Genomic DNA, 54450 nt, shown 5'->3' on the forward strand with positions numbered 1-54450 from the left:
ACTCGGCCGTGGAACTGCTGGAGACTCGCGCAGGAGGAGAAGCCTGGTGCACAGATCTCCGTACGCAGTGGAGCACTCTCACGAGTACGCCGACACGTGGTGCCGGAGTCACCCTCGCGGCCTCAGGGGGCAGTCGGCATCGTCACAGTGGCCGGGAGGTCTCAGCCGCGGTCGTGTTCGTGGCGACATCGGGCTGCACGTGGCAGCGGTTGCCCACAGCATCGTTCGGTCATTCCGGGGCACTGCTCACCGCAGGTTCACCGAGTGGACGAAGGCCAGGGTCGGAGCCAAGCTCCACCGCCCGGCCCTCGACGAACTCGAGGCCCGCGGGGAACCGGCCTGGTCTCGTTGCGCGATCGACTCGGTGAACATGCGAGCCTGAGCAGGGGGACCTGACGGGTCCGAATCCTGTCGACCGGGGTGAGTACGGGGCGAAGATCCACCTAGTCACCGAGTGGACCGGTCTGCTCCTGTCCGTCGGAATCTCCGGCGCCAACGTCCACGACAGCCAGGTCTTGATCCCACTCGTGCAGGGCATACTGCTCATCCGATCCCGTCGAGGCCCTCGTCGCCGCAGGCCCGGCAAGGTCCACGCCGACAAGGGCTACGACTATTACCACCTACGGCAATGGCTCTCTCGGCGCGGAATCCGGCACAGCATCGCCCGCGGGGGCGTCAAGACCTCGCAGCGGCTCGGTCTACATCGCTGGACGATCGAACGGACCATGTCCTGGCTCGCCGACTGCCGTCGACTCCACCGCCGCTACGAGCGCAAGACCGAGCACTTGCCGGCCTTCACCAGCATCGACTGCACCCTCATCTGCTGCCGCAGGCTCGCAGATTGAGAGCTTATAAGAGGCCACCGAGGTGAACTCGGAAGTGAAGCCGGCCTCCGGGAAGCGCGCCTCCACCTCGAAGAATTTCAGCAGTAGCGCCAAGCCCGGCCGGTTCGCCCCCGACTTGCTCCAGAGCCGATCCTGGTCCTCCCCCAGCAGCGTCCAGACCCCGATCAGGTCCTCCGGTTCCCGGTTCCGACACACGCCCAGCTCCTCGTCTCGATCACCACAGCGCGACCACGGTGACGCAAGCACACAGAGAGCTACGTGTCACTTCGCGGCAGCTTCGCGAGCAGTGGGCCCATAACGGGGCGAATCGCTTCGCAAAGGGTTACGTTGAGCCCATGGCTCGCAGAGCTCCCCGTCACGCCGAAGCAGAACGCAACGATCAGGCCCTCCTGGAGGCCGCAGAGAGGGTTCTGGCCTTGGACGGGGCGCACGCATCGGTGGCCGCGATCGCCGCACGCGCCGGAGTCGGCATCGCCAGCCTCTACCGCCGCTACCGGTCCAAGGAAGAGCTCTTCCAGCGTCTGTGCGCGCTCTCGCTCGACCAGTGGATCCAGGCCGCCGAACACGGTCTGCGGCACGACGACCCGTGGGAAGGCCTCGCGCACTACATCAGCGCCTGCGTCGAGTTCAGCGGCGGCTCCCTCGGGCCGCTGGCCGGCACGATCGCCGTCACCGACGAGATGGCGGCCAAGTTCACCAGGTCGGATGAGCTGATGCGGGACCTGGTGGCCCGCGCGCATGCCGCTGGAGCACTCAGGTCGGACGCCACGGTCACCGACGTCTCGCTACTGATCGAACAACTCGGCAAGTCCCCCTTGATCGAGCAACTCGACCGGCAGGGGCGCACCGATCTGATCGACGCGGCGCGCGACGCCCGGAAGCGCACGATCGCCATCGCTCTCGACGGACTGCGCTCCGACCACTCGCGACTGCCCGGGACCGCCCCCTCCCTCGCCCTGCTGGCCGACCGCCGGGAGCACGCCTCCACGGATTCGACGACGCCGGACACGTGAGTAGTCGTCAGGGAGGCATGGGGACTGCCTCACGAGTCCGCTGAAGCTCCAGTGGGGCTCCCGTCGCCGAGGGCCCAGGACTCGATGTCGCGGTAATGGATCAGTCCCCTGCTGCGGCCGACGTTGCTGCCCACCAGGTGCAGACGTTCGGTGGTCCATGGACGCCCGGTGAAGCCGGTGAGCCTCTCGGCGATTTCTCCCACCGAGGACCGGTCCCCCCGGCGGGCACGGGCCAACGTCAGATGGGGCCGCAGGGGCCGGTCCTCGAAGGCGACACCGCGGCTCCTGACTGCGGTACGCACATCGGCGGCGAGCATGCGCAGCTCATCGAGTTCTCCGTCGATTCCGCTCCACAGCACCCGGTCGTCGAAGTTCCCGCTGCCACACAGTGCCAGAGACAGTGGCCGGTGGTCCGCCGCGAGGTCGGCGAGAGGCCGACGCAGGAGCGGAACCGTCCCGACAGGCAGCTCCCCGAGGAACGCCAGGGTGATGTGCCAGTCCTCGATGCGGTTCCACCGCATACGAGGGTGCGTGTCATAGGCGGGGCGCAGCTCCCGGGCGAGCTCGTCCTTCGCGTGGTCGGGCGGGGCGAGCGCGATGAACACGCGAACAGTGGCGGGCTGAGTCTGATCGTTCACACCGGACTTCGTACCGAACCCGGTGGTGGACGCGACGACCCGGGTGCGGCAAAAGAGCGTCTGTGGTCGTGATACGGAGGAAGCCACTTCCGCGGGCGGCGACGAAGCCGATTGTCCTGGCGCCGACGAGCCTGTGCGAACTGTTCGCCGCCCTGGAGCGTATCGGCTCGACGCCGCTCGACGGGCCGTTCGCCCTCGGTCTCGCGCTCACCGCCCGCCAGTCATGGGCCGAGCCACGCCCACCGCAGCAGCGATCGGCCGATGAAGGCGTGCCGGATGGCGCGTCCGGGACAACAGACACAAAAAAGTCATTACTGGTCCGTGCCGTCAACGTGAAAGCCTGACGCGATGAATGCCGATCTTGTCGACTGGCCGTCGATCGCAGCTGCCGATTTTCCCTTTCCCGATTTCATGCCCGCTTCACGGCTCGCCGACGAACTGTCGGCCGTGCTGGTCTCGCCAGACCCTGAAATCCGTGACGACCACGGTTACACCGCCGCTTCCCGCTGGATCGCGGAAGGGCACTTCGATGAAGTCCTGGAAGCACTCGGAGACACCGCCACCGCCCGATTCGCCCACCCCGAGGTTCAGGCCCGGACCTTCGCCCCGCTGGTCCTCTGCTCCGTTCTGACACGCGGGCACACAGTCCCCGGCCTCGTATCAAAGGAAGCCACGGAACGCTGGTACGCAGGATTCACGGCCTGGTATCCGGCCGAGCACGACACGCATGGCTGGGACTACTCCCTGGGCTGGCTGCACGCCGTCGCGCATGGCGCCGACGCCACCGCCGCGTTCGCGAAGGCCCTGCCCGGCCGCCGCACCGAACTCCTCGGACTGTGCGCCCTCAGGATGACAAACGCGCAAGTCGACTACCGTTACGCGCAATCGGAGGACGCGCGCCTTGCCCGTGCGCTCACACGCGTCCTCCAGGGCCCCGGCCTCACACGCGAGCAGGCCACCGGCTGGCTGAGCGTGGTGGCAAAGGCGCTGGAAGGCGTCGGCCCCGGTCCGCTCCCGATCTGGGCGTTCAACACCTTCGCCACCCTCCAGTCCCTCCATGTGCACCTGGTTCGCGGTCTTGCCGACGAAGGCGTCCCGCCGCATGCCGAGGCCGTTGCCGCCCGTACCGCCGATCTCCTCCGCCTGCCCTACCGCTGGCTCGCCTGACATGGAGAAGGTCCGGCCCAGGTCCCCCGACGCCCTCGGCGACGGACTCGCTTCGGATGACGGGGCCGGCGGTCAGTGCGCGATGCCGTCGATCAGCTCGCGTGCGCCCTGGCGCAGCAGGCTGACGGCGACGGAGGTACCGAGGGTGGCGGGGTCGAGGGGGCCGGCCCATTCGTGGGCGTTGAGGACGGTCTTGCCGTCGGGGGTGAAGACCTTGGCCCGCAGGGACAGTTCGCCATTGCCTTCGACCTGGGCGTATCCGGCGATGGGGCTGTTGCAGTGGCCCTGGAGGACATGGAGGAACATGCGCTCGGCGGTGGTCTCGCGGTACGTGGCGGGGTGACCGAGCGGGCTGACGGCGTCGATCAGTTCGGTGTCGCCTTCGCGGCACTGCAGAGCCAGGACGCCGGCTCCGATCGGTGGGCACATCATCTCGATCGGCAGGATCTCGGTGATCACGTCGGTGCGGTCGATGCGTACGAGTCCGGCGACGGCCAGGAGCAGGGCGTCGGCCTCGCCCGCGGCGAGCTTCTCCAAGCGGCGGTTGGCGTTGCCGCGCATCGGTACGCATTCCAGGTGCGGGTGGGACGCGGCCAGTTGGGCGATGCGGCGTACGGAGGACGTGCCGATGCGGGAGCCGGGCGGGAGCTGGTCGAGGCGCAGACCGTCGGGGTGGATGAGCGCGTCGCGGATGTCGTCGCGTTCGAGGAAGGCGGCGAAGGTGGTCCCGGCGGGCAGGGGCCGGTCCGCCGGGATGTCCTTGACGCAGTGCACCGCGAGATCGGCTTCCCCGGCGAGCAGTGCCTGGTCGACCTCCTTGGTGAACGCGCCCTTTCCCTCGACCTGGGCGAGGTCGCCCATCCATTTGTCACCCGTCGTCCTGACCGGGACGACTTCGGTGGCGGTGGTGGGGTGGAGTGCGGCCAGCTCGGCACGGACGCGCTCCACCTGGGCGAGGGCCATGGGCGAGTCTCGGGACACGATACGGATCAACTCAGGGGCGGACATACCGCTCACGATAGACCGTCAGGTCCGGGTTCCGACGCGCGCCCCGAGCATCCATGTCGGTTGATCGGAACGCAAGTTGGCTTGATCGGGCAGATGTGCGAGGAGAGCGCGTGGCGGGACGCCTGATCCGAACCTGACCGGGGCCCGGGCCGGACCGTTCGCTTTCCGGTGTTGTTCGCACGCCCGCGTACCAGGGACAGGAGATCTCGTCCACGCTCTCCGTCAGCACCGCGTCGGGGACCTCGGGCAGGCTGTGCAGGGCGTATGCGCCGCGCAGCGGCATCGGCGCCGATGCCACGCGCGGATGCACCGCACCGGCCGCCACCTCGCCCCGGGCCACGGGGCGGGAGAACAGTGTCAGCCACTCCGTGTCCGTGTTGCTGCCCCCGACCTGCTCCCGGAGCCTCATGACCAGGTCGAGGTCGCCGGCCGCTGCCGCGAGCAGGGCTAGCAGCACAGCGCCCTGCGGTGACGATCACGTCGTGTTCGCCGCGCGCAGCCGGCGCCGGCGTGAGAAAAGCCGGCTGGGAAAGGCCGGCTGCCCGAGGCCGGCCAGGAGAAGGCCGACGAGACGGCTACCGGGGTCCAGGGACGGCCCGGCGGACATCCGGTCGGCGTCGCCGACCGGATGCAGGCCCCACAGGACGTCCTCTCAGCACTCGCGCAGACCGGGCGCGGGGTCCTGGCCCGTGCTCACGTCCGCTGCCGGAACGTTGCCCCACGCGCCGTTGTCGAGCTCTGTCCAGTACCAGATGTCGTTCCCTCCCGGGTGGGGGTCGCCGTGTCCCCAGCACTGGAACCAGCTGAAGGTGCCGTTGAGCGTGCCACGGGTCGCGGAGCGGTACGAGCGGTCGGCGTACCCCTTCGCGCCCGCCTTGTTGCCGCAGTACAGCCTGCCGTCGGAGCGGACCGCGCAATCGGCGGCATGAGCGGCCGGTACGGGTACGGACAGGGCGAGCAGGGTGGTCGCGGCGAAGACGCCGAGGGCCGTGGTCATACGTCGAATGATCATGGTCGACTCAACGGTCGCCCCCGGACGAAGTCACGCTCACCTGCGCGTACGGCGGACAGCGTTCCCCCGTACGGCCGTTGGCACCGGCGGGATGGGTACTCTGTGGCCACCGAGGGCACCGCACGCCGGAGACCGCCGCTGCTGCTCGAAGCCCCTTGGAGACAGTTGGAGACAGAAGTGTCCGCATCCGCATCCCGGTCCGTCGACACGATGACGAGTTGCCGGGCCGTCGAGAACCTGATCGCGCGTTACGCCGAGCTCGTGGACGACGGGGATTTCGCGGGGCTCGGTCTTCTGCTCGCCGACGCGTCCTTCGCGGGCAGCGGAGCGCCGGTGAGCGGCCGCGCGGCGATCGAGAAGATGTTCCGGGACACGCTGATCGTCTACGCCGACGGCACTCCGCGGACCCAGCACGTCACGACCAACATCGCCATCGAGGTCGACGAGCAGACCCGCACGGCGGTGTCACGTTCGTACGTCACCGTGTTGCAGGCGCTGCCCGAACTGGCGCTGCAGCCCATCGCCGCCGGCCGGTACCGGGACCGCTTCGAGCATCGTGACGGGGAGTGGCGCTTCGTGGAGCGGCGCGCCGACATCAAGCTCGTCGGCGATGTGAGCCGCCACCTGCGCGGGGTCGCCGAGCAGCCGTAGGGGCTGCCGGGTCCGCCCGGGCCCTGTCGGGAACACCAGGCCGGTCCCGATCCGCACCATGTCTAATCCCTGACGGCGACTGCGAGAACGAGAACGAGAGACGCAGCGGCCAGGACCAGATAGGCGCCGGGGAACACGATGTTGTGGTGGACGCGGGCACGGATGTGTGTGGCTATCGCACCGATGAAGAACAGGACGAGTCCCGTCGCGGCGGCCACGCCGATGGCCGTGAATCCCATGAGGCCGAGCAGGAGTCCGGCGGCTCCCGCGGCCTTGAGCGCGGCGAGCCGCGGGATCCAGGTCTGCGGGACGCCCACCTCGGTCGAATTCGCGACGACGAACCCGGCCCTTGAGAAGTCGGCTGCGGCGATCCCGGCATTGGCCAGGATCGTGATGACGGTGATGATCGCGTAAGCGGTGAACATGTGCCGCTCCCTCCACTCTCTCGGAGCTCTGTCTGCTCGCTGCGGCAAGCCTCCCCCCGAGCCCTGAGTGACTTCCAATACCTGTTTCCATAACCTGATGGCATGGATGTGGACACTCGGCTGCTGCGCTACTTCGTCGCCGTGGCGGAGGAGGGGTCCCTCACCCGTGCCGCGGAGCGGCTGTTCGTGTCCCAGCCGGCGCTCACCAAGCAGATCAAGCAGCTGGAGGCGTTGCTGGGGGTGCGGCTGTTCACGCGGTCCCGCACCGGCATGGCACTCACCGAACCGGGCCGGGCCCTGGGAGAGCGGGTGCCCGCGCTGCTGGCCGAGTGGGACCAGGTGCTGCGTGAGACCAGGAGCGCGGCCGACCGGGCGGCCCGTGTGCTGCGGGTCGGCTTCATGGCCAGTGCAGCCAACGAGGCGACTCCGCGCATCATCGCGGAGTTCGCCCGGTGCCGGCCGGGCTGGCGGGTGGACATGCGGCAGGCCGCCTGGACGCAGCCGAGCGCCGGGCTCGCCGACGGGGACGTCGACGTCGCCCTGCTGCGGCTGCCGTTCCCCGGCCAGGACGCGCTGCGGACGGTGGTGCTGTTCACCGAGCCCCGCTGGATCGCCCTCCCCGCGGGGCACCCTCTCGCCGCGCGCGAGGTGATTCCGTTCCGGGATCTGTGGGACGAGCCGTTCGTGGCCGCCCCGCCCGAGACCGGCTGGTGGCGCGACTACTGGCTGGCCACCGACGAACGCGAGGGCCACCCGGTCCGCATCGGCGCCGTCACCGACCAGCCGGACGACTGGCTGAGCGCGATCGCCAATGGCTACGGCATGGCCCTGGCCCCCGCGTCGGCCGCCCGCTTCTACGCCCGTCCGGGCATCGTCTACCGCCCTGTCAGCGGTGTCGGCCCCAGTCGGGTCGGCGTCGTGTGGGCCCGCGCCGACGACGCCGATCCCGTCGTCCAGGACTTCGTCCGCTGCTGTGTCGACAACAGACCGCAGCCGACGGAGAGCGGCGACTGATCCACGTCCGCGGGGCCGACGCACCATCCGGATTCGGGGCGGGGGGGTGTTCCGGTACGGGGGTGGTCAGCCGAGCCAGTTGCCGTCGCGCATGAGGGTGCGTCCCTGCAGCTCGTTCGCCTCCCGCCAGGCGTGAATGCGCCGGGGCAGGATCCGGAAGTACTGGTAGGTCTCGTCGAGTCCGCGCGGGTCGAAACCGGTCCTGGCAGCGAACGCGTCGCCCGCCTCCGGACCGAGGTCGGTCAGGTCCACCGGCTCGGCGGTGCCGTCGATGACGACGACGTCGCGCGTCGGCCCGAGGCCGAGTCGTACCCGGCCGTCCGCCAGCAGATTGCGGCCGGTGACCGAGGTGCGCGGCGTCGAGACGAGGAACGCGGTTCCGTCCCAGAGGTACGAGAGCGGGACGAGGTGGGCGCCGTCCGGGGTGCCCGAGGTCGCGACCCAGATGTCGATCTCGCTCTCAAGCTTCGCGCGGGTGTCCCGCAGCCTCTCCTCAAGTCCACGCGGCGGCGCGCCTGACATGTTTTCCTTTCCCTCCGGTCATTTCGTGCGGGGCCGTTCCTCGGCTCGACGGCGGTCAGCAGGGGTGCTTCAGGGCGTATGTGCCGGTGAGGCAGCCTCCCATGCGAACCCGTCCGGGTCGGTGAAGGGCCCGGCGTCGCCGCCGATCACGAGCCCGTGCGATCCGGTTCCGTCCGGGGAGACGCCGACGTCCTTGGCCAGGGCGCGGTGCCTGTACAGCGCCAGCTTCACGGGGCTCGCCCCGGCGGCGAACTCGACGTACACACGGCTGAAGCTCTTCGCCACGGCCAGGCCCCGGTCGACGTAGAACCGCTTGCTCGCCACCACGTCCGTGACTCCCAGCAGGAGCACGATGTCGTCGATCTGCCTGGTGGCGGGTCCGGTGTCCTTCTTCGCCGAGGTCGCGACCTTCCAGATGGTCCCGTCCGGGGCCTGTACGACGCCGCCGTAGCCCCAGAGAGACTTCGCGGCGGGCTTCAGCGATGTGGCTCCCGCGTCGAGTGCGGCGTCGATGAGGTTGTTGACGGTGGCCGGCTGGGACACCGTGAGCGCGAGCGCGAACCCGCGGAAGCCGGCTGTGGACGCTTCCGAGGCCCGCAGGCGCACCTGCGTGTCCAGGCCGAAGGCGGTGGTGCAGAAGTGGTGGGCCGCCGTGGGGTCGGCCACTTCCAGGGTGACGGTTTCGATGGATGCCATGTCCGTCACGCTAGTTGCGGCCCGACGACCGGTGCTTCTTGATTCCTGATCGGTCCTGCCGCCCCGGCCGTCCGCTTCGGACGGTCAGCGCAGTTCCTGGAGGCGGACGAGGTTGCCCGCGGGGTCACGGAAGGCGCAGTCGCGGATGCCGTACGGCTGCTCGGTCGGCTCCTGGACGACCTCGGCGCCACCGGCCCGCACCTGGTCGAAGGTGCCGTCGAGGTCCCGGGTGGCCAGGAGGATCCAGCCGTAGGTGCCCTTGGCCATCATCTCGGCAATGGCCCGGCGCTCGTCCTCGGTGACCCCGGGGTCGGCGGCCGGCGGGGCCAGGAGGATGGACGTGCTGGGCTGGCCGGCGGGGCCGACCGTGATCCAGCGCATCTTGCCCTGTCCCACGTCGCTGCGGACCTCGAAGCCGAGGATGTCGCGGTAGAAGGCCAGGGACTCCTCCGGGTCGTCGTGCGGAAGGAAGCTCGTGTGAATGGTGATGTCCATAACGATCAGGCTAGAGCCGGCTCGGCGACCGCACCCCTCGAACCGGAGCGCCCGGACGCGATCGCCGAATCCACCCCCGCCGTCCTTCCCGACGCGAGCCGGGACGGCGAGGTGGCGTACGAGGCGGTGCACACGCGGTGGCCCGGGGCACTGGCCGCCCGAGGGGTCCGTCCGACCGGGTGACCGTGCGCGGAGGAGGGCGTACGCCTACGCGCTCCTCCCGACCACCTGCCGGGAGTGCACGGCCGTTGGGCTGCTACCGGCTGTTCTTGAGGTGGCGCTCAGGGCATACACGTTCTTGTCGTGCCGCCGACACACACGACTCCAGCGGCCACCGTCGGGGTCGGTGTGACCGCGTCGCCGGTGGTGTTTCGCCACCTGAGCAGGGAGGCGTTGCCGGAGGACCTGCGGTCGGGGGTCCTGTGGTCGGGAGTCCTGTGGTCGGGGGCGTTCTGGTCGAACAGGGCGAAGGCAGCGGCGACGTACCAGGCGATGCCGCAGTCGAGGACCTCGCCCCTGCCGTCCAGAGTGAGCACGAGGTTCGCCGGTTCCAGGTCCCCTCGCACCACTCCGGCCGTTGCGCCGCCTGCAGCGCCTCGGCGGCCTGCGCCGCCCAACCCACGGCGGTGGACACCCCGGGTACGCGGTCCTCGCCGAGCACGGCGTCCAGGTCCCGCCAGGTCAGGTGCTCCATCACCGGGCGGCTCACTGCCGGCAGGGCGGAATCGACTCGGACCCGCGATGCTCCGCCCGCCCCGGGGCGCCCGGCATCGGGCATACGGACCCGGCTCAGGGCCGCTCGGTGAGCAGGGGGAAGAGCCTCGTGACCGCGGCGACGGCCACCGTGCCCGCCGGGCGGGTCGCGGGGCGCTGGTCCCGTTCGCGGTAGCCGGCCAGCAGGAGGCGGATGGCGGCGGCGAGTTCGGTCATCTCCCCCGGGGTGAGGTGCACCACGGCACTGAACGACTCGTCGTGCTGCCACTCGGCCGGCGCCTGGTCCCGGTGGGCCAGCCAGTGCTGGTAGCTCTCGTCCTCCAGCCCGCGCGCCAGCGTGTCGAACCGTTCCGGCGCTTCCTGGCCGGAGGCTCGGGAGGACTCCCAGCGGAGCCGCCACGGTCGCGCCCGCCCGCCCTCGTGCGGCGCTTCCTCGATGAGGCCGTGCCGGGCGAGCTGGCGCAGGTGGAATGAGCAGAGGCCGGAGCTGTGGCCGAGCCGGGCGGCGGCCTGCGTGGACGTGACGGTGCCGACCTCGGCGAGGAGGTCCAGCAGGGCGACGCGTACGGGATGGTCCGGGAGGGGCTGCCGGGCACGTTGCGACGGCGGTCCCACGGGTGCTGACTGACGTTTTTCATCGCTCACTTTGCAAAGGGTGCTACTTTGCAAAGCATTCGGTCAAGTCGGTCGCGACCGACCTGAGTTCGGAGTTCGGAGTTCGGAATCCCGAGTACGGCCTCTGACCGGCTCGGGCACGCACGGAAGGCGTTGATGATCCATGGCCGTTCGGTTCGATGACACCCCGCACGACCGCCGGGTTCGCGTGCAGGGCGAACCCGTCGAGTCCTATCCGCGGTTCGCGCCGGAGGTGGAACGGGGCGCGGTACGCCGCATCACCGTCGTCGGGGAGGAGATTCTGCGCCGTCGATGCCAGGAGGTCACCCGGTTCGGCACGCCGGAGCTCTCACGGCTGATCGACGACATGTTCGCCACGAACCAGGTGGCGGAGGGCGCGGGTCTCGCCGCCAACCAGGTCGATGTGGATCTGCAGCTGTTCGTGTGGGACATCACGGACGAATGGGGGGTCCGCCATGTCGGGCACATCGCCAATCCCGTTCTGGACGAGGTACCTGCCGAGGATCGCAGGCTGGTCGAGGAATCCGAGGGATGCCTGTCCGTTCCAGGCCCGTACCGTGTGGTGCCCCGGCTCGACCGTGCCGTCGTACGGGGCCGTGACAGGAACGGCGCGCCGCTGGTGATCGAGGGCCGGGGCTACTTCGCCCGGTGCCTGCAGCACGAGACGGACCACCTGCGCGGCCACCTCTATCTGGACCGGCTTGCCCAGCGGGAACGGAAGGCCGCCCTGCGCGAGATGGCCGATTCCAAGGAGGAGATGTTCGCCCGGCGTGCCGCCCTGGCCACGGAGCTGGGCAAGTAGCGCCGCTCGCGCCTGCCTGCCATGGCAGACATAAGCGCAGGTCGGAGCGGTGCATAGGTGCATGCATGACCGGCCATCGGCGCATGACGGCCAGGCGTTCCCTACGCCCGTTCCGAGGGCTCATGGTTGATCCACGGCGCCCCGCACCGCACGGTCCCCACGGCTCGACGCGGGACCGATGGAGCCCGGGAAGAAGCTCCCGGACTCCCGGGGCATGCCGGCCCGACCAACCTCGAAGGAGTGATCACCCATGTCCGCGACCTCTCCCCTGCGTACCCGTGCCGCTGTCATCGGTCTGAGTGCCATGGCCGTGGTGACCGTTGCCGCCGCCACCGCCCCGAGCGGTCAGGCCGCGTCCGCGTCCGGCGGCCGTCCGGCTGCGGCCGCCGCCGTCACCACCTTGAAGTTCGTGCGCAACGCCAGTGACCCTCAGAACTCGCGTCTGATGGTGGTACGCAACAACAAGACGGAGGCCGTCTTCCGCGCCGGCTCCGGGCTCGGCCGGAACAACGCGAAGGGGCGCGACGAGTGCGCCCCGGGCAAGGGCTGGCTGCCCGCCGGCACGTACACCGTCGGCGCCCGCCAGACCCGCTACAACGGCAACTTCATCAAGGGGTACGCCATCCCGCTGAGCAACAAGACATGCAAGAACGGCCGGACCACTCGTACGGAACTCTTCATCCACAGCGAGATGACCCGTACCGGAGGCCAGGGCAGCACCGAGAGCCGGCGCTGGGACGGCGTGGGCGACTACAAGTCCGCGGGCTGCATCAAGCTCGCCCCGGAGGACATCAAGAAGCTGTTCCGCAACCTCGGCCGGGGCTCGGCGCCCAACCGTCTCGTCGTCGTCTGACGGTGCGGGGCGGCTGTGCTCCGAGGCCACGGCCCGGGGGCACAGCCGCCGCACCGGTCGTACCCGCCGGTGCGTACGTCCGTCGCACAGCGCCCCGCCTCCAAGATCACAAGCAATAGTCAATACCTGTCGATGGCTTGGTCACGGTGGCGGGTTGGTTCCCTGGATGGCCTGCCAGCCCGAGCGCGGGGTGGCTGACGTCAGGAATTGGACTCCTGTGCCTTGAAAGGTCACGAGCGCGGTGTGGACGGGGTCAAGTTCCTCGATGGAACGGTGGTGGGCGAGGATCTGCGTCAGTTCCAGATCGATGGCTTCCGCCGAGTCGCGGATACGATCGAACCGGGCGCCGCGGCGAACCGGCCCGCGCATGCAGCGCACGGTGGCGGCGGCCTCGGTCGGGTTCACGATGTTGACCTGATCGATCGCCAGTTCCACCTCGACCGCGTGGCTGCCGGGGGCGGGGTGCTCGGTCATGTCGCCACCTCGGCGCGTTCGATCAGGATGCCGTTCTCGAAGCGGGAGACCGGAGCGGACCAGGGCAACGAGGTGGGCTCCGGTGATCGCGCGCCAGCGGGCCTGGGCGGATTCGACGAGCTTGAACATTATCGCAAGGTTGGCGGCGGGGCTGCCGCCGCCGCGGGTGACCTTGGTCCGGAACTTGACGGTGGAGAACCTCGACTCGATCGGGTTCGTGGTCCGCAGGTGGATCCAGTGCCCGGCTGGGAAGTCGTAGAACGCCAGCAGTTCCTCAGCGTCGTCGGTGATCCTCGCGACGGCCTCGGAGAACCTCGCGCCGTAGGTGCGCGCGAACGCCTCGATCGCCTTGGCCGCGTGGGCGCGGCCCTCGGCGTTGTAGATCTCCTGCATCGCCTTGGTGGCCCCGGGCTGGGCGGACTTCGGCAGGGCGTTCGTGACATTCCTGGTTCTGTGGACCCAGCATCTCTGATGCCGGGCTGTGGGGAACACCTCGGCCAGGGCCCGCCACAGTCCCGTCGCACCGTCGCCGTCCGTCCTGGTCAGCCTCGGCACACGGCCCATCAAGCTGCCGGCGCCGCTGAACGGACTCACGCTGGAACTCGTCGCATCACGGGCCACCGACACGCTGATCCGGCACGAGAGCGACTGGCTCTTCCTCGGCAGAAGCGCGGGCATCCCATCCATGAGTCACAACTATGCCGGCGGCTGAGCGCGATCGGCGTCAAGTCAGGGCAGGGCAGGGCCGGAGCATCGCGATGTTCGCGCTCGCCCAGGAGGTGCCCGCGGGACTCCTGTCGAAGATGCTCGGAGTGCACATCAACGTGACCGTCGCCTGGCAGCACACGAGCGGCGGGGACTGGATGGGGCACGCCGCCGAGGTTGCGGCCCGGTCCGCCATCCGCATCGGCTCTCGGGCGAAGGACGCCACGGATGCCTCCGGTGGTCAGCCGGCGTGGCGGCGCGGGCGTACGTGCGGAACTCAACTAGGCGCCCGGCTTGCCCCAATTTTTGCGTACCAGGTCAGCCACAACAGCCTTGTCCCACTTCTGTGCCGACGTGGAAGCGGCCGGGCTTCCCTCATTCGCCCGTCCTCCGCCGCCCGGAGTCTGATGTGATGGCGGAAGCGGTTCGGCCACCCTCCGCAGGGTTGAGGCAGCCAGTTCCTGCACATCACGCCGTGCTTCAGCGTTCTGCGCCACCTGCTGCACCATGCTGAACGCGCTGGCGGGCGCCAACTCGTCGAGGGCCTTGACTACGGTCACGAATTCCATTGGGCCATAGCTCACCGATGCCAGTTTGGATAGCGTCGACAGCATCCCGACGGCGACGTCCCGCAAATCATCCACCTCAGCCAGCGACTGGATCGCTTGCACCCGGATACCGAACTGAACATTCGTATCATTGGCCAAGTGATACAGCGCCTGCGGCCCTTCGGGGTCACCAACTCCAACCAGGGTGTCGGCAGCCTCCAAGCGATCACGATCACTGACGGATCCATCTCTCGCACGCCTGAACAGGAATGCGGCCTCTTCGCGTTCACGGTACTCATCAACCAGCCACTGCTGAAGGTCCCGATGCCGGAATTGATAGGTGCGCCCTGTCGTACGCATCAAACCTGCCCGGTGGGCCCACGAAAGGAAATGGGCGAGACGCAGCGGTGCCATACCCCGGCAGGAGCCGACCGCAATAGCTATCACATAGCGCACCCAGGCCCGTCCGACGACATACGGAAGTATCGCCAGGGCCAATACCAAAGCGACTTTCGCCCAGAAAGGAGCAAGCATGCCCATAGAGCCGACTGCCAGCGCGCTCACCACAGCGTCCTGCCGCAGAGGAGCACTGGGCTTGAGGACGGGTTCGGCGTCAGCTTCCGCAAATATGACCGGAATCGCCTCGTAGGCAACCTGGGCGCATGCCCACAAAAAGAGTCCGAGAGAGATAGCAATGGTCGTTCCGAGCGCATACAGCGGTGCAAGCAACCACGAAGTGGGGATTAGAAACTTCATGATCAGCATGACGATGACCGCAAAGCCGAGGAGTGCTGACCCGACCCAAGTCCAGATGTGTCGGCCCGCCCTCCCCTTCAGGTGCAGTTCAACAACGTCCGGATTTCGGCGCAAAATATCCCAGAGCGATTCGCCTTCCTCTCTCTTCCGCCGCCGGGGGTGAATCGGTCGGATCGGTTCGACAGAGATTCCCATGGCGAACCCGCCGAGCATGACCCCGAAGAATATTGCACCAAAGGCGAGCCACATCGGGTTTTCGCCCGGAAGGTGAATCGTCCTGGATCTGAACCAGAAAAGTAACCCGCCACCGACGAGAGTAAATACGATCCAGTGGAGCGCCTGCACGCGCTTGCGACCGAAAATCGACTCAAGTCGATAGAGCGAAATGTCTGAAACTGGGCCGCTACCGTCAACACTCTCATTGCCGGGGTTCGTCGAATTAACCGCGAACGACGTGAGCCACTTCTTGACCCGCTTGGCGTCGTAGCCCCGGTGCGGAGAAGTTTCGATCGCCACGGGAATGAGTCTCTCCAGCAGGACTCTGTCCACTTCTCCCAAGGCCTCAAGAGCCAGCAGGTCCCGTGGGTCGCGTCCCCCCGAGTAGACGGTGGTGGCCAGGTAGAGCCGCCACGGGGTCCCCAGGGCTCCGGCCGGGAGTTGGTCCAGATGGTCGATGACTTCAGCCCAGGCGCGTTTCTCGCCCTCGGATCGCGCCGCAAGGGCCTGTTCGAGGTAGCTACGGATCTGTCCGGTGTCGAGTTCTTCGACTTTGGCGACAGCTGATGACGCAAGACCACCGTGATCGCGACTCACCCGCTCGTACGTCGTGGCCCGGCACGTGAGTACCAGGGGGGTGGCTCCGCGCGGGCCGTGGTAACGGTTGATCTGTTCGAGTGCTCGCGCCGCCCTCATCGACGAGCCGGCCTCGCCGTCCATTTCGTCGAGCCCGTCCAGGACGGGCAGGACCATGCGTTGGGCCACCAGCACCTCCGCTGCGCGGAGGCGGACGCTGTACGTCTCACTGACCTGCCGCACCAGCCAGCGCTCCAGCGGCGTGTCGGTATCCCACTCAGCAAGGGACAGCCGCACGGGCACCGGTTGTTCCGGGCGCCGCCGCTGCAGCAGCAACAGCACCAGTTCCAAAGCCAGTACGGTCTTGCCCGCGCCGGCCGCCCCGGTGATGACCAGCCGTCCTTCGGCCAAGGCCGCATAGGCGTCGACCAACTCACCCAGCGTTCCGGGCACGGGGTTGCCGGCACCGCGCAGAAGCGTCACCCGTACGGTGAACGGGACATCCGCCGCAGTCGCAGCCGGCCCCAACAGGCTGCTCCGTGCCGTGCGTTCCACCACGACGACCTTCTGGGCGAGCCTGGCGGCCTGCCTCAATAGAGTCACCGCCGCCGGCTCGGCGTAGTAGGCCACGCTGGCAGCCTGCCCGACGGCCAGCCCGCCGTGAGTCGCGGTGATAGCCGTCTGGGCGTGAATCTGAGGGGCTTGCGAGGCGCCGGGCTCGGTCAGCCCTGATCCGGGTCCGGCGACGAAGGGGTGCCGACCGTCACATCCCCCATCCGCAACGCGGCCACGCCATGGTCGGCACGGATGCTGACGTTCCCGCCAACAGCCTGACCGCCGTCGCCCGCCGAAACCACGCGGAGCGCGTCCTGTTCATGGAGCAGGGCGCGCAGAGCCTCCGCGGCCGCCTTCCGCTCCTCGTCCTCCATGCCTTCCAGCACCATCTCGAACCGGGCCTGCCATACGGCCTGTTCGCTCAGCCTGACCTGCGCTTCGTCGCCGCTGTCAGCCGCAGCAATCGTCGCCGCGCTCTGCTCCAAGCGCACCAGCGCCGCCTGCTCGCGCGCCTCCTGACCGCGACCGAACCAACGCGCTACCACTTGCTGAAGACTCTGCCACGAGCTGGTTCCCGCTGCCTGCGCCACAGCAAGCCCGCCAGCGGCGGCCAGCGCTGTGAGTGCCTCCCCGATCATTCCTGTCCCCCAGTCGTCCGACGGCAGATGCTCTGGACCCTAGTGCCACACGCTGATCACTGACAGCGACTTCACGACAAACACACGACGCCGTAGAAGCGTTCGAACCTGGTACATACCGGGAGGGTGACCAGATCCGCGTCACGCTCTCGTAGGAGACCGAAGTCCTGCTGTCGTGCACCTCGGTCGATAGGGCCAAGCACAGCGCGGGAAAGGCACGCGAGCTCCTCGCGTGGACGAACGGCTGCAGGCCGGCACATCGCAGGAGCCACGCCAAGGGCGCCGGACATCCATTGAGCTGGAGGAAGGGAACAGAACCACGCTGCCTTCAGAAAGGCTGTTCCGAGAGTTCCAATGCCCGGCCGCACCATTACGGCTCCATCGGCGATCAGATGGTGAGGAGGGCGCTGATCTCCTCGGCGAGGGCGGCGGTGTCGACCGGCCGAGCGGTGTCGACAGTAAGCAGAGGACCGCCCAGGCGGAGCGGCCCCCTGAACGTGGCGCGGACGGCAGCGACACGTTCGGCCGCCTGTTCCTGGGTGAGATGCGGATCGAGGTGTCCGGGGTGCCGGGTACGCGCTTGGAAGCGTTGGGCGGCGAGGGCCGGGTCGCAGTCGCAGAAGACTTCGATCAGGCGGGCGTCGAGCCGGTGGAGCCGCTGTGGCGCGGTTTCGTGGTGCCACCAGTTGTCGAGGACGGCGTGCTCGGTGTGCGCGGCCAGCTTGAAGAGGACTTCGTCACCGGCCCGGCTCAGACGGTGGCGGTGCTCATGGTCTCCGGTTCCGAGCGAGTCGAAGAGGGCTTCGAGGATCTCGTCCTTGTCGATGACCGGCCAGCCGAGGTGCTTGCCGAGCGTGCGGGACAGCGTGCTCTTCCCGCTGGCGGGCAGTCCGGAAACGATCACGTGGACGTTGTCGCTCACGGCTCCAGTGTGGCGTGAGCACGCACGGGGTCGGCCTGCGGGGGTGACCGTGCGGGGGCCGGCTCTGTCCATGGGGATCCAGGTCACACCCCTCCATGTCACAGGGGGTCGGGCTGTCTCGTCCCAGAGGTGTAGCCACTGACGACCACGGAGGAGCACACCATGGACGCGCGACTGAACTACTTCGCCAGCCCTACCGCCGGCAAGGCCTTCGGCTGTGCCGTGTGTATCGACATGCACACCAAGGACGCGGCCGCCGCCGGTGAGACCCCCGTGCGGTTGCATCTGGTCGCGGCGTGGCGGGAGGCCACGGTGTTCACCGAGGCCGAGCGGGCCGCGCTGGAGCTGGCGGAGCAGGGGACCCGGATCGCGGACGGGGCCGGCGGGGTCAGCGACGAGGTGTGGGCCACTGCCGCCAAGCACTACGACGAGGAGCAGCTCACCTCGCTGGTGGTCCTGGTCTCTTTCATGAACACGGCGAACCGGCTGAACGTCATCGCCCAGCAGCCGGCCGGCTCCTACGAGCCCGGACAGTTCCACTGAGCGGTACCAACCACCGGGCCGGGCCGGGGCACTACTCTGGCCCGCCGGTGGCCCGGCCCGTCACGTTTCGGGCTGTCGGCGTCGGCGAGTCGGGGAGTTGAGTCGGTGTGAGCAAGGTCGGGGAGTTCGAGGAGCTGCGGCCGCTGCTGTTCTCGATCGCGTACCGGATTCTGGGCAGTGTGAGCGAGGCCGAGGACGCGGTGCAGGAGACGTGGCTGCGCTACGACGGTTCGACGACCCGCCCCACGTCGACCAAGGCCTTTCTCTCGGCTGCGGTGACCCGGATCTCGATCGATGTGCTGCGCTCCGCGCGGGTCCGGCGGGAGGAGTACGTCGGGCCGTGGTTCCCCGAGCCGCTGCTGAGCGATCCGTACCAGGATCCGGCGCGGTCGGTGGAGCTGGCCGACTCGGTTTCGATGGCGGCGCTGGTGCTGCTGGAGCGGCTCAGCCCGCTGGAGCGGGCGGTCTTCCTGTTGCGGGAGGTGTTCGCCTTCGGGTTCGACGAGGTCGCCTCGGCGGTGGGGCGCTCCGAGGCGGCGTGCCGGCAGTTGCTCGTACGGGCGCGGCGGCACATGGAGGCCGGACGGCCGCGGTTCGCGGCGGATTCCCGGGAGCGGCGGGAGCTGGCGACGCGGTTCTTCGACGCGCTGAAGAACGGTGATGTGGGCGGGCTGCGGAATCTGCTGGCCGCCGATGTGCAGTTGGTCGGGGACGGCGGCGGCAAGGCCCCGCAGCTGGCCAAGGCCGTCGTGGGCGCGGAGAACGTGGCCCGGGTGCTGGGCACGGCCTTCCCCTGGCTGTTCCGGATCGACGTGACGTGTGAGCCGCACGAGGTCAACGGCCAGCCCGGCGCGGTCTTCCGCGACCGGGACGGCAGGGTTCTGAACACCATGGTTATCGAGGTGCTCGACGGCAGGATCCAGACCGTTCGCGGGGTGATCAACCCCGACAAGCTCGGCCACCTCGGGCCGGTCGCCGACGCCTGGGCCGTCGACCGCGAGGCGAAGCGGGTCCGTCGGCAGATGAACTGACGTCGGCGGCAGCAGACCAAGCGGCAGCGACAGCGGCGGTCTCAGTGACGGCGGCTGAATCGTCCGGTCTCCGGCGATCGACATTCGCACATTCCGATGTTCATTCTCACTCACTCATGATAGAAATTGAGGCATGGGTGTCGCCAATCGTTTGGACCTGACCCTGCGATTGGTGCAGGGCTCCGACCGGGTCTCCGTGTCGGAGCTCTCCCATCGCCTGGGCGTCTCCGAGATGACCGTGCGCAGGGACCTCGACGCCCTGGAGCGACAGGGCCTGGTGCGCAGGGTGCACGGTGGCGCCGTCGCCACCCGCCCACGTGACGAGGACGCGGGGTTCTCCGCGCGGGAGCCCTGGCAGTCAGCCACCAAGGACCGCCTGGGTGCCGCCGTCGCCGCGCTGGTGGAGCCGGGATCGCGTGTGCTGCTCGACGCGGGGACCACGACCGTGCACGTCGCCGAGCACCTGGCTGCCCGCGCCCCGCTGACGGTCGCCGTGCTCAGCCTGCAGACGGCGATGAGCCTGGCCGACCGGCCAGGGATCGACCTGCTGGTCGTGGGCGGCCGCTCCCGCCCCGCCGAACGCTCCCTCGTCGGCCCGCTCGCGCTGCGCACCCTGGAATCCCTGGCCTTCGACTGCTTCGTGATGTCCATCGGCGGTGTGCACGCCGAGCACGGCTGGTCGGAGTTCTCCCTGGACGACGCGGCCGTCAAGCAGGTCGGACTCACCCGGGCCACCCGCACGATCGCGGTGGCGGACGCGACCAAGCTGGGGGTACGCGCGTTCAGCCGGGTCGCCCCGCTCGACGCGGTGCACAGCTTCGTCACCGACAAGGCCGCCGAGGACGCCGCCACGCATCCCAGCGGCCCGGAGACCCTGGACGCCCTGCGGGACGCGGGCGTCCACAGCATTCTCGTCTGAATCCGCTGAATCCGCCCACGCCCCCGCCCACGCCCAGAAGCAAGCCGATGCCGATGTCCCCCACGAAGGAGTGAAACGGTCATGACCAGCGTTCCACGCGCGCAGATGATTCTCGTCGCGGGCCCCTACCGGTCAGGCACCGGCGACGACCCCCGCAGACTGGAAGCCAACGTACGGGCGATGAACGAAGCGGCTCTCGCCCTGTTCCGCGCCGGGCACCTGCCCGTCACCGGCGAAGCCCTCGCCCTGCCGCTCCTGGAGACGGCCGGCAGCACCGGCCCCGGTGACACGCTCTTCCAGGAGATCTTCCACCCGGTCGCCGAGCGACTGCTCTCCCGCTGTGACGCGGTCCTGCGGATCGGCGGCCCCTCCGAGGGCGCGGACCGGATGGTCGACCTGGCCCTCGCGCAGGGCAAGGACGTCTACGCCGGTCTCGCCGCGGTTCCGGCCGCCCGGTGACCGCCGGAATCGACACCCCCGACCGGCGCGGCCGCACCGGCCTGGACCAGCACGGCCGCGACCTCACCGGCAACCCGCGCGTGAGGGTCCGTGAGGTGGAGTTGCTCTCCAGCGACTGGTACGTACTGCGGAAGACCACCTTCGACTACCAGCACAGTGACGGTCACTGGAGCCGCGAGCAGCGCGAGACCTACGACCGCGGCGACGGGGCGACCATCCTGCTCCACAACGCCGGGCGGCGCACCGTGCTGCTGACCCGTCAGTTCCGCCTCCCCGCCTATGTCAACGGCCATCCCGACGGGATGCTGCTCGAAACCGCTGCCGGGCTCCTGGACGGCGACGGCCCGGAGGAGGCCATCCGCCGGGAAGCCGCCGAGGAGACCGGGCACACCGTCGGCGCCGTCGAGCACGTCTTCGACGTCTACATGAGCCCGGGTTCGGTCACCGAGCGCCTGCACTTCTTCGCCGCCCCCTACGACGCGGCCGACACCCCTACCGGTACCACCGGAATCGCTGCCGAGGGCGAGGACATCGCCGTCGTCGAACTGCCCTTCGCCGAGGCGCTCGACCGGATCCGCGACGGCACGATCGCCGACGCCAAGACCATCATGCTGCTCCAGTGGGCCGCCCTCGACGGGCCGTTCGCACAGCGCGGGTGAAGGTGAGGCTGAAGGTGAGGTCGAGATCGAGGGTACGGATGCGCCGCCACGGAAGCGACCGGACCGGACCTCATCGCCGCGCGAGCGAAGCGAGGAAGTCGTCGACCATGGTGACCTGTACGTTCTCGGAGAACCGGCCGGGGTCGAAGAGAGCCTGGACGACCAGTCCATGGGTGAACGCTACTGCGGTGGCGGCGAGTTGCTCCGGGTCGGCGGCCGCGGGAAGTTCACCCAGGCCGCGCGCGGCTTCGAGGTGCGGGCGGAGCGTCGAGCGCAGCCGGGTGTAGCGGTCGGCCTGGTCCGTGGCCAGGCCGTCGTCGGCGAGGGCCAGGTCCCAGGAACTGACCCAGATGCGGTTGCGCGCCGTGTCGCCCGCGGTCAGCGGCAGGATGTCCAGCAGCATGGCCCGTACGGTGGCGAGGCCCTCGGCGGGACGCTCGCGGCGGGGACGTTCCGCGGTGCGCTTCTCCAGCAGGTCCAGCGCATGAGCGATCAGGGCCCGCTTGGCCGGGAAGTAGTGCATGAGCATCCCGGTCGAGACGCCCATCTCGGCGGCGACGGCGCGCAGGGTCAGCCCGCCGAATCCCTTGTCGGCCAGTACGTGCCACACCGCCTCGGAAACGTCCTCTCGACGGGCTTCGCGGTCTCCAGGTGCGGGCGGCATGCTGCTACCTTACGTACCGAACGCTTGTTACGCACCCAGGGACGAGGTATCCGTGTTCACACTGCCGCTCGGCGACGACGCCCAGCTCCGCCCTCTGGAACCCCGGCACGCCGAGGAGTTCCTCGCCCATATCGACCGTGCACGGCCCCACGTGGACCCCTGGATACCCTGGGCGACCTTCAGCACCGACCTCTCCTCCGCCACGGCCGTCCTCCAGCGTTACGCCGACAAGCAGGCCGAGGACACCGCCCGGATCTACGGGATCTGGCTGGACGGCACGCTGGTCGGCGGCGTCATGTTCACGCGCTTCGACAGCACCTCCGGGGTGTGCGAGGTCGGCTGCTGGCTGGAGGCCGCCGGGGAAGGGCGGGGACTGGTGACCCGGGCGAGCCGGGCGCTGATCGACTGGGCCTTCACGGAGCGCGGGATGGCCCGGGTCGAGTGGTGGGTCGCGGCGGGCAACACCCGCAGCGTCGATGTCGCGCGCCGACTCGGGATGACCCGTGACGGTGTGCTGCGGCGGCACTCCTTGTACCGGGGTGTGCGGCGCGACAGCGAGATCTGGTCGGTCCTCTCCGAGGAGTGGTCGCCCACAGGCGCGACGGCGGCTGCGGCTGCGCCGGGGGCGTCCGCCTCCGACGTCAAGGCCGAGCTCGACCGGCTGATGCGCGCCTTCCTCGGTGCGTTCGCCAACACCGGCGGCAGCCGACCGAACCTCGGCGTCATCCGCGAGGTGTTCGTCCCGGAGGGGATGATCATCGCGAATGTCGGGGACGAGCCCGTGGTCTACGACATCGACTCATTCATCGAACCCCGGGAGAAGGTGCTCACCGACGGGACGATGACGGAGTTCTCCGAATGGGAGGTCGCCGAGCGGACCGAGATCTTCGGGTCCATCGCTCACCGGTTCAGCGAGTACCGGAAGGCCGGCATCCTCAACGGCGAGCGGTTCGAGGGCGAGGGCCGCAAGACCACCCAGTTCGTCCGGACGCCGGCCGGCTGGAGGATGAGCTCGATGGCCTGGGACGACGTGTAGACCATCTGCGGACGACGTGCGGGGTGCGACCCGGGCCCTCCGGATCCGCACCTGCCCCATCACACTGCGGGCAGCGCGTAGAGCCGCTTCCCGTGCATCGCGGCCAGCCGGTCGCCCGCCGCCGCCACGTACCACTGCTGGATGTCGCCGGTGTGGTCGTTGTAGGTCCAGCGCAGTTTCCCGGTCGCCGCGTCGAAGGCGTGCACGCCGCCGTCCTCGTCGAACTCGGTCGCGCCGTACAGGGTGCCTTGCACCTTGACGAACCGCCACGCCTGCGTCGCCGACTCCCGCAGGTCCTTGTTGTGCCAGATCCGCTTGCCCGTACCGGGGTCCACCGCCCACATGCCGCGGGCGCTGTCGGCCGCGTACAGCACCCCGTCCAGGACGTGCGGGTCGTTGAACGAGCTGAACTCCTCCGTCCGGAGCGACCAGCGTTCCCTGCCGCCGGCCAAGTCGAAAGCCCGCAGCCGCCGGCCGTCCGCCACGATCACCAGGCCCTCGTGCACGGCGAAGCGCCGGTTGTTGGAACGGCTGATCTTCTTCGTCCACAGCTGCCGGCCGGTCGCCGTGTCCCGGACGGTCACGTTCTCCCGGTAGTCCGTGTAGACCAGGCGCCCGCCGACGGCCCCGGCGGTGATGCCGAACTCCTCGGTCCCCGCGTCGCGCTGCTCGCGCCAGGCGATCCCGCCGGATGCGGTGTCGATCGCGGCGATCACATTGTTCGGTGTCGTGAAGTCCTTCTCCAGGATGCCGGCGAGGACGTACACATGACGGTCGTCGGCCGCGATCGGGCGCGGCTGCTCGTACTTCTTGCCCAGGCGGCTGCGCCAGGTCTCCTTTCCCGTGGCAGGATCCAGACCCACCACATCACCGTCGTACTCGGCGCTGGCGAGGTAGAGCGTGCCGCCGCCGACGACGAGTCTGGCGCCGGGTGTGGTGACCCCCTTGCGCGACCACTTCTCCTTGCCGCTGACGATGTCCCGTCCCACCAGCGGGTCGCCCGACACCAGGACCACGTCCCCGATCGTGGCGAGCGCTTCGTTGCCGGCCAGACCGCTGTTGGCGGCGGCGGCCTTCCACAGCGGCTCGGGCGCGGTGCCCGGTGGCGGGGTGGTGAAGGTGTCCCCCTCCCTGTCCCCGCCCGGCGTCGCACTGCCGCCCGATACGTCCGCTTCCTCCTCGGGACCGCACCCCACGACCCCGGTCCCGAACACGGCCAGTCCCAGCCCCGTTCCGGCCAGTCCGAGTATTTGCCTACGCGACACCATGCGTCCGGTACGACTGCCCATCTCTGTTCCCACTTCCGTCCGACTGTTGCGACGTCCCCCAGGGACACCTTGAGCGCCGTCAGGCTAACCACCGATTTTCGGCCGACCGCCCGATGGAACACAGTCGGGACATGGCCGTGAAGATCCCGTCACAGGACGACCGTCGCGACCGCCCGCGCGACACGGTGCCACTTCCATATCTGTGCGGATGCGAATTCCGTGCCTGCGGGCGGAGTTGGCCGTCCAGCAGAACCCCGGGTCGGGGTGCGGAGCACCACGGGACCCGGGGAACGTGTGGAGCAGCGGGTACGTGTGCACAAGGTGCGGGCCTGGCTGCGGCGATCCGGTCGGCTCGGCAGCGGTGAGCCCCGCACAACTGCCGCCCCGGGCCATGGCTTCCCCGACGAGACCGCCATCGACCATCGGCGGCGGGAGTACCGGGCGTACCACGACCACATCGGGGGTTCGGCATCGTCGCCCGGGCAGCGGTGCAGGTGTGACGGGGGCGGGTTCGACGGTCGCGAGCCGTACGAGCAGCAGGACCGGCCGGTCGGCCTCGGCGAAGTCGGCGTAGCCGGTGAGCAGTTCGGCGCACCGGCACGAGGGGTACGTCAGGGCTCGTTCAGGTAGGCGAGGACGGCCAGCACGCGACGGTGGTTGTCGTCGTCATCGGTGATGCCGAGTTTGCCGAACATCGAGGTCGTGTACTTGCCGATGGTGCTCTCGCTGAGGAAGAGCCGCCGGGCGATGGCCTGGTTGGACAGTCCTTCGGCCATGAGACCGAGCACGGAGTGTTCGCGTTCGGTGAGCCGTTCCAGCCGTCGGTTCGAGGAGCCGCTGGACAGCAGTTTGGCGATGACGACGGGGTCCATGGCGGTTCCGCCGCCTGCGACGCGTTCCAGGGCGTCGATGAACTGGTCGGCGTCGAACACGCTCTCCTTGAGGAAGTAGCCGATGCCTCCGGTGCCGTCGGCCAGGAGCTCGCGGGCGTAGAGCTGCTCGACGTACTGGGAGAGGATCAGGACCGGCAGTCCGGGCAGTTCGCCGCGCGCGGCGAGGGCCGCACGCAGGCCCTCGTCCGACTGGGTCGGCGGCATGCGGACGTCGACGACGGCGACGTCCGGGCGCCATTTCAGCAGTGCGTCGAGCGTCTCGGGTCCGGTGGTCGCCGTGGCCACCACCTGGTGTCCGTACGCCTCGATGAGGCGGACCATCCCGTCGCGCAGGAGGTAGAGGTCTTCGGCTACAACGATTCGCATGGCACCACTATCCTCGCCCGGGTCGGTCCGCCCGCCGGGCTGGTGATCTCCAGGGTGCCGTCGAAGGCCGCGAGTCGGCGGCGCAGCCCCGCGAGTCCGCCGCCGTCGTGCACCCAGGCCCCGCCCCGGCCGTCGTCCTCGACCTCGACGACGAGGCCGAGATCGTCCCAGGACATGGAGATCTGTGCCCGGGTCGCGCGGGCGTGCTTGATCGCATTGGTCATCAGCTCGGCGATTCCGAAGTAGACGGCGGACTCGACGGGCGGGTCCAGCCGCGGCAGGGGCCGGGTGATGACGGTCGCTTCGAGCGGGCTGTCCAGGGCAAAGGCGCGCACGGCCTCGACGAGCCCCCGATCGTTCAGCACCGGTGGGTTGATTCCCCTGACCAGTTCGCGGAGTTCGGTGAGCGAGGTGGCCGCGCCCGCCCGCGCTTCCCGCATCAGCGCCTTGGCCCGGTCGGGATCGGTCTCCATCAGTTTCTCCGCGGTCGCCAGGGAGAGCCCGAGCCCGACCAGACGGGCCTGCGCGCCGTCGTGCAGGTCCCGTTCGATGCGGCGGATCTCGGCGGCCTGCGCGACCGTCGTGTCCGCGCGCTGGGCCGTCAGCTCCGTCACCCGGTCCGCCAGCACCATCGCGGGCGACGCACGCAGGAAGCGGACGGCCGCCGGCTCGACGGTCCGCCAGGCGTACGGGGCGCCGGCGACGGCCACGACCAGGCCGAGTACTCCGACGAGGCGCCCGGCGGCCCCCGTCCGGCCGAGCTCGATGACCGCCACGGCCAGCCCGGCCGGCGGGAGCGCGGCGACCACGCCCACGGTGAACGGCGCGACGGCGATGAACCACAGGTCGCGCCGGTTCGCGGGGTCGTTCCAGCGGATCCGCCATCTCTGGTCCATGAGGGCGTCGCGGCTGGTGCGTTCGTAGCCGAAACCGTTCCACCAGTACCCGGTGGACATCCGCGTCACCGGCCCGGCCTGCCGGTAGCCGGCCGGGATGACGGTGGCCGTCCACCTGGCGACGAGGAAGCGGACCGTCCGGCAGACCGGGCGGGAGAGGCCGAGCGTACCCACGCTCACCAGCACGAACGGCGCCAGCCACGACCACGGGTTCCCCGCTCCCCACCGGATCCCCAGCGCCACCGCGGCCACCCACACCGCGGGGACCAGCATACTGACGACCACTACGACACACGCTCGTACGAACCCCACGCAGGCGCTTGCCGCCCACGACACCAGCTGTCGCATGCCCGTTCCTTCTCACTCCGTGACTCCGGGGCGCGGCACCCTCGTCTCCCGCACCGCGCGCCGCCCCGACCCGTGCGGCTCGGTGTCCTCACTGTGCACGGTACGGGGCCCGGTTCCCGCAGGATCGGCTCCACGGTGGGGCCGGCCCCACCCACCCGTGGGGCCAGGCCCCGACCGCGCCGCCCATGCGACCGGAGGCTGACACCCATGGGTCTCTCGGTTGAGGTGAACGCGGTGGATGTTACGGATCGCGGTTGATGAGCCGGGAGGGTGCGGCCGTGAAGGATGGGAATCGCCACGAAGGAACGTCAACTCGTAGGAGACCACAGTGATGTGCCTGTCACCACGCAAGACGATGGCCGTGTTCGCCGCGCTCGCCGTCTGCCTGCCGCTCAGCGGCGCCTCTGTCGCTTCCGCGTCAGCGGCCGGGCGGAGAGAAGAGAAGCCGGTGCACGCGAGCGTCACCGGAAGGGCGGTGTTCGTCCTGCCCTACTACAAGGACGACGACATCCGCTCGTTCAGCTTCGACGCGCACGCCGCCCCGTACAGCCGGCCGCTGCCCGGAATACCCACGGGCCTGCCGACCGACGCCCGGGGAACGATCAGGGTCTCCCACTACTCGGCCGATCGGAACACCACCTACATCTCCGAGGGGCGCGTGGACTGCCTGATCACGGGCCCTCGTACCGCGACCCTGACGGCGGTCATCACCAAGGTCAGCCCCGGTGGTCCGCCCGATGTCGGGCGGCGGCTCGGGTTCAGCGTCTACGACGGCGGCAAGGACGAGGGGCACTCCGACGACCGCGTGGGCTTCTCCTGGAACGGTGTGAACCTGATGCCGGCCGGCGATGCCGCTCCCGAGGAAGCCCCCGTCGGCACCTGCATGGCACCCGCGCCGTACGCCCCGGTGACCAAGGGCGGCTACACGGTCAGGCACGCAGAACTCCCGCCGGTGCCGAAGTCCTGAGGCTCCGTACCGGTGGGGCGTGAAGCTGCCGGATCGGTGCCCGGCCGCGGAATCGGCGGGGCAACCGGTCGACGGCGCCCAGGTCGTAGCGGCGCTGCGGCCGCGGACCTCAGGTCAGGGACTTGCCGGACTCGACGACCACCCCGTAGAGGTCGGAGATGGTGGCGAGCGCGCCGTGATGGATCTGGTCGGCGCTCAGTTCGGTGCCCATCGACCGCAGGGACCGCGTCGCACAGGCGTCGGCGACCACCGTGGGCCGGTTGCCGCGCAGGAAGGCGCCCTCCGCGGTGAACGTCACGCACATGTGCGTCATGAACCCCGCGACGATGACGTCCTCGTGGCCCGCAGCGTCGACGTGCTCGCCCAGGTCGGTGTCGACGAAGGCGTTCGGTGCCTTCTTGACGACCACGGGCTCGCCCCCGACCGGTGCCACACTCGGGTGGATCATGCCGATGTCCGCCCGGATGTCGTACGGGGTCCCCTCGCCGCCGTCGTTGATGACGTGGATGACCTTCGCGCCCGCCTCCCGGGCCCGGACCAGCAGTGCGGCTGCGGAGTCGAGCGCGGCCTGCCAGCCGTCCAGCTCCATCACGCCGCCGACGTAGGTGTTCTGGTAGTCGACCAGGATCAGCGTCGAGTCGGCGAGCGACGCGGGCGTCTCGTCGAAGCCGTTGAGTTCGCGCAGGGTCGTCGTAGCCATGGAAGTACCGCCTCGGATCGTGTGTTGGGTTGCGTTCAGAACGCTACGGTCGGCCGAGGCATGTCGGCAATGCCATCTAACATGCAGATACCGACATCGCTACTGCCGAGACCGCTGTCGGCGCCGTCGCTGTCGCAGATCTCGGTGTTGCAGACCTCGGTGTTGCAGACCATTGCCGATCGGGCGGAGACCACCCCATGAGCACCGTCGAACGACTCGTCGTCATCGTCCTCTTCGAAGGGGTCGACCTGCTCGATGTCACCGGACCACCGGAAGTGTTCGCCCTCCTGCGACGCGAGACGGACGACGCGACGGGCTACACCGTCGTTCTCGCCGCCGAGACCATGGACCCCGTCACCACCTCCGCCGGCGTGCGCATCCTCCCCGACACCACCTTCCACGAGGTGTCCGCCAGGAGCATCGACACGCTCCTGGTGCCCGGGGCGGTCGAGGTCGACGGCCGGCGCCGTGTGCACGCCCTCACCGACCCCACCGTGGTCGCCCGGGTGAAGACGCTCGCCGCCAGGACCCGCAGGGTCACATCCGTCTGTGTCGGGGCACACATCCTCGCCGCCGCCGGGCTGCTCGACGGCAGGCGCGCCACCACCCACTGGTCGACCGCGCAGCAACTCGCCGCCGACCACCCCACGGTCGAGGTCGACGCCGACCCGATCTTCATCCGCGAGGGGGACGTATGGACCGGTGCGGGCATCAGCGCCTGTCTCGACCTGTCGCTCGCCCTCGTCGCCGACGACTTCGGCGAGGCCGTCGCGCTGCGCGTCGCCCGGCAGCTCGTGATGTACCTGAAGCGGCCGAGCGGGCAGAGCCAGTTCAGCGTTCCTCTCGAACCCGTCTCCACGACCCGGCGCATCGAGGACCTCCGCCACCACATCATGGACAACATCGGCGAGCGGCTCACCGTCGCGGACCTCGCCGCGTACGCCCATGTCGGCGAGCGCCAGCTCACCCGGATCTTCAAGGCCGAACTCGGCCTGACCCCGAGTTCGTACGTCGAGTCGGTCCGCGTCGAAAGGGCCCGCAACCAGCTCGAGTCCACCGACGCCACCCTTGAACGCATCGCGTCCGCCTGCGGGTTCGGTACGACCGACACCCTCATCCGGGCGTTCCGCCGGAAACTCGACACGACACCGACGGAGTACCGGCTCCGGTTCCGGGCCGGCTCCGGCCTGTCGCCGGACGGGACCGGAGGACCCGACCGGCGTGCCCAGCCGCGTATATGTTGACGTGCATGGTGCCCAGCGAGGACGAGCCGGACGAGGTCGCCGCCGTGGTGACGACGTGGGGCCGAATAGAGACATGGCTGAAGGCGCACGCCCCGATGTCACATGCGACGTTGCGCCCGCCCGCGGCTTCCGGGCAGCTGGAGGCGGCGGAGCAGGAGACGGGTTTCGCCCTGCCCGCCGGGCTGAAGGCCTTGTGGCTGCTGCGTGACGGCACCCATGAGATGCCCGCGCATCTCGCGGCGTTCGGGTTCATGGTCGGCTATCAGGAGATGCTCGCCCTGCCGCTTCCCCTCAGGCTGCGATGGCTGTGGGACATGGGAGCGGGCGGCGCGTTGTACCCCGTGCCTCCGGACCCGGCCGCGTTCGAGCGGGAGCCCGGCTACGCGGAGATGCTGGGTCAGGATCTGCCCGAGCAGATCCTGTGGCTGTGGGAACGGAGCGGTCTGCCGCTGCCCGCGTTGCTCGTCGGCGACGAGAAAGCGGAGGACGGCCTGAACACCTTCCTGCACGGGGAGGGGCTGTTGCGGATCGAACGGGCCATGAGCCTGTACTCCATGATGGTCTCGACCGGCCACTGGCCGGGTGCCTGGCTGCCGTTCACCGCGGACAACCCGGACGACCCGTACGCGGGATCGTTCCTCGACACCGGGACGGGCAAGGTCGGCCGCTGGGGGCTGATGGATGTCCCCTCCCCCGGCGAGGAGACCCTCTCCGGGTTTCTCGTGAGCGCGGCCGACGCGTTGGGCTGAGCGACGGCGGAGGCGCCGTCGCCCCTTGGCCGTCGTCTCGCGACACGCCCGGTCCCGGTGCGCCCCGCAGGATCAGGCGGTCACGGCGCGCAGGGCGAGCTCCCGGCTCTTGCGTACGTGGAGGAGGGTGATCGCCGCCGCGGCGTCGGCGTCTCCCGCTGCGATGCGTTCGTACATCTCGCCGTGTTGCGCGCGCATCGGAGCGGGTTCGGTGTTCAGGCCGAAGAGCAGCCGCAGCTGGCCACTGAGCCGCAGCATGAGCTGGGCCAGCAGCGGGTTGTCGGCGAGGGCCACGATCCCGTCGTGGAAGGCGGTGCCTGCGCCGTTCTCCCGGATCCGGTCCCCGGTGGCCGCGGCGGCCTCCGCCTGTTCCAGTACGGCCCGCAGATCCGTCAGGGCGGCAGGCTCACCGGGCGCGGCGGCGGCCACGCGGCGGGCGGCGAGACGGGACGCCTGGATGGCCAGCGGCTCCCACACGTCGTACAGATGCTCCACGTCGTCGCGCTCCAGCCGCCGCACCCGCACACCGCTGTGCGGCAGCAGGTCCAGCAGCCCTTCCTCCACCAGGGCCCGCAGCGCCTCCCGCACCGGGACCCGCGACATCCGCAGGTCCTGGGCGATCTCGCGCTCCACCATCCGGGCACCCTGCGGGTAGCTGCCGTCGATGATGCGGTCCCTGACGGCCTGGCGCGCGATCTCGCTCAGTGGTGTGCGCGTCGCCGGGGCGGCCGCCTGTTCCTCGTCGCCCTTCCGGCCGGTGGCTGCCGTCACGTGTGCCGTCCTCCCTCTGCCTTCCGGGGTGTCCCGGCGCCCGCGCTTCGTCCGGGGCGTCCCGTCACCCTATGCGTGCGAGGGAGTGACGGGACGGCATCGGGGTGGCCCGGGCGGCGGACCGGAAGGAGGTGAACGGTCAGGTCAGCCGGCCGTCACGGGCGACCACCCGTCCGCCGTGCACCACCATGTCGCGGGCGGGCATGTCCACCACCACCTGCGGCAGGCACTCGGCGCGGAGCAGGACGAAGTCGGCCGGCGAGCCCGGGGTGAGGTCGGCGCGGGGCAGCCGCATCACGTCGGCGCCGCCATGCGCGCCGGCTTCGTAGCAGGCGGCCAGTTCCGTATCGAGGCGCACATCGGTGACCCAGCCGAGCAGGTGTGTCCGGTGGAACATGTCCGCGTTGCCGAAGGGGCTCCAGGAGTCACGCACCCCGTCCGAGCCGAGCCCGACCCGTACGCCGTGCTCACGCAGCTTCGCCATCGGCAGGACCAGCGACGCGCTGGGTGCCACGGTGGTCAGGGCGATGTCCAGCTCCCCCAGGTCCGCGGCGGTCCTCGCCAGTTCGGCGTCGGAGAGGCCGGGCAGGCAGAAGACATGGCTGACGGTCACCTTGCCGTTGAGGGACAGGGCCCGGGTGCGGTCGATGATGGCGCGCAGCACCGTCAGGCCGGTCTCGCCCCGGTCGTGGAGGTGGATGTCGACGCCGACTCCGTAACGGTCCGCGAGACCGAAGAGCAGGTCCAGCTGCTCGTCCATGGCGTGGTCGAAACTGATCGGGTCGAGCCCGCCCACCATGTCCACGATCCCGCTGCGGGCGGCGTCCCGGAGCAGCTCCGCGGTGCCGGGGGTGCGGATGACGCCGTGCTGCGGGAAGGCCACGATCTGCACGTCGAGCGCGTGCTTGAGCCGTTCGCGCGCCTGTCCAAGGCCTTCCACGCCGGCCAGGCCGTAGGCCGGGGCGATGTCGGCGTGTGCCCGCATCCCCCTCGTGCCGCGGGTCACGGCGTGCGCCATGAGCCCGTACGCCCGCTCGGCCACCGGGCGACGCTGGCTTCGGAACAACTCCGCGTCCTGCTCGGCGAGTTCGGCGATGGTGTCGGCGGGCTTGCGCGACACCCACTCGCCGCCCCACGTCGTCTTGTCGGGGTGGATGTGCGCGTCGACCAGGGCCGGGAGTGCGATGCGCCCGCCACCGTCGATCACCTTGGCGCCCCGGGGTGCCGGGTCACGTGTGATGCGGCCGTCGACGACCGTGAGATCCACCGGCTTCGCCGCGCCCATGGGCCGGACATCACGGAAGACCACCGCGTCGCGGAGTTCGCGGCGGGAAGCACCGCGGGAGTCGGCCGCGGCCGACGGCACACCTGTGGACATGGCGACACCGGCGCCCGCCAGGGAGGCGGCACCGGCGAGGACGCCGCGCCGGGACGGCGGGGAGGGAGGAGGCGTCATGGAACTCCTTCGGTTGTGTCGCTCGATGCGAACAGCAACCAGTTTGTATACCAAGACCAGAAAGGCAGCAAGAGCACCACCAGGCCCATCGCGGGATTCGCCCGAAATTCCCCTCGCGTATCTCCAACTCGGCACACATTGGTATACGAAAATCGCCGAGGTGGGGCGGTAGGCCTCATGGCCCCCGGGAGTCGTCGCCTGTTCCCGCAGGCCCGCCCGCGGTGACGCCCCACCCCGCTCCCGGCTGCTTCAAAAGGACCCGTCCCAGCCGGGCGAGCGGGGACAGGGCCATCAGCGCGGGGGACAGCATCATGCCCGCGGTCGTCACCACAAGGGCCGTGCGCAGTGCCCACTCCTGCGCGAACATGCCGCCGACCAGCGAGCCGACCGGGGCCAGTCCCATGCCCGCGAAGTTGATCGTCGCGGCCACGCGGCCCTGCATCCCGCACGCGATGACAGGCCGGACACGGCCTACGGCGTCAACGCGTGCTCGGGCGACCGGGCATGTCCTCGCTCCTCGTGGGTCGTTCGCAGCCTCGGAACGTGTTCGAGGGGTGTTCGGAGAGTGTTCCGATTCCGAAGGTACCGCCGAAGCGGGAGGACGTCGGGCAATGACCTTCCGGAAATCATGCCTGGTCCGGTGCGGCTGGAGCGAAAACCGGTGTCCGTGGCCGGCCCGGTGGCGTTAGCGTGCGCCGCATGACTGAGACCGATCTTCCCCCGCGCCTGACCCGGCTCACTTTCCATGGCCCCCTCTCCGAGGCACGGGCCGCACGGATCGTCGACCGGCTCGGCCGGGCCGCCCCCGTACGGGTGCTGGACATCGGGTGCGGCTGGGGGGAGTTGATGCTCCGGGTCCTCGAAGCGGTGCCGGGGGCGACCGGGACCGGAATCGATCCCAACAGTGAGGACATCGCCCGGGGGCGCGCGAACGCCGAGGCCCGTGCACTGGCCGGACGCGTGGAGTTCGTCGAGGGGTCCGCCGAGGAGGTGTCGTACGGGATCGCCGACCTCGTCCTGTGTCTCGGGGCCAGCCACGCCCTCAGCAACGCGGAACCGCCCGAGAACACCGCGGGCGCGCTGCGTGCACTGCGCCGGATCGTCGCGCCGGGCGGGCGGGTCCTGCTCGCCGAGGGCTTCTGGCAGCGCTCCCCCACCTCGGCCGAACTGTCCGCGATGTGGCCCGACGCCCGTGCCGACGAGTTCCATGATCTGGCCGCACTCGTCGACCTCGCCGTGTCCGCCGGTTTCCGGCCCGTCTGGATCGAGACGGCAGGGGACGACGAGTGGGAGGACTTCGAGTCCGGCTATCAGTCGGACGTGGAGGAGTGGCTGGCCGCTCACCCGGACCACCCGCTGGCCGAGGAGACCCGCGAGCGCGTCGACCGGCATCGGGCGAGCTGGCTGAGGGGCTACCGCGGTGTGCTCGGTATGGCCTACCTCACGCTGGTCCCGGTGGACTGACCGACACCGACACCGACAGTGGCGGCGGCAGCAGCACCGGGCCTCGGGCCGTGGCTTCGGGCACCGCACCGCTCAGCCGCTCCCACCCGGCGGCGAGACAGCTCTCGATCCGGTCCCACACTCCCGCGTCCCGCATCTGTCGCAGGGCTGTCAGGTAGCGCGGGTCCTCGCGGTCGATCCGGAAGCCGCTGCCCGTCGTGTGCAGCTGGAACGTGTCGATGTCAACCACTGCGGACAGCACGCTCTGCAGCGGGCGGAGCATGTCCCTCAGGGCGTCGGGCCGCTCCTCCAACGGGCTGTGCAGGAGATCGAACATGGCGGACGCCGTGTCATGAACAACAATCTTCATGGCATGGGAACGTAGGACCTCCTGTTGCAGGAGGGGCAAGCCGTGCACGGGTCCGTCCATTCGGGGATCAGCGGGAGACGGGGGTGTCGGTTCGCCCGGCGACGGCCTCCGGCGCGGCGCCCGACACTGCTTCCACCATGGCGGACGGCGCGGCGCCCCGCCGGGGGCGCAGGCCGAACGCGCTGATGACAGCGGCGGCCACCGCCGCCGCGAACGGCACGAGCAGACCGGCCCGGTAACCCTCCAGCAGCGCGGCAGGAGTCTGCGCGTGCGTGGCGGCCACGCTGGCGGTGGTGACCGCGGAGAGCCCGAGGGCGGCACCGAACTGGAAGGCGGTGTAGAGCAGGCCGCCCGCGAGTCCCTGCTCCTCCTCCGCGATCCCTTCCGTGGCCACGATGGTGAGCGGGCCGTACGCCAGGGAGAAGGCGAGACCGAGGACGATCAGGCCCGGGAACATCGCCGCGTAGCTCCAGTCCGCTCCCAGCGGGAGGAACAGCCCGTAGGAGAGCACGGCCAGCAGGAGCCCCCCGAAGATCACCGCGGCGTTGCCGAAGCGGTTGACCAGCCGTGGGGTGAGGGTCGGCGAGAGAATCGCGTCGACTCCGACGACGAGCATCGCGAAGCTCGTCTGCAGCGTCGACCAGTCGCGCAGTTCCTGGAGATAGAGCACCACCAGGAACTGGAAGCCGAAGAACCCGGCAGCGAACAGCATCGCCGAGAGGTTCGCCCGCACCAGGGAGGCGTTGCGGAGAATACCCAGGCGTACCAGGGGCTCGGCGGAGCGCCGTTCGATGACGAGGAAGGCCGCGAGGAACACCAGCCCGCCCAGCAAGGTGCCGGCGGTGGCGGTGATTCCGGCGTGGGCCGCACGCTCGACACCCAGCACGATCAGTACAAGCGCAGTGGTCACGGTGAGCGCGCCGGCGGCGTCGATACGCTTGGTCGTTCCGTCCGGGCGTTCCGACCTGGGAACGAGAGCGAGGGCGGCGACGAGGATGAGGAAGGAGAGGACGACCGGGGCGAAGAAGACCCACCGCCAGTCGACGGCGGTGAGCAGCCCGCCGGCGACCAGTCCGATCGTGAACCCTCCCGCGGCGGTGCCCGAGTAGAGGAGCAGGGCCTTGTTCCGCTCGGGCCCCTCGGCGAAACCCGTGGTGATGACGGACAGACCCGCCGGGGTCATGAAGGCCGCGGCGACGCCCGTGATGAATCGCGCGACGATCAGCATCCACCCCTCGGTGGCGAATCCGCCGAGCCCGGAGAACAGCAGGAAGACGGTGAGCCAGAGGACGAACATCCGACGGCGTCCGAACAGGTCGGCCGCCCGCCCGCCGAGGAGCATGAAACCGCCGTAACCGAGTACGTAGGCGCTCATGACCCACTGCAGCTCACCAGTGGTGAGTCCGAGGTCGGCGCGGATCGACGGCAACGCCACATTGAGCATGGCGACATCGATGCCTTCGAGGAAGATCGCGCCGCACAGCACGAGCAGGATGCCCCACTTGCGCGCGTCCAGCCCGCTCGGCGTACTCAAGGTACTCATGACGATGAACCCCTTCCGGAGTGGTGGGTGTTGGTGATGCCTCAAGCCTTCTCCACACCCCGGACGGGAACAACAGCGATGATCGCAACGTTCGGTCAGCCAGGCTTACCGATACATGTCCTACGTGATCCCGGAGACGTACGTGGACCAGCACGAACTCGAATGCTTTCTCGTACTCGCCGAGGAACTGCACTTCGGCCGCACCGCCACCCGCCTGCGCCTCTCCCGCGCCCGGGTGAGTCAGCTCGTCCAGAAGCTGGAGCGGCGCGTGGGAGCGCCCCTGTTCACGCGGACGAGCCGCAGAGTGGCGCTCACCGGTCTGGGCAGCCGCCTCCGTGAGGATCTCGAACCCCACTACCGCGGCATCGAGAACGCCCTGGCACGTGCCGTCGCGTCGGCACGCGCCATCGAGGGGATCCTGCACATCGGCTTCTCGACGCCCCTGGCCGGAGAGATGGTGATGAAGGCGACCGAGAAACTGCGCATCACTCATCCCGAACTCGCCGTCGAGCTGTGCGAAGTGCCGCTCTCCGATCCGTACGGAATGCTGCGGAGAGGCGATTTCGACCTCCAGCTGACGGATTACCCGGTGCACGAGGACGACTTGACCCGCGGACCGACGCTCCTCACCGAGGACAGGGTGCTGGCGGTGGCCGCCGGTCATCCCCTGGCCGGACGGAATACGGTGACACTCGATGACCTGGCCGGTGTGCCGTTGCTGACGATCGCGGGGGACATTCCGGAGTACTGGCTGGAGCACCGGTTGCCGAGGCGCACCCCCAGCGGCAGGCCGATCGAGCGGGGCCCGTCCGTCACCAACTTCCAGGAAGCACTGACGCTCGTCGCGGGCGGCAGCGGGGCTTTGCTGGCAGGGGCCCACGTCGTCCTGTACCACGGCCGACCCGGTATCTCCTACATCCCGGTGGAGGGGGACGAACCTCTCGGATACGGTCTGATGTGGCGGTCCGACGGCGGCAGCCGGGCGATAGAACTCTTCGGTCGCACGGCGCGCGAAATCGCACGGGACATGGCTCCGGCCGGTCCGAGGAGATCGGTGCCCGGCTGATCGTCCCGGGACGTCGGCCCAGGACGTTCATCGTACGGTCCTCCACCACCCGCTGGAGCGGCCGTGACACCTGCGACCGGTTCAGCGGATGGATCTCCACCCGCGTCCGACCGTCGGCGTTCCGGCGGCGGGCCCGGCGGTGGGCGGCGTCGCTGCGTTCCGGGTCGGCGTTGGACGGCGGCACTGCTCCTCCAGCCGCGCCCTCGGCGTACGGCGAGTGCCGACCGGGCCGTGCGGCCCGGTGATCCGCACAGCACGCACGGCTCCGCGGTGGCGAGGGTCTCCATCTCGTCCCCGGCCTCGTCGCCGGTCCCGCCCTCGTCCTCTCATGCACGCCGTCGGAGTGGGGAGCGGCGGGCAGCCGTGGACCCTTCGGCGCGTCACGAAGGAGCCGGCCCACTGCCCGGAGAAACTCTCGCCATGACCGACACACCGAAAGCAGTCCTCGAAGGCGGCCCCGACGATCTCCCCGACCGGATCGTCCCCCTCGCCGCCCCCGGGCCCGACATCAAGATTCCGTTCCGTGGCGGGTACGAACATTTCAGGGCCACATCACGCCACCAGGCGACGGCCGAGGGGAAGTTGCCGGTCTACGAATGGTGGGAGCGCACGGAGGTCCCCGGGTAGGCCGCCTCCCCTCGGGCGTCCTCCGCCGAGTCGCGGGGGCAGGAGGCGCCGGCACAGCTCGTCGATCGGCTCACCGGCGGAACCGGCGAGGACGTCGGGCACGACGAGGACGTCGGGCACGGTGAGGTCGTCCACGATCACGCCGTGCACGGCGAGGTACAGCAGGATGACATCGACCCGGTCGCCGGGCAGCGCGAGGCAGCTGCCGCGGTCCGCATCCCACGATCTGCCGCGGCACTTCGTCGGAGCACGACCACGGGTCGATCAGTTCGGGACCCGGACCCCTGCGCGGCCGTGGAGTTTCAGGCTGTGCGCCAGGCAGCCCAGGGCCGCGGTGCACAGCAGGGTGCGCATGATGTTGGTGGTTTCCCAGACCCCCTTGAACTTGTCGACGACCGAGAGGTCGCTCGCCTTCGCCGGATCGGCGATCGTGGCGAGCTCGTTGTTCAGGGGAATGTTGACGGTGAACGTGACCAGCAGTGCCACCACGTAGAGCGCGGAGGCGCCCCCCGCCCACAGGGCGACCGCACGGCTTCCCTTGCGGTACTCGATGACGGCAACGGCCACCGTCACGGCGAGTGCGCCCAGAAAGATCAGCGCGAACAGACCGCTGTCATCTATCACCTGGTTGAAGTTCCGCATCGCCTCCGCGTACAGCCGGTCGTCGGTACGGGCGAGGCCGGGCATGACGGACACGTCGAAGGCGAAGAACAGACCGGCCATCAGACCCACGGCGATGACGGACATCACCAGCAGAATGCCTGCGGCCCTGCCCGGACGGGGCGACGGCGCCTGCGGCATGTGCTGGGGATCGGCGGTCATCGGATCAGTGGTCATCGGAGCGTCCTCACTGTGGAATTCGGTCGTTCGCTCAGCACGCGAGCGCGGGTATGACGGGTGACCGCCCGGCCGCCCCTGCCGGGCGTGACGCGAGCGGACGGGACCGGACCGGAGCTCAGCCGCCCAGCACCACCGTCCGGGACGGTGTCGCCTGCGGCAGGACCATCGGCACGGCGCCGCCCTTCCGGTACTCCTGCGGGCTGACCCCCCGCACCCTCTTGAAGGCCGAACTCAGCGCGAACGCACTGCTGTAGCCGACCTGGTGCGCCACCGCGGCCACCGTGGCGTCCGGTTCGCGCAGCAGGTCGGCGGCCAGGGCGAGGCGCCAGTTGGCGAGGTACGTCATCGGCGGCTCACCGACGACCTCGGTGAAGCGGCGGGCGAGGCCCGCCCGGGAGACGCCCACCTTGCGGGCCAGCGAATCCACCGTCCACGCATGGGCCGGATCATCGTGCAGAAAGCGCAGTGCGGGCCCCACCCTGGGGTCGGACCGGGCGTGGTACCAGGCAGGCGCACCGGCGTCCGGATCCGCGAGCCAGGCGCGCAGCACATTGACGAAGAGCAGGTCGAGGAGGCGGTCGAGGACCAGTTCCTGTCCCGGCTCGTCGCGGCCGATCTCCTCGGCCAGGAGGGGTACGAGCGGGGTGTCGTCGAAAGCGGCGGGCAGCACCAGGAGGGTGGGCAGGGCGCCCAGCAGCCGGCGGCCGATCTCGCCGGGCGCCTGGTACGTACCGCTGAGCATGACGGACGAGCCCTGCCCGAGCGGGTCCCCCCAGGTCCGCACCCCCAGGGCCATGGTGTCGGTGACGTCCTCGCCGACGGTGGTACTGCAGCGCTGATCGGGCCCGACAGTGATCTGGACGGGGGTGTCCTGCGCGTCGGCGATCGTGTACGGGTCGGGGCCGCGCAGGACGGCGATGTCGCCGGGACCGATGAGGGCCGGCACACCGCCGTCGGGCATCACCCAGGCGCTGCCCTGGACCATGGTGGCCAGGGAGATCGGAGCACGGTCCTCGACGCGGAGCGACCAGGGCGGGTCGAAGACGGACTTGAGCAGAAAGGCGCCGCGCGCCTTCGGCCCGTCCAGGAGTCCGGTGAGCACGTCCATGTGGTGATCCCCATTCGGCTTGCGGGTGCGGCGCCGGGCCGAATGTCCGTACCGGGCTCCCTCAGATCTTGCCGGGTTCTGCCGGGCGTTGTCAGACGTTCCAGGCGCCCGCGGCGGCAGCATCCTTCGCGAAGGCAGAGAAGTCGCGCGGCTCGCGGCCGAGAACCTCCTTCACGCCGTTGACGACGCCGGCGTTGCGCCCGTCGAGGATCAGGGCGAACAGGTCGGCGAACTCGACAGGCAGCCCGTTCTCCCGCAGGCCCGCCCGGTAGTCGTCGAGGGTGACCGGGGTGTACGTGATCTCCCGGCCGGTGATCCGCGACAGTTCGGCGGCCACCTCACCGAAACTCAGCGACCGGGGCCCGGACAGCTCGTACGTCCTGCCGATGTGCCTGTCGTCGGTGAGGGCGGCGGTGACGACGTCGGCGATGTCTTCGACGTCCACGAACGGCTCCACCGCGTCGGCGGTCGGCAGCACGAGCTCACCGGCGAGAACGGGCTCCAGGAAGAAGCTCTCGCTGAAGTTCTGGTTGAACCAACTGGCCCGTACGACGGTCCAATCGGCCCCGGACTCCTTGAGCTTGTTCTCGCTGTTGACCGCGCCCTCTTCACCGCGCCCGGAGAGCAGTACCAGCCGGCGCGCGCCCTTCTTCACGGCGAGCTCGGAGAAGGCGCCGACGGCTTCCGCGGCTCCGGGGAACCCGAGGTCCGGGTAGTAGGTGACGTAGACGGCTCCGACGCCCTCCAGTGCCGCCTCCCAGGTGCTGGGGTCCTCCCACACGAAGGGCCGTTCGGCGTTGCGGGATCCCACGCGCACCGGCAGCCCCTGCGCGGTGAGCCGCTCCGCCACACGGCGTCCGGTCTTTCCGGTGCCGCCGATCACCAGAATCGGCTCCGAACCGGCCTGCTGAATGTTCTGCTGCGTGCTCTGCTGAATGTTCTGTTCGTTCGTCATGCCGATCAGTCAACGCCGCCCCGAAGAGACGAACCATAGCCACAACGCTCAATTCCATACGCGTGCGTCCAAGGCCAGATGTCGTCGGTCAGGCGTCGTCCCCGAGCCGGTCGCGCTGGATCCGGTGCGCGAGGGTGCGGCGCACGGAGGCCGATCCGGTGGTGGCGTTCGCCTTCGGGGGGACGTCGAGGGCGCGGCTGATCCTGTCGTACGCGTCCTGGTAGCTGCCGGGCATCGTCGCCCGGTGCAGCCTCAGGTCCTCTTCGACGAGGCGTCGCAGTTCGTCGACGTTCTCGGGGGTGAAGCGTTTCTTCCCACGGGCGACGGCGTCGACGCAGCGGGTGCAGCGGGCGGTGCCGTGGAGGGTCTCCGAGATCTCCTCGGCAAGGCCCCACAGCCGTCCTTCGAGCCACGGGGTGTCGTACTGGTCGAGGGAGAGCTCCATCGGGGGCGGCGGTCCGTCCGTCCGGTGCTTCGCCATGTGTTTGGAGACTGCGGGCTGACTCATGGACGCGAGCCGGCCGATCCTGTCCTGCGTCCAGCCCAGGCCGATGAGCAGCTTGATCATTTCGGCGCGCAGCTTCCGCATCTCCTCCCCCGCGCGGATGACTTCGTTCATGTCGGCGAGCATCTGCCCGGCCTGTTCCTCGGTCAGCTCCCCGGGGATCCGGTGCGCTCTCTCTTCGCCTGCCATGAGTCGGTTATATACCCCGGGCCCCGCATCGACCATAACCAGGTTGTAGAACCCGGTTATGGCTGGCAGGATCGATGCCCATGCCCACCTTCTTCGCACCTGACGGAACCCGGCTCGCCTACCGTGTGCACGGCGACGGCTTCGGCGACCCGGTCGTCTGCGTCCCCGGCGGACCTGCGGACTCCCGCTACCTCGGCGACCTGGGCGGCCTGTCGGCGCACCGCCGGCTGATCGTCCTGGATCTCCGCGGCACCGGGCGGTCCGCGATCCCCGAGGACACCTCCTCCTACCGCTGCGACCGTCTCGTCGCGGACGTCGAGGCCCTGCGCGCGCACCTCGGACTCGCCCGGATCGATCTGCTCGGCCACTCCGCCGGAGCGAACCTCGCGACGCAGTACGCGGCGCGTCACCCGGAGAACGTCGGCAGGCTCGCCCTGATCTCCCCCGGCACCCGGGCCCTCGGGGTCAGGGTCACCGGGGACATGCGACGGGAGCTCGCGCTGCTCCGCAGGAACGAGCCGTGGTTCCCGGCGGCGTTCGCCGCCCTGGAGGCGATCGCCGAGGGAACCGGTGGCGACTGGGAGGCCATCGATCCCTTCTTCTGCGGCCGTTGGGACGCCGCGGCGCAGCAGCACCGGGTGGCGAGCAGGCCGGACAACGAGGAGGCCGTCGCCCGCTTCGCGGCCGAAGGCGCCTTCACCCCGGATGCCACCCGTGCGGCGCTCGCCGGCTTCGGGTCCCCCGTCCTGCTGCTCGCCGGAGAGTTCGATGTGAACAGCCCTCCCCGGTCGGTGGCCGAGGCGGCCGAACTGTTCCCCGAGGCCGTACTCGTCGTCCAGCCAGGAGCGGGTCACTGCCCCTGGCTGGACGACGCGGACCCGTTCGTGGCAACCGTTACGGCGTTCCTGGGGTGAAACCCGTGCGGCTGCTGCCGACTACTGCTGCGCGAAGCGCTCGAACGCCGCGTACAGAGCCGCACTCATGGCGGCGCTGCCTTTGTGTCCCGAGTCCTCGATGACCACGAGTTCCGCGCCGGGCCAGGCATGAGCGAGCTCCCAGGCCGTGTCGAGCGGTCCACTGATGTCGAGGCGGCCGTGGATCAGGACGCCGGGAATGCCCGCCAGGCGCCCCGCGTCGCGGATCAGCTGCCCCTCCTCCAGCCAGGCACCGTGGGAGAAGTAGTGCGAGCAGATCCGTACCAGCCCCAGCATGGCCCGGGGCGGCCTGCTGCCGTACGGGTTGGGGGAGCCGTTCGGCTCCGCCGAGAGGACCGCGTCCTCCCAGGCGCACCAGTCGGTCGCGGCCTTGGCCCGTACGTCCGGGTCGGGGTGCGCCATACGGCGCGCGTACGCTCCGAGAAGGTCGCCGTCCCGGTCGGCCTCGGGGACGCCTTCCCGGAACCGCTGCCAGGCCTCCGGGAAGAAGCGGCCCGCGCCCCGGTAGAGCCAGTCGATCTCGGAGCGGCGCGTGCTGGTGACCGCGGCGAGCACGATCTCGGACACCCGCTCCGGGTACCGCTCGGCGTATGCGAGGCTGAGCGTGGAGCCCCAGGAGCCGCCGAAGAGCAACCACCGGTCGACGCCGAGGTGTTCGCGCAGCCGCTCCATGTCGGCGATCAGATGCTCGGTGGTGTTGAGCTCCATGTCGGTGCCGGGGTCGGCGGCATGGGGTGTGCTCCGGCCGCATCCGCGCTGGTCGAAGAGGATGATCCGGTAGCGCTCCGGGTCGAAGGACTTGCGCGGGCCCGTCGAGCAGCCCGAACCGGGGCCGCCGTGGACCACGAGGGCGGGCTTCCCGTCGGGGTTTCCGCACGTCTCCCAGTAGATGAGGTTTCCGTCGCCGGTGTCGAGCATGCCGTGGTCGTAGGGATCGATCGGCGGGTACGGGGCTGTCATGTCCGGTTCTCCTCCATCGGGTTCGCCGCAGGCACAAGCCGAACACGATACGCACGAATCACCGACGCCACCTGTTTGATCGGTGACGAATCGCATGGGACATGCCGTGCCCGTTGTACGGCCGCATCCTTCGAGAACCCCGACTACGCCGACATCATGATCCACAACTACCGCTGGCGGCTGAGCCTCGCCGACGGCGAGCGCCGTTACGACCACTTCGAGGAGCGCCTCGCCGCACGGCCGGTCATCGAGGTGCCCACCATCACCCTCGACGCCGAGCTCGACCCCTTCACCGCACCGGGCGGCGGATCGTCGTACCGCGACAGGTTCACGGGCGCGTACGAGCACCGCACGCCGAGGGGCATCGGCCACAACCTGCCGCAGGAGGCACCCGCCGCCTTCGCCCTGGCCGTCGCCGACGTGGACCGCTTCTGAGCCACCGAGTGCGTCACCGGCTTGACAGGTGACGCAGCTGCTGTGACACTCGTATCAGCCGAGTGCCATGGCGTGATGCGCGAGCGACAACCGATCGAGCGGAGGCCGGCCATGAACACCAAGACCGCTGTCAACACCAGGACAGCCGTGAACACCGAGGCCACCGAGAACGCCGCGATCACGGAGAGCACCTTGCGTACCGAGGACACGGAGGACAGTGCCGCCGCAGCACGGCACGAGCGGTTCGGGAAGCTGCCCGAGCGCGTCCCCTACCAGGACATGGTCGAGGTGAGGCCCGCTTCCCCGAGGGAGCCCGGGAGGGATGGGTACGACCCGGAGGGCTCGTGGATGTCCTTCTCCTGCCTGGCCGCCGATCTCGGCCTGTAGGACCCGGGAACCTGCTAGGCTGACAAGCGCTTTGATCATGTAGTGAGGAGACCAGACATGGTGGGTGACGACGACATCTCGGGGTGATACCCCGACCTGTCAGGCCACCGGCCGATGCCCAGGAGCATCGCCGTCGTGGCCGTTCAGTCGAACCCTTCTTCCATGTCCCGGGCACCAGTCTCTGCCTGCCCGTATCTCCTTCGAGGTCTCTTCATGTCCGACGCCTCCGTCGTCTGCTCCAACCTGTCCTTCGCCTGGCCCGACGACACCCCTGTCTTCGAGGACCTGTCCTTCACCCTGAGCAGCGGCCGTACGGGCCTGGTCGCGCCCAACGGCTCCGGCAAGAGCACCCTGCTCAAGCTCATCGCAGGTGAGCTGCGGCCCGGCGCCGGGTCCGTCTCCGTGGGCGGCACGCTCGGCCACCTCCCGCAGACCCTCCCCCTGACCGGCGACCTCACGGTCGCCGAGGTCCTGGGCGTCGCCGCGATCATCCGGGCCCTGGACGCCGTGGAGTCCGGGGACGTGAGCGAGGAACACTTCACGGCCATCGGCGACGACTGGGACATCGAGGAACGCACCCGCGCCCAGCTGGACCGGCTCGGTCTCGCCGATCTCCCCCTCGACCAGAGCCTGAGCACACTCAGCGGCGGCCAGGTCGTCTCGCTCGGCCTGGCGGCCCAGCTGCTGAAGCGGCCCGACGTACTGCTGCTCGACGAGCCGACGAACAACCTCGACCTCGACGCCCGCCACAAGCTCTACGACGTACTGGAGGAGTTCGGCGGCTGCCTCCTGCTGGTCAGCCACGACCGGGCGCTGCTCGACCGCATGGAGCGCATCGCCGAACTCGAACGCGGCGAACTGCGCTTTCACGGCGGCAACTTCAGCGAGTACGAGGAGGCCGTGCGGGCCGAGCAGGAAGTCGCCGAGAAGAACATCCGCAACGCCGAGCAGGAGCTGAAGCGGGAGAAGCGGGAGATGCAGCAGGCCCGCGAACGCGCCGAGCGCCGAGCGAGCAATGCCGCCCGCAATCTGAAGAGCGCGGGCCTGCCCCGTATCTTCGCCGGGAACATGAAGCGGGGCGCCCAGGAATCCGCGGGCCGGTCGGGGCAGCTGCACGCGTCCCGGGTCAGCGAGGCCAGGACCCGGCTGGACGAGGCGGGGCGCGCCCTGCGCGACGAGCAGCGCATCGCACTGGATCTGCCGGACACCGATGTGCCCGCCGGGCGCACCCTCGTACTCGGCGAGCACATGCAGGTCCACCACGCCGGACGGGCCGTGTTCGCCCAACCGGGTGTCGACCTGACCGTGCGGGGCCCCGAACGCATCGCGCTGACCGGCCCCAACGGCTCCGGCAAGACCACACTGCTGCGGCTGCTCAACGGCGGACTCGGCCTGGACGGCGGGCAGATCAAGCGGGCGGACGGCCGGATCGCTTACCTCTCGCAGCGGCTGGACCTGCTGGACCCGGACCGTACCGTCGCGGAGAACTTCACCGCTTTCGCGCCGCACCGCCCGGAGGCGGAGCGGATGAACCTGCTCGCCCGCTTCCTGTTCCGGGGTCCCCGGGCTCATCTGCCCGTCGGGGTGCTGTCCGGCGGCGAGCGGCTCCGCGCCACCCTGGCCTGTGTCCTGTGCGCCGAACCGGCTCCGCAGCTGCTGCTCCTGGACGAGCCGACGAACAACCTCGACCTGGTGAGCGCGGGCCAGTTGGAGAGCGCGCTGGGCTCGTACCGGGGAGCGTTCGTGGTGGTCAGCCACGACGAGCCCTTCCTGGCCCGGATCGGCGTGGCCCGGTGGCTGCGGCTGGCCGGCGGTGAGCTGACGGAGACGGGTGCGCCCGAGGTGTGAACCGCCGACGTGCCGACCGGGCCCGCGCCCGAGGTGGGTCACCACCCGGCGGGCCGAACACCGAACACATCAGGTGGACCACCATGTCTCGACCGGCCCTGCTTGCTCATGACGTCGTCCGGACCCTGGGGACCGAGCGAGTCCTCGACGGCGTCTCCCTCACTGCCTCCCCCGGCCACCGCATCGGGCTGATCGGGGAGAACGGCGTCGGCAAGTCGACGCTGCTGCGTCTGCTCGCCGGAGTGGACGAACCCGATGCCGGAACCATCACGCGCCCGGCCGACCTGGGCTTCCTGCACCAGGAAATGCCGTTCGACGACGCGTCGACGATCGCCGACGTGCTGGACGAAGCCCTGCGCGAGGCCCGCGACGACCTGGCCGAGCTCGAACGTCTCACCGAGCGGCTCGCCCACGTCCCGCAGGACTCCCCCGGGTACGCCGAGCTGCTCGACGCGTACGGACGGCAGCTCGAACAGGCCCAGGAGCGGGAGGTCTGGGACGCGGACCGGCGTGCCGCGATCGTGCTCGACGGGCTCGGTCTCGGCGCGTTCCGGCACGACCGGGCGCTCGGCTCCCTCTCCGGCGGGCAGCGCGGCCGTCTGGCGCTGGCCGCTCTGCTGGTCCGGCGCCCTTCGGCACTGCTGCTGGACGAGCCGACCAACCATCTCGACGACGGTGCCGCCGCCTTCCTGGAGGAGCAGGTGCGCGGGCTGCCCGGGGTCGTCGTGGTGGCCAGCCACGACCGGGCGTTCCTCGACGCCGTCTGCACGGATCTGATCGACCTCGATCCGGCCGTGGACGGCCCGGTCCGCTACGGCGGCAACTACAGCGCCTACCTGGCCGAGAAGCGCGCCGAGCGGGAACGCTGGGAGCGGCGGTACGCCGAGGAGCAGGAGGAGCTGGCGGCGCTGCGCCACTCGGCCGGTGTGACCGCGCACCGAGTGGCGCCCGACCGGGAGCGGCGCGACAACGAGAAGATGGGATACGGCCACCGGGGCGGCCGGGTGCAGAGCCAGATCTCCCGGCGGGTGCGCAACGCCACCCGCAGGCTGGACGGGCTGGAGCGCAGCCAGGTCGGTGAGCCGCCGCAGCCGCTGCGCTTCCACGGGACCGCGCTCGCCGTGACCGTCCCGGCCGCCGAGGGGTCGGTGGACGACTCCCTGGTCCGCCTCCGCGATGTGCGGGTGCCGGGCCGGCTGGCCGTCGGGCGCCTGGACGTACCGGCGACCGATCGTCTGCTCGTCACGGGAGGCAACGGCGCGGGCAAGTCGACGCTGCTGTCCGTGCTCGCCGGGCGGCTCGCGGCCGAGGGCGAGGTGAGGCGGCGGCAGGGACTGACGGTGGGTCTGCTGGCCCAGGACACCGTGTTCGGCAGGCCCGACCTGACCGGGCGTGAGACCTACGAGCGTGCGCTGGGCGCCGAGCGGGCGGAAACGGTCCCGCTGGGCTCGCTGGGTCTGCTGCACGAGGCGGATCTGGACAGGCCGGTCGGCCGGCTGTCGGTCGGTCAGCGCCGCCGGCTCGCACTGGCGCTCCTGGTGGCGCGTCCGCCGGAGCTGCTTCTGCTCGACGAACCCACGAACCATTTGTCCCCGCGGCTGTGCGACGAGCTGGAGGCCGCTCTGGGCACCGGGCCCGGGGCGATCGTCCTGGCCAGCCACGACCGCTGGCTGCGCGGACGATGGCAGGGCCGTGAGATCCGGCTGCGCTCCGGCCGGGAACACGGGGACGGCAGCACGGAGACGGCCACCTGGCCGGCAGGTGACGAGCCTTGCCGACACGATAGTCACCTGCCAGAATGGTGATGTGAATCTGGACCATGTCTTCGTCTGCGGAAGCCCGGCGCTCGACTTCGCCGCGACACTCCGGGCCCGGCGCTCGGTGCGGTTCGAGATGTTCGTGACACCGGAGCGACTGCGGGCGTGGTACCTGGAGTCCGGCATCGTCGACGCGGTCTCCCCCGGCGACCGGACCGACGTCGACCGCGCGAAGGCCGTGCGGGAGGCCGTCTACCAGCTGGTCACGGCCCGTCGGCTCGGTGAGGAGTACACCGACGAGGCACTGGACGTGCTGAACGGTGCGGCGCGCAGACCGCCCGCCGCACCGCGGCTCACCGCCTCGGGACGGTGGACGCAAGCGACGCCGGACGAAGCCCTGTCCACCGTGGCGCGCCTCGCGGTCGAGCTCCTGAGCGGGCCTGACGTACCCCTGCTCAAGGAGTGCGGCAATCCCGAGTGCACCCGTGTCTACATCGACCGCTCACGGGGCACGCGGCGGCAGTGGTGCGGCATGGAGTCCTGCGGCAACAAGATCAAGGCCGCCGCCTACCGTGCGCGCAAGAAGAGCGCACACGCCGCCGCCCCCGCGCAGTAACGGCCGCTCCGGTTCCCCCGGGAGGGCTCGGCCGGGGAGAGTGGTGGGCGCCGCCGCACGGGCCTCGGCCACCGGTGGGGAGCCGGCAGTGGGCGGCTTCCGGGCCGGGTACCGCCCATCGGCCGCCGCTGCTCCGCACCACCGGTGTGAGTGACACCCGGGCAACGGTATCGACCTGCTTTCGACAGGGGCGGGAACAGCCGTGCCGGACCCGGAGACCAACAGTCCTCCTGCGGCGCTGCGAAGAGGACGACGAGGCGGGCCGTCACGATCAGGGGCTACGGCCTCACAGCGGCGGGTTGCCATGCTTGCGGGGTGCCGGCTCCGCGTGCTTCGTGCGGAGCATGGCGAGCGCGGACACGAGCGTCTGCCGGGTGGCGGCGGGGTCGATGACATCGTCCACCAGCCCGCGTTCCGCCGCGTAGTAGGGGTGCATGAGTTCCGTCCGGTACTCCTTGACCAGCCGGGCGCGCGTCGCCTCGGGGTCCGCAGACTCGGCGATCCGACGCCGGAAGATGACGTTGGCGGCACCCTCGGCCCCCATCACGGCGATCTCGTTGGTGGGCCAGGCGAAGGTCAGGTCCGCGCCGATGGACTGGGAGTTCATGACGATGTAGGCACCGCCGTACGCCTTGCGCAGGATCACTGAGATCCTGGGCACGGTGGCATCGCAGTAGGCGTACAGCAGTTTGGCCCCGTGCCGGATGATCCCGCCGTGCTCCTGACCCACACCGGGCAGAAAGCCGGGTACGTCCAGCAGGGTGACCAGCGGAATGCTGAACGCGTCGCACGTCTGGACGAAGCGGGCCGCCTTCTCGGACGCTGTGATGTCCAGGACGCCGGCCAGCGCCATGGGCTGGTTCGCCACGATGCCGACGACCTCGCCGGCCAGCCGGGCCAGGACGCAGAGCACGTTGGGGGCCCACCGCTCATGCACCTCCAGCAGCTCGCCGTCGTCGACCAGCTCGGAGATCACCTCACGCATGTCGTACGGCCGGCTCCCCTCCGCCGGCACCAGGTCCAGCAGCGCCGGTGACCGTCGGTCGGCTGGGTCGTCGGTGACGGCCCGGGGCGGTCGCTCATGGTTGTTCAGCGGCAGCAGGCTCAGCAGGTAGCGGACCTCGGTGAGGCAGGACTCCTCGTCGTCGTAGGCGAAGTGACAGACTCCGGAGGTCTCCGCGTGCACGTCGGCGCCGCCCAGGCCGTTCTGGGTGATCCGCTCGCCGGTGACCGCCTGCACGACGTCCGGGCCGGTGATGAACATCTGCGAGGTTCCGCGCACCATGAACACGAAGTCGGTCAGCGCGGGGCTGTAGGCCGCGCCGCCGGCACACGGGCCCAATATCACGCTGATCTGCGGAATCACGCCCGAGGCCCGGGTGTTGCGACGGAAGATGCCGCCGTACCCGGCGAGCGCGGAGACACCTTCCTGGATGCGGGCGCCGGCCCCGTCGTTCAGCGACACCAGGGGCGCGCCGGCCGCGAGCGCCATGTCCATGATCTTGTGGATCTTCGCCGCGTGCGCCTCGCCGAGTGAGCCGCCGAAGATCCGGAAGTCATGGGCGTAGACGAAGACGGTCCGGCCTTCCACCTCACCCCAGCCGGTGATGACCCCGTCCGTGCAGGGCCGCTTCAGCTCCAGGCCGAAACCGGTGGCCCGGTGCCGGCGGAACGGCTCCACCTCGTGGAAGGTCCCCGGATCCAGCAGCAAGTCGATCCGCTCACGGGCGGTCAGCTTCCCCCGCGCGTGCTGGGCCGCGGTGGCCTTCTCGTCCGGACCTGCCTGCACCTGCGCGCGCAGCGCGCCGAGCTCGGCGACCCGCTGCCGCACACCGGACACGGGCGGCGTCGCGGGCGCCGGGGCGGCGGCAGCCGGGGCCGGGGTATCCATGGTCGTCATCGCAGCCTCTCGGTATGGGGCACCGGACGGGACCGGCCCCGGTCGGACTGACACGCGGGCCGGTCAGGCGCCGGCCGGGACGAGGACGGACCGCGCGGCAGCCAGACAGTCGCGAGCCTCCGCCTGATCGGCCGGACCGGCCGGAAGCAGCGGGAGCACCCGGCTGCGTCCGGCCAGCACCGCCGGATGCCGCCTGGCGATGGCGGTCAGTGCCCGGCCGGGCCCGCACTCCACGAGTTGCCGGCCCGGGCCGCGCAGCAGATGGTCCAGAGCGGGCCAGAACCGGACGGGCGCGGTCGGATGGGAGGACCACCAGGCGGGGTCGGCGGCCTGATCGGCGGTGAGCGGGGCGGCGGTGTAGCCGGAGATCAGCGGGAAGGCGGGCGGCTGCGCCCGCACCGTGGCGAAGGCCGGCTCCGCGCGGGCGGCGAGCGGCGCGAGCACCGGGCTGTGGAACGGCGTGGAGCCCGGCACACTCCGGCATACCATGCCCTGCTCCCGCAACAGGCCGGTGATCTCGCCCAGTTGTGGTTCCGGGCCGGCCAGCACGGTCTGGCGGGGCGCGTTGTGTGCGCCCACCACCACATCGCCGCGCAGGTAGGGCGTCAGCGCGCCGGGGGCCGCGGCCACCGCGACCATCCCGCCGGCCGGCCCTTCGGCGAGCCGGGTCACCCGGTCCCACATCAGTCGGGCGGCATCGGCCACGGCGAACACCCCGGCCAGGACCGCCCCGGCCATCTCGCCGACGCTGTGGCCGAGCAGCGCGGCCGGGCGCACCCCCCACGACTCGACGGTCCGGCCGAGGGCGTAGTTGATCGTGAACAGCAGGATCTGGGACCGGGTGACATGGTCCACCGGTACCCGGGGGCGTTCCCCGAGCCAGTCGTCGCGCACCCGGCCGCCGTCCGCGCCGAGTGCGGCGAACACCTCGTCCGCCGCGCCGGTGAAGATCTCGTCGTAACCGTACAGACCGGTGGCCATGCCCGGGTGCTGGGCCCCCTGGCCAGGCAGCAGCAGCGCCACGGGAAGCAGCTCCGGTCGGGCGGACGGCACTGAGCGCGACATGGTTCCTCCTCTCGGCACACCGCCCCGAGCGGTCCGCCGCGGCCGATCCTCGCAGGGGCCGCTACAGATTCACTCGACCGTTGATCCAGGTTCTTTCGTTCGGACCAGTGCGGACCGGGGAGCGGTGTCCGGTGCGCGTTCGCAGAGGAGGAGGGAATCGGAGGGGTTCTCCCCCGCTCGGCCGAGCGGAGCCGGAAGCTCGGGGAAGGAGCTCCGGCGACCGGCGGCGACGAGGCGAGCGCGCGGTCCGGACCGCGCGGGCCCGGCATGATCCGGACGAGAGGCCCTGAGGTCTCCAGCCGTCCTCGATCCACGGTCGAGAAGCGGGCCGGACGATCTGAGCGGCGCCCGTGGGTCCGGGCCCGGAGAGGAAGCGTCCATGAGGTGCGATCAGCTGTACATCGCCGGTCTCGGCAGCTGGCTGCCACCCGCGCTGCCGGTGGCCGAGGCGGTGGCTCGGGGAGAGTGGGCGGCGGCCGCGGCCGCGAAGAGCGGCATGCGGTCCGTGACGGTCTGCGCGGACGACACCGAGGTGCCCGCCGAGATGGCCGTGCGGGCCGCCGGACGCGCGCTGGAGCGGGCCGGAACGGACGGCTCGGAGGTGGATCTGCTGCTGCACGCGAGCCTGTACGACCAGGGCAACGCCCTGTGGGGCACGGCCTCCTACGTGCAGCGGCGGGTACTGCCCGGCGGCTGTCCGGCGCTGGAGGTGCGCCAGGTGTCGAACGGGGGCATGGCGGCGCTCTTCCTGGCATCCACCATGCTGTCGCCCGGGACAGGGCCTGGGCCGGGGTGCGGGCAGGTACTGGTCACCACGGCCGACCGGTTCTGCCCGCCGGGCTTCGACCGCTGGCACAGCGACCCGGGCACCGTCTACGCCGACGGCGGCACTTCGATGCTGCTGTCGGCGCGGGAGGGCTTCGCCCGGGTGCGTTCGCTGGTGCTGGTATCGGATCCGGCGCTGGAGGGGATGCACCGCGCCGGCGATCCCTTCGGGGTGGCACGGACCGCTCCGCCGGGCGTGCTCGATCTGGAAGGGCACAAGAAAAGGTACGTCGACCGGGCCGGGATGTCGTTCAGCGTGGCCCGGGTGGCAGCCGGGCAGCGCGACGCCGTGAAGGAGGCGCTGGCGGACGCCGGGGTGAGCACCGCCGAGATCTCCCGGTGGGTGCTGCCGCACTTCGGGCGCCGTCGCCTGGAGACCAACTGCCTGCGCCCGCTGGGCATCGACGCCGAGCGCACCGCCTGGGAGTTCAGCAGCCGGGTGGGGCATCTGGGTGCCGGGGACCAGATCGCCGCTCTGGAGCACCTGGTGGTCTCCGGCGCGCTCCGGGCCGGGGAGCGGTGCGTACTGATGGGTGTGGGAGCCGGCTTCACCTGGTCGTGCGCGGTGGTCGAGGTGACGCGGGCGCCGGGGTGGACGGCATGACGCCGCGCTGAGGCGGCCACTCCGGCCACTCACCATGAACGCAGGAGGCGGGGCACACACCGGGTGCGTGCCCCGCCTCCTGCGGTCCGGACGGGTGTCAGCCGATGAACCTCGGCCTGATTACCGCTGGTTGAGTGGACGTCAGCTCTGGTCGATGGTCCGCATGAATTGCGCGGGGTAGCGCAGCCCGGCGGTGGCGCCGACCGGGAAGGCGTCGGAGAGCCGGCCGACCTCCTCGTCCGTCAGACGGACCTCGGCGGCCGCGGCGTTCTGCTCCAGGTGTGCGATGCGCCGGGTTCCGGGAATCGGCACCACGTCACCGCCCTGTGCCAGCACCCAGGCCAGCGCGAGCTGGGTGAGGCTGATCCCCTTGCTCTCGGCCAGCTCCTCGACCATGCGCACCAGGTTGCGGTTGTGGTCGAAGTTCTCGCCCTGGAACCGCGGGTGGTTACGGCGCTGGTCGTCCTCGGCCAGGTCGTCGGCGCTGTCGAGGGCTCCGGTGAGGAAGCCGCGACCGAGCGGGCTGTAGGCCACGAAGCCGGTGCCCAGCTCTCGGCAGGTAGGCAGGATCTCCTCCTCCACGTGCCGTTCCCACAGCGAGTACTCGGTCTGGAGGGCCGAGATCGGGTGCACCGCGTGCGCCCGCCGCAGGGTGCGTGCGGAGACCTCGCAGAGTCCGATGTGCCGCACCTTGCCCTCGGCTACGAGTTCACCGAGGGCGCCGACGGTCTCCTCGATGTCGACCTTCGGGTCCAGCCGGGACAGGTAGTAGAGGTCGATGTGGTCCAGGCCCATGCGCTGCAGGGAGGCCTCGCAGGCCTCGCGGACGTACGCGGGGCTGCCGTCGATGTAGGGCGGGCCGCCGGCCGGGCGCCGCATCCCGAACTTGGTGGCGACCACGGCCTCGTCCCGGCGGCCGGAAAGGGCCTGGGCGACGATCTTCTCGGCGGTGCCCGGCCCGTAGAAGTCGGCCGTGTCGATCAAGGTGACGCCGAGGTCCAGCGCTCGGCGGACGGTGGCAACGGCCTCGTCGGTGTCCGCCGCCCCGTACGCGCCCGCCATGCCCATGCAGCCGAGGCCGAGGGCCGAGGTCGCCAGGCCGGCCGAACCGAGTTTCCTGTTCTCCATGAATGCCTTTCCATAGCCCGCCCGTTGGGCGGTGCGAGGGGGAACCGACGCCGGATGCGCGTCGCGAGAACCACGGGGCCGAGCCCGCGCTGTTCGAAATGTAGCCGACTAAGTAATGGCCTGTCAGGAGATCGCGGAGTCGGCCGGTACGTTCCTTTCCGCGTCGGCCGCCGTTCACTTCTCGATCAGCGCCACCACCCGTGACCAGCCCGCACCGGCCCCGGCTATCTTCACCGGCAGGCAGCTGACGGTGAACCCGGTCGAGGACGGCAGGTCCTGCAGGTTGGCCAGCCGTTCGAGCTGGCAGTACTCCTCCTGGCGTCCGGCGAAGTGGGCCGGCCACAGCACGTCCCGGTCCCCGGTGCGATGGTATTCGCGGATGATGTGGGTAAAGGGCGCGTCGAGGCTGAAGGCGTCGGTGCCGATCACCCGTACCCCCAGGCCGAGCAGCAGCCTTGTGGCCGGCCCGTCCAGTCCGGTGAACTCGGTGAAGT

Annotated in this window: 56 protein-coding genes and 4 pseudogenes (1 of these 60 only partly in view); 27 read left to right on the plus strand and 33 right to left on the minus strand. The window is 70.1% G+C overall.

Going from position 1 to position 54450, the window contains the following annotated elements:
• Window positions 1-54: 54 nt before the first annotated feature.
• Window positions 55-845 (plus strand): annotated as a pseudogene (locus AB0D53_RS28180) (IS5 family transposase).
• 335 nt (window positions 846-1180) lie between these two features.
• A complete protein-coding gene (locus AB0D53_RS28185; protein WP_362451580.1) occupies window positions 1181-1858 on the plus strand; it encodes a TetR family transcriptional regulator in 678 nt (225 codons plus the stop codon).
• Window positions 1859-1887: 29 nt separating this feature from the next.
• Here the strand turns inward: AB0D53_RS28185 and thpR are convergent, their stop codons facing one another.
• Window positions 1888-2496 carry an RNA 2',3'-cyclic phosphodiesterase gene (gene thpR, locus AB0D53_RS28190; protein WP_362451582.1) on the minus strand — a complete coding sequence of 203 codons (609 nt, stop codon included), beginning with the start codon at window positions 2494-2496 and terminating at the stop codon, window positions 1888-1890.
• Between the two features lie 62 nt (window positions 2497-2558).
• Here thpR and AB0D53_RS28195 point away from each other — a divergent pair, with 62 nt between their 5' ends.
• Both AB0D53_RS28195 and AB0D53_RS28200 read left to right on the plus strand, forming a co-directional pair.
• Complete coding sequence (locus AB0D53_RS28195; RefSeq protein ID WP_362451584.1) at window positions 2559-2840, plus strand: hypothetical protein; 282 nt, start codon at window positions 2559-2561, stop codon at window positions 2838-2840.
• A 4-nt stretch (window positions 2841-2844) separates the two neighbouring features.
• Window positions 2845-3663: a DUF2785 domain-containing protein gene (locus tag AB0D53_RS28200; RefSeq protein ID WP_362451586.1), complete on the plus strand. Its 819-nt coding sequence runs from the start codon at window positions 2845-2847 to the stop codon at window positions 3661-3663.
• Window positions 3664-3735: 72 nt separating this feature from the next.
• On the opposite strand, the gene hemC is transcribed toward AB0D53_RS28200, so the two are convergent.
• The 3 genes from hemC to AB0D53_RS28215 form a co-directional block, all read right to left on the minus strand.
• The gene (hemC, locus tag AB0D53_RS28205; RefSeq protein ID WP_362451589.1) at window positions 3736-4671 is read right to left on the minus strand and encodes a hydroxymethylbilane synthase; all 936 of its coding nucleotides are present in this window, start codon (window positions 4669-4671) and stop codon (window positions 3736-3738) included.
• The gene (locus tag AB0D53_RS28210; protein ID WP_362451592.1) at window positions 4658-5128 is read right to left on the minus strand and encodes a hypothetical protein; all 471 of its coding nucleotides are present in this window, start codon (window positions 5126-5128) and stop codon (window positions 4658-4660) included. The genes hemC and AB0D53_RS28210 overlap by 14 nt, the downstream gene beginning before the upstream one ends.
• 195 nt (window positions 5129-5323) lie before the next feature.
• Window positions 5324-5668 (minus strand): hypothetical protein, encoded by a 345-nt coding sequence (locus AB0D53_RS28215; RefSeq protein WP_362451595.1) that lies wholly within the window; start codon window positions 5666-5668, stop codon window positions 5324-5326.
• Between the two features lie 225 nt (window positions 5669-5893).
• On the opposite strand from AB0D53_RS28215, the gene AB0D53_RS28220 reads away from it, so the two are divergent.
• Window positions 5894-6334: a nuclear transport factor 2 family protein gene (locus tag AB0D53_RS28220; protein WP_362451911.1), complete on the plus strand. Its 441-nt coding sequence runs from the start codon at window positions 5894-5896 to the stop codon at window positions 6332-6334.
• Window positions 6335-6396: 62 nt separating this feature from the next.
• Here AB0D53_RS28220 and AB0D53_RS28225 read toward each other — a convergent pair whose 3' ends face one another.
• Window positions 6397-6759 carry a DoxX family protein gene (locus AB0D53_RS28225; protein WP_362451597.1) on the minus strand — a complete coding sequence of 121 codons (363 nt, stop codon included), beginning with the start codon at window positions 6757-6759 and terminating at the stop codon, window positions 6397-6399.
• A 102-nt stretch (window positions 6760-6861) separates the two neighbouring features.
• Between AB0D53_RS28225 and AB0D53_RS28230 the strand changes: the two genes are divergently transcribed.
• Window positions 6862-7773, plus strand: coding sequence for a LysR family transcriptional regulator (locus AB0D53_RS28230; protein ID WP_362451600.1), 912 nt, complete (start codon window positions 6862-6864; stop codon window positions 7771-7773).
• A 66-nt stretch (window positions 7774-7839) separates the two neighbouring features.
• On the opposite strand, the gene AB0D53_RS28235 is transcribed toward AB0D53_RS28230, so the two are convergent.
• The 5 genes from AB0D53_RS28235 to AB0D53_RS28255 form a co-directional block, all read right to left on the minus strand.
• A complete protein-coding gene (locus tag AB0D53_RS28235; protein WP_362451602.1) occupies window positions 7840-8295 on the minus strand; it encodes a pyridoxamine 5'-phosphate oxidase family protein in 456 nt (151 codons plus the stop codon).
• Between the two features lie 69 nt (window positions 8296-8364).
• The gene (locus tag AB0D53_RS28240) at window positions 8365-8991 is read right to left on the minus strand and encodes a glyoxalase (protein WP_362451604.1); all 627 of its coding nucleotides are present in this window, start codon (window positions 8989-8991) and stop codon (window positions 8365-8367) included.
• Between the two features lie 84 nt (window positions 8992-9075).
• Complete coding sequence (locus tag AB0D53_RS28245; protein ID WP_362451606.1) at window positions 9076-9486, minus strand: VOC family protein; 411 nt, start codon at window positions 9484-9486, stop codon at window positions 9076-9078.
• Between the two features lie 281 nt (window positions 9487-9767).
• The gene (locus tag AB0D53_RS28250; RefSeq protein ID WP_362451608.1) at window positions 9768-10052 is read right to left on the minus strand and encodes a hypothetical protein; all 285 of its coding nucleotides are present in this window, start codon (window positions 10050-10052) and stop codon (window positions 9768-9770) included.
• Window positions 10053-10275: 223 nt separating this feature from the next.
• Entirely contained in the window at window positions 10276-10845 is a 570-nt protein-coding gene (locus AB0D53_RS28255; RefSeq protein ID WP_362451611.1) for a helix-turn-helix domain-containing protein, read from the minus strand.
• Between the two features lie 133 nt (window positions 10846-10978).
• On the opposite strand from AB0D53_RS28255, the gene def reads away from it, so the two are divergent.
• Both def and AB0D53_RS28265 read left to right on the plus strand, forming a co-directional pair.
• Window positions 10979-11638 (plus strand): peptide deformylase, encoded by a 660-nt coding sequence (def, locus tag AB0D53_RS28260; RefSeq protein ID WP_362451613.1) that lies wholly within the window; start codon window positions 10979-10981, stop codon window positions 11636-11638.
• 250 nt (window positions 11639-11888) lie between these two features.
• Entirely contained in the window at window positions 11889-12491 is a 603-nt protein-coding gene (locus AB0D53_RS28265; protein WP_362451615.1) for a L,D-transpeptidase, read from the plus strand.
• A gap of 522 nt (window positions 12492-13013) precedes the next feature.
• Here the strand turns inward: AB0D53_RS28265 and AB0D53_RS28270 are convergent.
• The 4 genes and pseudogenes from AB0D53_RS28270 to AB0D53_RS28285 all read right to left on the minus strand — a co-directional run.
• Window positions 13014-13496, minus strand: a pseudogene (locus AB0D53_RS28270) (transposase); the annotation flags it as partial.
• 455 nt (window positions 13497-13951) lie between these two features.
• Entirely contained in the window at window positions 13952-16396 is a 2445-nt protein-coding gene (locus AB0D53_RS28275; RefSeq protein WP_362451617.1) for an NACHT domain-containing protein, read from the minus strand.
• A 92-nt stretch (window positions 16397-16488) separates the two neighbouring features.
• The gene (locus tag AB0D53_RS28280; protein ID WP_362451619.1) at window positions 16489-16959 is read right to left on the minus strand and encodes a hypothetical protein; all 471 of its coding nucleotides are present in this window, start codon (window positions 16957-16959) and stop codon (window positions 16489-16491) included.
• A 388-nt stretch (window positions 16960-17347) separates the two neighbouring features.
• Entirely contained in the window at window positions 17348-17881 is a 534-nt protein-coding gene (locus AB0D53_RS28285; RefSeq protein ID WP_362451621.1) for an AAA family ATPase, read from the minus strand.
• Between the two features lie 162 nt (window positions 17882-18043).
• Here AB0D53_RS28285 and AB0D53_RS28290 point away from each other — a divergent pair, with 162 nt between their 5' ends.
• The 5 genes from AB0D53_RS28290 to AB0D53_RS28310 all read left to right on the plus strand — a co-directional run bounded on the left by AB0D53_RS28290 (window position 18044) and on the right by AB0D53_RS28310 (window position 21492).
• Window positions 18044-18424, plus strand: coding sequence for a carboxymuconolactone decarboxylase family protein (locus AB0D53_RS28290; RefSeq protein WP_362451623.1), 381 nt, complete (start codon window positions 18044-18046; stop codon window positions 18422-18424).
• A gap of 107 nt (window positions 18425-18531) precedes the next feature.
• Complete coding sequence (locus tag AB0D53_RS28295) at window positions 18532-19455, plus strand: RNA polymerase sigma-70 factor (protein ID WP_362451625.1); 924 nt, start codon at window positions 18532-18534, stop codon at window positions 19453-19455.
• 133 nt (window positions 19456-19588) lie between these two features.
• Window positions 19589-20374, plus strand: coding sequence for a DeoR/GlpR family DNA-binding transcription regulator (locus AB0D53_RS28300; RefSeq protein WP_362451627.1), 786 nt, complete (start codon window positions 19589-19591; stop codon window positions 20372-20374).
• An 81-nt stretch (window positions 20375-20455) separates the two neighbouring features.
• Window positions 20456-20833 carry a DUF4406 domain-containing protein gene (locus AB0D53_RS28305; protein WP_362451629.1) on the plus strand — a complete coding sequence of 126 codons (378 nt, stop codon included), beginning with the start codon at window positions 20456-20458 and terminating at the stop codon, window positions 20831-20833.
• A complete protein-coding gene (locus tag AB0D53_RS28310) occupies window positions 20830-21492 on the plus strand; it encodes an NUDIX domain-containing protein (protein ID WP_362451631.1) in 663 nt (220 codons plus the stop codon). The genes AB0D53_RS28305 and AB0D53_RS28310 overlap by 4 nt, the downstream gene beginning before the upstream one ends.
• Window positions 21493-21562: 70 nt before the next feature.
• Here the strand turns inward: AB0D53_RS28310 and AB0D53_RS28315 are convergent, their stop codons facing one another.
• Window positions 21563-22156 carry a TetR/AcrR family transcriptional regulator gene (locus AB0D53_RS28315; RefSeq protein ID WP_362451633.1) on the minus strand — a complete coding sequence of 198 codons (594 nt, stop codon included), beginning with the start codon at window positions 22154-22156 and terminating at the stop codon, window positions 21563-21565.
• Between the two features lie 52 nt (window positions 22157-22208).
• Between AB0D53_RS28315 and AB0D53_RS28320 the strand changes: the two genes are divergently transcribed.
• Window positions 22209-23192 carry a GNAT family protein gene (locus tag AB0D53_RS28320; protein ID WP_362451635.1) on the plus strand — a complete coding sequence of 328 codons (984 nt, stop codon included), beginning with the start codon at window positions 22209-22211 and terminating at the stop codon, window positions 23190-23192.
• 59 nt (window positions 23193-23251) lie between these two features.
• On the opposite strand, the gene AB0D53_RS28325 is transcribed toward AB0D53_RS28320, so the two are convergent.
• From AB0D53_RS28325 to AB0D53_RS28335, 3 genes are all read right to left on the minus strand, one after another.
• Window positions 23252-24481 (minus strand): PQQ-binding-like beta-propeller repeat protein, encoded by a 1230-nt coding sequence (locus AB0D53_RS28325; RefSeq protein ID WP_362451637.1) that lies wholly within the window; start codon window positions 24479-24481, stop codon window positions 23252-23254.
• A 590-nt stretch (window positions 24482-25071) separates the two neighbouring features.
• Entirely contained in the window at window positions 25072-25719 is a 648-nt protein-coding gene (locus AB0D53_RS28330) for a response regulator transcription factor (RefSeq protein ID WP_362451639.1), read from the minus strand.
• Window positions 25704-26963: a sensor histidine kinase gene (locus AB0D53_RS28335; RefSeq protein ID WP_362451642.1), complete on the minus strand. Its 1260-nt coding sequence runs from the start codon at window positions 26961-26963 to the stop codon at window positions 25704-25706. Before AB0D53_RS28335 ends, AB0D53_RS28330 begins: the two co-directional genes overlap by 16 nt.
• Before the next feature lie 331 nt (window positions 26964-27294).
• Between AB0D53_RS28335 and AB0D53_RS28340 the strand changes: the two genes are divergently transcribed.
• A complete protein-coding gene (locus tag AB0D53_RS28340) occupies window positions 27295-27930 on the plus strand; it encodes a hypothetical protein (RefSeq protein WP_362451645.1) in 636 nt (211 codons plus the stop codon).
• A 109-nt stretch (window positions 27931-28039) separates the two neighbouring features.
• Here the strand turns inward: AB0D53_RS28340 and AB0D53_RS28345 are convergent, their stop codons facing one another.
• A complete protein-coding gene (locus AB0D53_RS28345; protein ID WP_362451648.1) occupies window positions 28040-28630 on the minus strand; it encodes a cysteine hydrolase family protein in 591 nt (196 codons plus the stop codon).
• A 197-nt stretch (window positions 28631-28827) separates the two neighbouring features.
• Between AB0D53_RS28345 and AB0D53_RS28350 the strand changes: the two genes are divergently transcribed.
• Both AB0D53_RS28350 and AB0D53_RS28355 read left to right on the plus strand, forming a co-directional pair.
• Window positions 28828-29874: a DJ-1/PfpI family protein gene (locus AB0D53_RS28350; RefSeq protein ID WP_362451651.1), complete on the plus strand. Its 1047-nt coding sequence runs from the start codon at window positions 28828-28830 to the stop codon at window positions 29872-29874.
• Window positions 29875-29879: 5 nt separating this feature from the next.
• Complete coding sequence (locus AB0D53_RS28355) at window positions 29880-30623, plus strand: hypothetical protein (protein ID WP_362451653.1); 744 nt, start codon at window positions 29880-29882, stop codon at window positions 30621-30623.
• Between the two features lie 72 nt (window positions 30624-30695).
• On the opposite strand, the gene AB0D53_RS28360 is transcribed toward AB0D53_RS28355, so the two are convergent.
• From AB0D53_RS28360 to AB0D53_RS28370, 3 genes and pseudogenes are all read right to left on the minus strand, one after another.
• Window positions 30696-31394, minus strand: a complete 699-nt coding sequence (locus tag AB0D53_RS28360; RefSeq protein WP_362451656.1) for a GntR family transcriptional regulator — start codon at window positions 31392-31394, stop codon at window positions 30696-30698.
• A gap of 139 nt (window positions 31395-31533) precedes the next feature.
• The gene (locus tag AB0D53_RS28365) at window positions 31534-32850 is read right to left on the minus strand and encodes an amidohydrolase family protein (protein ID WP_362451659.1); all 1317 of its coding nucleotides are present in this window, start codon (window positions 32848-32850) and stop codon (window positions 31534-31536) included.
• A gap of 175 nt (window positions 32851-33025) precedes the next feature.
• A pseudogene (locus AB0D53_RS28370) lies at window positions 33026-33295 on the minus strand (MFS transporter); the annotation flags it as partial.
• A gap of 254 nt (window positions 33296-33549) precedes the next feature.
• Between AB0D53_RS28370 and AB0D53_RS28375 the strand changes: the two are divergent.
• Window positions 33550-34314: a class I SAM-dependent methyltransferase gene (locus AB0D53_RS28375; protein ID WP_362451662.1), complete on the plus strand. Its 765-nt coding sequence runs from the start codon at window positions 33550-33552 to the stop codon at window positions 34312-34314.
• Here AB0D53_RS28375 and AB0D53_RS28380 read toward each other — a convergent pair.
• Together AB0D53_RS28380 and AB0D53_RS28385 are read right to left on the minus strand one after the other, a co-directional pair.
• The gene (locus AB0D53_RS28380; RefSeq protein WP_362451664.1) at window positions 34292-34663 is read right to left on the minus strand and encodes a hypothetical protein; all 372 of its coding nucleotides are present in this window, start codon (window positions 34661-34663) and stop codon (window positions 34292-34294) included. The genes AB0D53_RS28375 and AB0D53_RS28380 overlap by 23 nt on opposite strands.
• Before the next feature lie 67 nt (window positions 34664-34730).
• Window positions 34731-36206 carry an MFS transporter gene (locus tag AB0D53_RS28385; protein WP_362451666.1) on the minus strand — a complete coding sequence of 492 codons (1476 nt, stop codon included), beginning with the start codon at window positions 36204-36206 and terminating at the stop codon, window positions 34731-34733.
• Between the two features lie 115 nt (window positions 36207-36321).
• Here AB0D53_RS28385 and AB0D53_RS28390 point away from each other — a divergent pair, with 115 nt between their 5' ends.
• Both AB0D53_RS28390 and AB0D53_RS28395 read left to right on the plus strand, forming a co-directional pair.
• Window positions 36322-37272, plus strand: coding sequence for a LysR family transcriptional regulator (locus AB0D53_RS28390; RefSeq protein WP_362451669.1), 951 nt, complete (start codon window positions 36322-36324; stop codon window positions 37270-37272).
• A 420-nt stretch (window positions 37273-37692) separates the two neighbouring features.
• Window positions 37693-37899, plus strand: coding sequence for a DUF5988 family protein (locus AB0D53_RS28395; RefSeq protein WP_362451671.1), 207 nt, complete (start codon window positions 37693-37695; stop codon window positions 37897-37899).
• A 264-nt stretch (window positions 37900-38163) separates the two neighbouring features.
• On the opposite strand, the gene AB0D53_RS28400 is transcribed toward AB0D53_RS28395, so the two are convergent.
• The 4 genes from AB0D53_RS28400 to AB0D53_RS28415 all read right to left on the minus strand — a co-directional run bounded on the left by AB0D53_RS28400 (window position 38164) and on the right by AB0D53_RS28415 (window position 41496).
• Entirely contained in the window at window positions 38164-38736 is a 573-nt protein-coding gene (locus tag AB0D53_RS28400) for a DUF1772 domain-containing protein (RefSeq protein WP_362451674.1), read from the minus strand.
• 118 nt (window positions 38737-38854) lie between these two features.
• The gene (locus tag AB0D53_RS28405; protein WP_362451676.1) at window positions 38855-39847 is read right to left on the minus strand and encodes an AraC family transcriptional regulator; all 993 of its coding nucleotides are present in this window, start codon (window positions 39845-39847) and stop codon (window positions 38855-38857) included.
• Window positions 39848-39938: 91 nt separating this feature from the next.
• Window positions 39939-40802, minus strand: coding sequence for an NAD(P)H-binding protein (locus AB0D53_RS28410; protein ID WP_362451678.1), 864 nt, complete (start codon window positions 40800-40802; stop codon window positions 39939-39941).
• Window positions 40803-40890: 88 nt separating this feature from the next.
• A complete protein-coding gene (locus AB0D53_RS28415; protein ID WP_362451680.1) occupies window positions 40891-41496 on the minus strand; it encodes a sigma-70 family RNA polymerase sigma factor in 606 nt (201 codons plus the stop codon).
• Between the two features lie 80 nt (window positions 41497-41576).
• On the opposite strand from AB0D53_RS28415, the gene AB0D53_RS28420 reads away from it, so the two are divergent.
• On the plus strand, window positions 41577-42410 hold the full coding sequence (locus AB0D53_RS28420; RefSeq protein ID WP_362451683.1) for an alpha/beta hydrolase: 834 nt from the start codon (window positions 41577-41579) through the stop codon (window positions 42408-42410).
• Between the two features lie 21 nt (window positions 42411-42431).
• On the opposite strand, the gene pip is transcribed toward AB0D53_RS28420, so the two are convergent.
• Window positions 42432-43391, minus strand: a complete 960-nt coding sequence (gene pip, locus AB0D53_RS28425; protein WP_362451685.1) for a prolyl aminopeptidase — start codon at window positions 43389-43391, stop codon at window positions 42432-42434.
• A 117-nt stretch (window positions 43392-43508) separates the two neighbouring features.
• Between pip and AB0D53_RS28430 the strand changes: the two are divergent.
• From AB0D53_RS28430 to AB0D53_RS28450, 5 genes and pseudogenes are all read left to right on the plus strand, one after another.
• A pseudogene (locus AB0D53_RS28430) lies at window positions 43509-43826 on the plus strand (alpha/beta hydrolase); the annotation flags it as partial.
• A 111-nt stretch (window positions 43827-43937) separates the two neighbouring features.
• Window positions 43938-44213 (plus strand): hypothetical protein, encoded by a 276-nt coding sequence (locus tag AB0D53_RS28435; protein WP_362451688.1) that lies wholly within the window; start codon window positions 43938-43940, stop codon window positions 44211-44213.
• 213 nt (window positions 44214-44426) lie between these two features.
• Complete coding sequence (locus AB0D53_RS28440) at window positions 44427-46061, plus strand: ABC-F family ATP-binding cassette domain-containing protein (RefSeq protein ID WP_362451690.1); 1635 nt, start codon at window positions 44427-44429, stop codon at window positions 46059-46061.
• A gap of 83 nt (window positions 46062-46144) precedes the next feature.
• A complete protein-coding gene (locus AB0D53_RS28445) occupies window positions 46145-47866 on the plus strand; it encodes an ABC-F family ATP-binding cassette domain-containing protein (RefSeq protein WP_362451693.1) in 1722 nt (573 codons plus the stop codon).
• A 1-nt stretch (window position 47867) separates the two neighbouring features.
• Window positions 47868-48434: a CGNR zinc finger domain-containing protein gene (locus AB0D53_RS28450; protein ID WP_362451695.1), complete on the plus strand. Its 567-nt coding sequence runs from the start codon at window positions 47868-47870 to the stop codon at window positions 48432-48434.
• A 286-nt stretch (window positions 48435-48720) separates the two neighbouring features.
• On the opposite strand, the gene AB0D53_RS28455 is transcribed toward AB0D53_RS28450, so the two are convergent.
• Both AB0D53_RS28455 and AB0D53_RS28460 read right to left on the minus strand, forming a co-directional pair.
• Window positions 48721-50334 (minus strand): acyl-CoA carboxylase subunit beta, encoded by a 1614-nt coding sequence (locus AB0D53_RS28455; RefSeq protein ID WP_362451697.1) that lies wholly within the window; start codon window positions 50332-50334, stop codon window positions 48721-48723.
• Between the two features lie 63 nt (window positions 50335-50397).
• Entirely contained in the window at window positions 50398-51399 is a 1002-nt protein-coding gene (locus tag AB0D53_RS28460) for an acyltransferase domain-containing protein (RefSeq protein ID WP_362451699.1), read from the minus strand.
• 379 nt (window positions 51400-51778) lie between these two features.
• On the opposite strand from AB0D53_RS28460, the gene AB0D53_RS28465 reads away from it, so the two are divergent.
• Window positions 51779-52828, plus strand: a complete 1050-nt coding sequence (locus AB0D53_RS28465; RefSeq protein ID WP_362451701.1) for a ketoacyl-ACP synthase III family protein — start codon at window positions 51779-51781, stop codon at window positions 52826-52828.
• A 141-nt stretch (window positions 52829-52969) separates the two neighbouring features.
• Here the strand turns inward: AB0D53_RS28465 and AB0D53_RS28470 are convergent, their stop codons facing one another.
• Together AB0D53_RS28470 and AB0D53_RS28475 are read right to left on the minus strand one after the other, a co-directional pair.
• Entirely contained in the window at window positions 52970-53956 is a 987-nt protein-coding gene (locus AB0D53_RS28470) for an aldo/keto reductase (RefSeq protein ID WP_362451704.1), read from the minus strand.
• 174 nt (window positions 53957-54130) lie between these two features.
• Window positions 54131-54450, minus strand: the 3' portion of a protein-coding gene (locus AB0D53_RS28475; protein ID WP_362451706.1) for a cyclase family protein. Its footprint extends 454 nt past the window's final position; only the last 320 of its 774 coding nucleotides appear in the window; its start codon lies beyond the right edge, outside the window; its stop codon occupies window positions 54131-54133.

Origin of the sequence: Streptomyces sp. NPDC048295, from assembly GCF_040652135.1 — a bacterium.
Taxonomy (GTDB): Bacteria; Actinomycetota; Actinomycetes; order Streptomycetales; family Streptomycetaceae; genus Streptomyces.

What these genes read in the sequence shown, in the direction of transcription:
- pip (WP_362451685.1), bottom strand. Translation starts at nt 43,391, where the DNA reads ATGACAGCCCCGTACCCGCCGATCGATCCCTACGACCACGGCATGCTC.
- AB0D53_RS28185 (WP_362451580.1), top strand. Translation starts at nt 1,181, where the DNA reads ATGGCTCGCAGAGCTCCCCGTCACGCCGAAGCAGAACGCAACGATCAG.
- AB0D53_RS28345 (WP_362451648.1), bottom strand. Translation starts at nt 28,630, where the DNA reads ATGGCTACGACGACCCTGCGCGAACTCAACGGCTTCGACGAGACGCCC.
- AB0D53_RS28325 (WP_362451637.1), bottom strand. Translation starts at nt 24,481, where the DNA reads ATGGGCAGTCGTACCGGACGCATGGTGTCGCGTAGGCAAATACTCGGA.
- AB0D53_RS28240 (WP_362451604.1), bottom strand. Translation starts at nt 8,991, where the DNA reads ATGGCATCCATCGAAACCGTCACCCTGGAAGTGGCCGACCCCACGGCG.
- AB0D53_RS28305 (WP_362451629.1), top strand. Translation starts at nt 20,456, where the DNA reads ATGACCAGCGTTCCACGCGCGCAGATGATTCTCGTCGCGGGCCCCTAC.
- AB0D53_RS28415 (WP_362451680.1), bottom strand. Translation starts at nt 41,496, where the DNA reads ATGGCAGGCGAAGAGAGAGCGCACCGGATCCCCGGGGAGCTGACCGAG.
- AB0D53_RS28395 (WP_362451671.1), top strand. Translation starts at nt 37,693, where the DNA reads ATGACCGACACACCGAAAGCAGTCCTCGAAGGCGGCCCCGACGATCTC.
- AB0D53_RS28405 (WP_362451676.1), bottom strand. Translation starts at nt 39,847, where the DNA reads ATGGACGTGCTCACCGGACTCCTGGACGGGCCGAAGGCGCGCGGCGCC.
- AB0D53_RS28390 (WP_362451669.1), top strand. Translation starts at nt 36,322, where the DNA reads ATGTCCTACGTGATCCCGGAGACGTACGTGGACCAGCACGAACTCGAA.
- AB0D53_RS28280 (WP_362451619.1), bottom strand. Translation starts at nt 16,959, where the DNA reads ATGATCGGGGAGGCACTCACAGCGCTGGCCGCCGCTGGCGGGCTTGCT.
- AB0D53_RS28335 (WP_362451642.1), bottom strand. Translation starts at nt 26,963, where the DNA reads ATGCGACAGCTGGTGTCGTGGGCGGCAAGCGCCTGCGTGGGGTTCGTA.
- AB0D53_RS28290 (WP_362451623.1), top strand. Translation starts at nt 18,044, where the DNA reads ATGGACGCGCGACTGAACTACTTCGCCAGCCCTACCGCCGGCAAGGCC.
- AB0D53_RS28380 (WP_362451664.1), bottom strand. Translation starts at nt 34,663, where the DNA reads ATGAAGATTGTTGTTCATGACACGGCGTCCGCCATGTTCGATCTCCTG.
- AB0D53_RS28470 (WP_362451704.1), bottom strand. Translation starts at nt 53,956, where the DNA reads ATGGAGAACAGGAAACTCGGTTCGGCCGGCCTGGCGACCTCGGCCCTC.
- AB0D53_RS28245 (WP_362451606.1), bottom strand. Translation starts at nt 9,486, where the DNA reads ATGGACATCACCATTCACACGAGCTTCCTTCCGCACGACGACCCGGAG.
- AB0D53_RS28435 (WP_362451688.1), top strand. Translation starts at nt 43,938, where the DNA reads ATGAACACCAAGACCGCTGTCAACACCAGGACAGCCGTGAACACCGAG.
- hemC (WP_362451589.1), bottom strand. Translation starts at nt 4,671, where the DNA reads ATGTCCGCCCCTGAGTTGATCCGTATCGTGTCCCGAGACTCGCCCATG.
- AB0D53_RS28460 (WP_362451699.1), bottom strand. Translation starts at nt 51,399, where the DNA reads ATGTCGCGCTCAGTGCCGTCCGCCCGACCGGAGCTGCTTCCCGTGGCG.
- AB0D53_RS28410 (WP_362451678.1), bottom strand. Translation starts at nt 40,802, where the DNA reads ATGACGAACGAACAGAACATTCAGCAGAGCACGCAGCAGAACATTCAG.
- AB0D53_RS28355 (WP_362451653.1), top strand. Translation starts at nt 29,880, where the DNA reads ATGGTGCCCAGCGAGGACGAGCCGGACGAGGTCGCCGCCGTGGTGACG.
- AB0D53_RS28230 (WP_362451600.1), top strand. Translation starts at nt 6,862, where the DNA reads ATGGATGTGGACACTCGGCTGCTGCGCTACTTCGTCGCCGTGGCGGAG.
- AB0D53_RS28365 (WP_362451659.1), bottom strand. Translation starts at nt 32,850, where the DNA reads ATGACGCCTCCTCCCTCCCCGCCGTCCCGGCGCGGCGTCCTCGCCGGT.
- AB0D53_RS28200 (WP_362451586.1), top strand. Translation starts at nt 2,845, where the DNA reads ATGAATGCCGATCTTGTCGACTGGCCGTCGATCGCAGCTGCCGATTTT.
- AB0D53_RS28235 (WP_362451602.1), bottom strand. Translation starts at nt 8,295, where the DNA reads ATGTCAGGCGCGCCGCCGCGTGGACTTGAGGAGAGGCTGCGGGACACC.
- AB0D53_RS28315 (WP_362451633.1), bottom strand. Translation starts at nt 22,156, where the DNA reads ATGCCGCCCGCACCTGGAGACCGCGAAGCCCGTCGAGAGGACGTTTCC.
- AB0D53_RS28340 (WP_362451645.1), top strand. Translation starts at nt 27,295, where the DNA reads ATGTGCCTGTCACCACGCAAGACGATGGCCGTGTTCGCCGCGCTCGCC.
- AB0D53_RS28465 (WP_362451701.1), top strand. Translation starts at nt 51,779, where the DNA reads ATGAGGTGCGATCAGCTGTACATCGCCGGTCTCGGCAGCTGGCTGCCA.
- AB0D53_RS28400 (WP_362451674.1), bottom strand. Translation starts at nt 38,736, where the DNA reads ATGACCACTGATCCGATGACCGCCGATCCCCAGCACATGCCGCAGGCG.
- AB0D53_RS28440 (WP_362451690.1), top strand. Translation starts at nt 44,427, where the DNA reads ATGTCCGACGCCTCCGTCGTCTGCTCCAACCTGTCCTTCGCCTGGCCC.
- AB0D53_RS28445 (WP_362451693.1), top strand. Translation starts at nt 46,145, where the DNA reads ATGTCTCGACCGGCCCTGCTTGCTCATGACGTCGTCCGGACCCTGGGG.
- AB0D53_RS28350 (WP_362451651.1), top strand. Translation starts at nt 28,828, where the DNA reads ATGAGCACCGTCGAACGACTCGTCGTCATCGTCCTCTTCGAAGGGGTC.
- AB0D53_RS28420 (WP_362451683.1), top strand. Translation starts at nt 41,577, where the DNA reads ATGCCCACCTTCTTCGCACCTGACGGAACCCGGCTCGCCTACCGTGTG.
- AB0D53_RS28265 (WP_362451615.1), top strand. Translation starts at nt 11,889, where the DNA reads ATGTCCGCGACCTCTCCCCTGCGTACCCGTGCCGCTGTCATCGGTCTG.
- AB0D53_RS28455 (WP_362451697.1), bottom strand. Translation starts at nt 50,334, where the DNA reads ATGACGACCATGGATACCCCGGCCCCGGCTGCCGCCGCCCCGGCGCCC.
- AB0D53_RS28220 (WP_362451911.1), top strand. Translation starts at nt 5,894, where the DNA reads ATGACGAGTTGCCGGGCCGTCGAGAACCTGATCGCGCGTTACGCCGAG.
- AB0D53_RS28375 (WP_362451662.1), top strand. Translation starts at nt 33,550, where the DNA reads ATGACTGAGACCGATCTTCCCCCGCGCCTGACCCGGCTCACTTTCCAT.
- AB0D53_RS28385 (WP_362451666.1), bottom strand. Translation starts at nt 36,206, where the DNA reads ATGAGTACCTTGAGTACGCCGAGCGGGCTGGACGCGCGCAAGTGGGGC.
- AB0D53_RS28225 (WP_362451597.1), bottom strand. Translation starts at nt 6,759, where the DNA reads ATGTTCACCGCTTACGCGATCATCACCGTCATCACGATCCTGGCCAAT.
- def (WP_362451613.1), top strand. Translation starts at nt 10,979, where the DNA reads ATGGCCGTTCGGTTCGATGACACCCCGCACGACCGCCGGGTTCGCGTG.
- AB0D53_RS28215 (WP_362451595.1), bottom strand. Translation starts at nt 5,668, where the DNA reads ATGACCACGGCCCTCGGCGTCTTCGCCGCGACCACCCTGCTCGCCCTG.
- AB0D53_RS28300 (WP_362451627.1), top strand. Translation starts at nt 19,589, where the DNA reads ATGGGTGTCGCCAATCGTTTGGACCTGACCCTGCGATTGGTGCAGGGC.
- AB0D53_RS28330 (WP_362451639.1), bottom strand. Translation starts at nt 25,719, where the DNA reads ATGCGAATCGTTGTAGCCGAAGACCTCTACCTCCTGCGCGACGGGATG.